This window comes from Amycolatopsis sp. NBRC 101858, assembly GCF_030269325.1.
Lineage (GTDB): Bacteria > Actinomycetota > Actinomycetes > Mycobacteriales > Pseudonocardiaceae > Amycolatopsis > Amycolatopsis ponsaeliensis.
In genome coordinates this window covers 775,708-830,989 of the sequence record NZ_BSTD01000005.1, presented here as the reverse complement: position 1 = coordinate 830,989, position 55,282 = coordinate 775,708, and the positions used below count along the sequence as shown (strand labels likewise).

General features: G+C 72.1%; 59 protein-coding genes (2 of these 59 running past the window's edge). 31 read left to right on the top strand and 28 right to left on the bottom strand.

What is annotated here, in order from left to right:
• Positions 1 to 1,340, bottom strand: the 5' portion of a protein-coding gene (locus tag QSK39_RS38185) for a leucyl aminopeptidase family protein (protein ID WP_285482675.1). It extends 109 nt beyond the left edge of the window; only the first 1,340 of its 1,449 coding nucleotides appear in the window; it begins with the start codon at positions 1,338 to 1,340; its stop codon lies beyond the left edge, outside the window.
• A gap of 90 nt (positions 1,341 to 1,430) precedes the next feature.
• A complete protein-coding gene (locus tag QSK39_RS38180; protein WP_013222969.1) occupies positions 1,431 to 1,598 on the bottom strand; it encodes a DUF3117 domain-containing protein in 168 nt (55 codons plus the stop codon).
• Between the two features lie 197 nt (positions 1,599 to 1,795).
• Between QSK39_RS38180 and QSK39_RS38175 the strand changes: the two genes are divergently transcribed.
• On the top strand, positions 1,796 to 2,590 hold the full coding sequence (locus tag QSK39_RS38175) for an enoyl-CoA hydratase-related protein (protein ID WP_284750468.1): 795 nt from the start codon (positions 1,796 to 1,798) through the stop codon (positions 2,588 to 2,590).
• A gap of 19 nt (positions 2,591 to 2,609) precedes the next feature.
• Here QSK39_RS38175 and QSK39_RS38170 read toward each other — a convergent pair whose 3' ends face one another.
• The 5 genes from QSK39_RS38170 to QSK39_RS38150 are packed head-to-tail and all read right to left on the bottom strand — an operon-like array spanning position 2,610 to position 4,923.
• Positions 2,610 to 3,173 (bottom strand): DNA-3-methyladenine glycosylase I, encoded by a 564-nt coding sequence (locus QSK39_RS38170; protein ID WP_285482674.1) that lies wholly within the window; start codon positions 3,171 to 3,173, stop codon positions 2,610 to 2,612.
• A complete protein-coding gene (locus QSK39_RS38165) occupies positions 3,166 to 3,624 on the bottom strand; it encodes an SRPBCC family protein (RefSeq protein WP_285482673.1) in 459 nt (152 codons plus the stop codon). Before QSK39_RS38165 ends, QSK39_RS38170 begins: the two co-directional genes overlap by 8 nt.
• Entirely contained in the window at positions 3,621 to 3,944 is a 324-nt protein-coding gene (locus tag QSK39_RS38160) for a DivIVA domain-containing protein (protein WP_285482672.1), read from the bottom strand. The genes QSK39_RS38165 and QSK39_RS38160 overlap by 4 nt, the downstream gene beginning before the upstream one ends.
• Positions 3,941 to 4,609 carry a permease prefix domain 1-containing protein gene (locus QSK39_RS38155; RefSeq protein ID WP_285482671.1) on the bottom strand — a complete coding sequence of 223 codons (669 nt, stop codon included), beginning with the start codon at positions 4,607 to 4,609 and terminating at the stop codon, positions 3,941 to 3,943. The genes QSK39_RS38160 and QSK39_RS38155 overlap by 4 nt, the downstream gene beginning before the upstream one ends.
• Positions 4,606 to 4,923, bottom strand: a complete 318-nt coding sequence (locus QSK39_RS38150) for a helix-turn-helix transcriptional regulator (RefSeq protein ID WP_285482670.1) — start codon at positions 4,921 to 4,923, stop codon at positions 4,606 to 4,608. Before QSK39_RS38150 ends, QSK39_RS38155 begins: the two co-directional genes overlap by 4 nt.
• A 141-nt stretch (positions 4,924 to 5,064) precedes the next feature.
• Between QSK39_RS38150 and QSK39_RS38145 the strand changes: the two genes are divergently transcribed.
• From QSK39_RS38145 to cydC, 4 genes are read left to right on the top strand one after another with little or no spacing between them, the layout of a single operon-like run.
• A complete protein-coding gene (locus QSK39_RS38145) occupies positions 5,065 to 6,225 on the top strand; it encodes a cytochrome ubiquinol oxidase subunit I (protein ID WP_285482669.1) in 1,161 nt (386 codons plus the stop codon).
• Positions 6,226 to 6,228: 3 nt separating this feature from the next.
• Positions 6,229 to 7,209, top strand: coding sequence for a cytochrome d ubiquinol oxidase subunit II (gene cydB, locus QSK39_RS38140; protein WP_285482668.1), 981 nt, complete (start codon positions 6,229 to 6,231; stop codon positions 7,207 to 7,209).
• A gap of 9 nt (positions 7,210 to 7,218) precedes the next feature.
• Positions 7,219 to 8,772, top strand: coding sequence for a thiol reductant ABC exporter subunit CydD (gene cydD / locus QSK39_RS38135; RefSeq protein WP_285482667.1), 1,554 nt, complete (start codon positions 7,219 to 7,221; stop codon positions 8,770 to 8,772).
• Positions 8,769 to 10,418, top strand: coding sequence for a thiol reductant ABC exporter subunit CydC (gene cydC / locus QSK39_RS38130; protein ID WP_502873343.1), 1,650 nt, complete (start codon positions 8,769 to 8,771; stop codon positions 10,416 to 10,418). Before cydD ends, cydC begins: the two co-directional genes overlap by 4 nt.
• On the opposite strand, the gene QSK39_RS38125 is transcribed toward cydC, so the two are convergent.
• Positions 10,354 to 11,256, bottom strand: a complete 903-nt coding sequence (locus QSK39_RS38125; protein ID WP_285482665.1) for a glucosyl-3-phosphoglycerate synthase — start codon at positions 11,254 to 11,256, stop codon at positions 10,354 to 10,356. The genes cydC and QSK39_RS38125 overlap by 65 nt on opposite strands.
• A gap of 51 nt (positions 11,257 to 11,307) precedes the next feature.
• On the opposite strand from QSK39_RS38125, the gene QSK39_RS38120 reads away from it, so the two are divergent.
• Entirely contained in the window at positions 11,308 to 11,982 is a 675-nt protein-coding gene (locus QSK39_RS38120) for a lysophospholipid acyltransferase family protein (protein ID WP_285482664.1), read from the top strand.
• 7 nt (positions 11,983 to 11,989) lie between these two features.
• On the opposite strand, the gene QSK39_RS38115 is transcribed toward QSK39_RS38120, so the two are convergent.
• Together QSK39_RS38115 and QSK39_RS38110 are read right to left on the bottom strand one after the other, a co-directional pair.
• Positions 11,990 to 12,433 carry a peptidase inhibitor family I36 protein gene (locus QSK39_RS38115; RefSeq protein WP_285482663.1) on the bottom strand — a complete coding sequence of 148 codons (444 nt, stop codon included), beginning with the start codon at positions 12,431 to 12,433 and terminating at the stop codon, positions 11,990 to 11,992.
• 83 nt (positions 12,434 to 12,516) lie between these two features.
• Entirely contained in the window at positions 12,517 to 13,233 is a 717-nt protein-coding gene (locus tag QSK39_RS38110; RefSeq protein ID WP_285482662.1) for an SDR family oxidoreductase, read from the bottom strand.
• A 70-nt stretch (positions 13,234 to 13,303) separates the two neighbouring features.
• On the opposite strand from QSK39_RS38110, the gene QSK39_RS38105 reads away from it, so the two are divergent.
• Positions 13,304 to 14,137 carry a LysR family transcriptional regulator gene (locus tag QSK39_RS38105; protein ID WP_285482661.1) on the top strand — a complete coding sequence of 278 codons (834 nt, stop codon included), beginning with the start codon at positions 13,304 to 13,306 and terminating at the stop codon, positions 14,135 to 14,137.
• Here the strand turns inward: QSK39_RS38105 and QSK39_RS38100 are convergent.
• Genes QSK39_RS38100 through QSK39_RS38090 form a run of 3 tightly spaced genes read right to left on the bottom strand, consistent with a single transcriptional unit; the run spans position 14,115 to position 17,326 of the window.
• On the bottom strand, positions 14,115 to 14,699 hold the full coding sequence (locus QSK39_RS38100) for an LOG family protein (RefSeq protein WP_285482660.1): 585 nt from the start codon (positions 14,697 to 14,699) through the stop codon (positions 14,115 to 14,117). The two genes, QSK39_RS38105 and QSK39_RS38100, sit on opposite strands and share 23 nt — an antisense overlap.
• A complete protein-coding gene (locus QSK39_RS38095; RefSeq protein WP_285482659.1) occupies positions 14,699 to 15,484 on the bottom strand; it encodes an LOG family protein in 786 nt (261 codons plus the stop codon). Before QSK39_RS38095 ends, QSK39_RS38100 begins: the two co-directional genes overlap by 1 nt.
• A gap of 9 nt (positions 15,485 to 15,493) precedes the next feature.
• Complete coding sequence (locus QSK39_RS38090; RefSeq protein ID WP_285482658.1) at positions 15,494 to 17,326, bottom strand: glycoside hydrolase family 9 protein; 1,833 nt, start codon at positions 17,324 to 17,326, stop codon at positions 15,494 to 15,496.
• 101 nt (positions 17,327 to 17,427) lie between these two features.
• Between QSK39_RS38090 and QSK39_RS38085 the strand changes: the two genes are divergently transcribed.
• From QSK39_RS38085 to QSK39_RS38060, 6 genes are all read left to right on the top strand, one after another.
• Positions 17,428 to 18,720, top strand: coding sequence for a helix-turn-helix domain-containing protein (locus tag QSK39_RS38085; protein WP_502873347.1), 1,293 nt, complete (start codon positions 17,428 to 17,430; stop codon positions 18,718 to 18,720).
• 250 nt (positions 18,721 to 18,970) lie between these two features.
• Positions 18,971 to 21,001 carry a M4 family metallopeptidase gene (locus QSK39_RS38080; protein WP_285482656.1) on the top strand — a complete coding sequence of 677 codons (2,031 nt, stop codon included), beginning with the start codon at positions 18,971 to 18,973 and terminating at the stop codon, positions 20,999 to 21,001.
• Between the two features lie 74 nt (positions 21,002 to 21,075).
• Positions 21,076 to 22,341: a helix-turn-helix domain-containing protein gene (locus tag QSK39_RS38075; protein WP_285482655.1), complete on the top strand. Its 1,266-nt coding sequence runs from the start codon at positions 21,076 to 21,078 to the stop codon at positions 22,339 to 22,341.
• A gap of 313 nt (positions 22,342 to 22,654) precedes the next feature.
• Complete coding sequence (locus QSK39_RS38070) at positions 22,655 to 24,919, top strand: M4 family metallopeptidase (RefSeq protein ID WP_285482654.1); 2,265 nt, start codon at positions 22,655 to 22,657, stop codon at positions 24,917 to 24,919.
• A gap of 85 nt (positions 24,920 to 25,004) precedes the next feature.
• Positions 25,005 to 26,609 carry a M28 family peptidase gene (locus QSK39_RS38065; protein WP_285482653.1) on the top strand — a complete coding sequence of 535 codons (1,605 nt, stop codon included), beginning with the start codon at positions 25,005 to 25,007 and terminating at the stop codon, positions 26,607 to 26,609.
• Between the two features lie 137 nt (positions 26,610 to 26,746).
• Complete coding sequence (locus tag QSK39_RS38060) at positions 26,747 to 27,799, top strand: chitinase (protein ID WP_285482652.1); 1,053 nt, start codon at positions 26,747 to 26,749, stop codon at positions 27,797 to 27,799.
• On the opposite strand, the gene QSK39_RS38055 is transcribed toward QSK39_RS38060, so the two are convergent.
• Entirely contained in the window at positions 27,796 to 28,593 is a 798-nt protein-coding gene (locus tag QSK39_RS38055) for a DUF3152 domain-containing protein (protein WP_285482651.1), read from the bottom strand. The genes QSK39_RS38060 and QSK39_RS38055 overlap by 4 nt on opposite strands.
• 238 nt (positions 28,594 to 28,831) lie before the next feature.
• On the opposite strand from QSK39_RS38055, the gene QSK39_RS38050 reads away from it, so the two are divergent.
• Positions 28,832 to 29,401, top strand: coding sequence for a hypothetical protein (locus QSK39_RS38050; RefSeq protein WP_285482650.1), 570 nt, complete (start codon positions 28,832 to 28,834; stop codon positions 29,399 to 29,401).
• A 17-nt stretch (positions 29,402 to 29,418) separates the two neighbouring features.
• Here QSK39_RS38050 and dapE read toward each other — a convergent pair whose 3' ends face one another.
• The gene (dapE, locus tag QSK39_RS38045) at positions 29,419 to 30,477 is read right to left on the bottom strand and encodes a succinyl-diaminopimelate desuccinylase (protein WP_285482649.1); all 1,059 of its coding nucleotides are present in this window, start codon (positions 30,475 to 30,477) and stop codon (positions 29,419 to 29,421) included.
• Positions 30,478 to 30,521: 44 nt separating this feature from the next.
• Here dapE and QSK39_RS38040 point away from each other — a divergent pair, with 44 nt between their 5' ends.
• The 4 genes from QSK39_RS38040 (at position 30,522) to QSK39_RS38025 (ending at position 33,234) form a co-directional block, all read left to right on the top strand.
• Positions 30,522 to 30,929 (top strand): hypothetical protein, encoded by a 408-nt coding sequence (locus QSK39_RS38040; protein ID WP_285482859.1) that lies wholly within the window; start codon positions 30,522 to 30,524, stop codon positions 30,927 to 30,929.
• Positions 30,930 to 30,957: 28 nt separating this feature from the next.
• On the top strand, positions 30,958 to 31,941 hold the full coding sequence (dapD, locus tag QSK39_RS38035; protein WP_285482648.1) for a 2,3,4,5-tetrahydropyridine-2,6-dicarboxylate N-succinyltransferase: 984 nt from the start codon (positions 30,958 to 30,960) through the stop codon (positions 31,939 to 31,941).
• 28 nt (positions 31,942 to 31,969) lie between these two features.
• Entirely contained in the window at positions 31,970 to 32,905 is a 936-nt protein-coding gene (locus tag QSK39_RS38030; protein WP_285482647.1) for a CHAD domain-containing protein, read from the top strand.
• Positions 32,906 to 33,057: 152 nt separating this feature from the next.
• On the top strand, positions 33,058 to 33,234 hold the full coding sequence (locus tag QSK39_RS38025) for a hypothetical protein (protein ID WP_285482646.1): 177 nt from the start codon (positions 33,058 to 33,060) through the stop codon (positions 33,232 to 33,234).
• 1 nt (position 33,235) lies between these two features.
• Here QSK39_RS38025 and QSK39_RS38020 read toward each other — a convergent pair whose 3' ends face one another.
• Positions 33,236 to 34,645 (bottom strand): FAD-dependent monooxygenase, encoded by a 1,410-nt coding sequence (locus QSK39_RS38020; protein ID WP_285482645.1) that lies wholly within the window; start codon positions 34,643 to 34,645, stop codon positions 33,236 to 33,238.
• Positions 34,646 to 34,689: 44 nt separating this feature from the next.
• Between QSK39_RS38020 and QSK39_RS38015 the strand changes: the two genes are divergently transcribed.
• On the top strand, positions 34,690 to 35,337 hold the full coding sequence (locus QSK39_RS38015; protein WP_285482644.1) for a TetR/AcrR family transcriptional regulator: 648 nt from the start codon (positions 34,690 to 34,692) through the stop codon (positions 35,335 to 35,337).
• Here the strand turns inward: QSK39_RS38015 and QSK39_RS38010 are convergent.
• Positions 35,318 to 35,947 carry a TetR/AcrR family transcriptional regulator gene (locus tag QSK39_RS38010; protein ID WP_285482643.1) on the bottom strand — a complete coding sequence of 210 codons (630 nt, stop codon included), beginning with the start codon at positions 35,945 to 35,947 and terminating at the stop codon, positions 35,318 to 35,320. The genes QSK39_RS38015 and QSK39_RS38010 overlap by 20 nt on opposite strands.
• A 53-nt stretch (positions 35,948 to 36,000) precedes the next feature.
• Here QSK39_RS38010 and QSK39_RS38005 point away from each other — a divergent pair, with 53 nt between their 5' ends.
• Positions 36,001 to 36,909: a ketopantoate reductase family protein gene (locus tag QSK39_RS38005; RefSeq protein ID WP_285482642.1), complete on the top strand. Its 909-nt coding sequence runs from the start codon at positions 36,001 to 36,003 to the stop codon at positions 36,907 to 36,909.
• Here QSK39_RS38005 and QSK39_RS38000 read toward each other — a convergent pair.
• The 4 genes from QSK39_RS38000 to QSK39_RS37985 form a co-directional block, all read right to left on the bottom strand.
• Positions 36,870 to 37,175 carry an antibiotic biosynthesis monooxygenase gene (locus tag QSK39_RS38000; protein WP_285482641.1) on the bottom strand — a complete coding sequence of 102 codons (306 nt, stop codon included), beginning with the start codon at positions 37,173 to 37,175 and terminating at the stop codon, positions 36,870 to 36,872. The two genes, QSK39_RS38005 and QSK39_RS38000, sit on opposite strands and share 40 nt — an antisense overlap.
• Before the next feature lie 32 nt (positions 37,176 to 37,207).
• Complete coding sequence (dapC, locus tag QSK39_RS37995; protein WP_285482640.1) at positions 37,208 to 38,299, bottom strand: succinyldiaminopimelate transaminase; 1,092 nt, start codon at positions 38,297 to 38,299, stop codon at positions 37,208 to 37,210.
• Entirely contained in the window at positions 38,296 to 38,616 is a 321-nt protein-coding gene (fdxA, locus tag QSK39_RS37990; RefSeq protein WP_086680320.1) for a ferredoxin, read from the bottom strand. The genes dapC and fdxA overlap by 4 nt, the downstream gene beginning before the upstream one ends.
• A 113-nt stretch (positions 38,617 to 38,729) precedes the next feature.
• The gene (locus QSK39_RS37985) at positions 38,730 to 38,912 is read right to left on the bottom strand and encodes a hypothetical protein (RefSeq protein WP_155549160.1); all 183 of its coding nucleotides are present in this window, start codon (positions 38,910 to 38,912) and stop codon (positions 38,730 to 38,732) included.
• A gap of 58 nt (positions 38,913 to 38,970) precedes the next feature.
• Between QSK39_RS37985 and QSK39_RS37980 the strand changes: the two genes are divergently transcribed.
• The 7 genes from QSK39_RS37980 to QSK39_RS37950 are packed head-to-tail and all read left to right on the top strand — an operon-like array spanning position 38,971 to position 43,700.
• Entirely contained in the window at positions 38,971 to 39,723 is a 753-nt protein-coding gene (locus tag QSK39_RS37980; RefSeq protein ID WP_285482639.1) for a GNAT family N-acetyltransferase, read from the top strand.
• Positions 39,720 to 40,709: a 2-phospho-L-lactate transferase gene (gene cofD, locus QSK39_RS37975; protein WP_285482638.1), complete on the top strand. Its 990-nt coding sequence runs from the start codon at positions 39,720 to 39,722 to the stop codon at positions 40,707 to 40,709. Before QSK39_RS37980 ends, cofD begins: the two co-directional genes overlap by 4 nt.
• Positions 40,645 to 42,039, top strand: coding sequence for a coenzyme F420-0:L-glutamate ligase (locus QSK39_RS37970; protein WP_502873342.1), 1,395 nt, complete (start codon positions 40,645 to 40,647; stop codon positions 42,037 to 42,039). The genes cofD and QSK39_RS37970 overlap by 65 nt, the downstream gene beginning before the upstream one ends.
• Positions 42,036 to 42,581: an NUDIX hydrolase gene (locus QSK39_RS37965; RefSeq protein WP_285482636.1), complete on the top strand. Its 546-nt coding sequence runs from the start codon at positions 42,036 to 42,038 to the stop codon at positions 42,579 to 42,581. Before QSK39_RS37970 ends, QSK39_RS37965 begins: the two co-directional genes overlap by 4 nt.
• A 24-nt stretch (positions 42,582 to 42,605) precedes the next feature.
• Complete coding sequence (locus QSK39_RS37960; RefSeq protein ID WP_285482635.1) at positions 42,606 to 43,055, top strand: hypothetical protein; 450 nt, start codon at positions 42,606 to 42,608, stop codon at positions 43,053 to 43,055.
• On the top strand, positions 43,052 to 43,417 hold the full coding sequence (locus QSK39_RS37955) for a GntR family transcriptional regulator (protein ID WP_284748444.1): 366 nt from the start codon (positions 43,052 to 43,054) through the stop codon (positions 43,415 to 43,417). Before QSK39_RS37960 ends, QSK39_RS37955 begins: the two co-directional genes overlap by 4 nt.
• Before the next feature lie 7 nt (positions 43,418 to 43,424).
• Positions 43,425 to 43,700, top strand: coding sequence for a hypothetical protein (locus QSK39_RS37950; RefSeq protein WP_285482634.1), 276 nt, complete (start codon positions 43,425 to 43,427; stop codon positions 43,698 to 43,700).
• A gap of 10 nt (positions 43,701 to 43,710) precedes the next feature.
• Here the strand turns inward: QSK39_RS37950 and QSK39_RS37945 are convergent, their stop codons facing one another.
• Both QSK39_RS37945 and manB read right to left on the bottom strand, forming a co-directional pair.
• Positions 43,711 to 44,607 (bottom strand): DNA-3-methyladenine glycosylase family protein, encoded by an 897-nt coding sequence (locus QSK39_RS37945; protein ID WP_285482633.1) that lies wholly within the window; start codon positions 44,605 to 44,607, stop codon positions 43,711 to 43,713.
• A gap of 2 nt (positions 44,608 to 44,609) precedes the next feature.
• Complete coding sequence (gene manB / locus QSK39_RS37940) at positions 44,610 to 45,689, bottom strand: mannose-1-phosphate guanylyltransferase (protein WP_285482632.1); 1,080 nt, start codon at positions 45,687 to 45,689, stop codon at positions 44,610 to 44,612.
• Positions 45,690 to 45,830: 141 nt separating this feature from the next.
• Between manB and QSK39_RS37935 the strand changes: the two genes are divergently transcribed.
• On the top strand, positions 45,831 to 46,301 hold the full coding sequence (locus QSK39_RS37935; protein ID WP_285482631.1) for a hypothetical protein: 471 nt from the start codon (positions 45,831 to 45,833) through the stop codon (positions 46,299 to 46,301).
• On the opposite strand, the gene QSK39_RS37930 is transcribed toward QSK39_RS37935, so the two are convergent.
• The 3 genes from QSK39_RS37930 to QSK39_RS37920 form a co-directional block, all read right to left on the bottom strand.
• Positions 46,298 to 47,158, bottom strand: coding sequence for a glycosyltransferase family 2 protein (locus tag QSK39_RS37930; RefSeq protein ID WP_285482630.1), 861 nt, complete (start codon positions 47,156 to 47,158; stop codon positions 46,298 to 46,300). The genes QSK39_RS37935 and QSK39_RS37930 overlap by 4 nt on opposite strands.
• 198 nt (positions 47,159 to 47,356) lie before the next feature.
• Positions 47,357 to 48,505 carry a glycosyltransferase family 4 protein gene (locus QSK39_RS37925; RefSeq protein ID WP_285482629.1) on the bottom strand — a complete coding sequence of 383 codons (1,149 nt, stop codon included), beginning with the start codon at positions 48,503 to 48,505 and terminating at the stop codon, positions 47,357 to 47,359.
• Positions 48,506 to 48,558: 53 nt separating this feature from the next.
• Positions 48,559 to 49,635: a glycosyltransferase family 4 protein gene (locus QSK39_RS37920; RefSeq protein WP_285482628.1), complete on the bottom strand. Its 1,077-nt coding sequence runs from the start codon at positions 49,633 to 49,635 to the stop codon at positions 48,559 to 48,561.
• A 9-nt stretch (positions 49,636 to 49,644) separates the two neighbouring features.
• Between QSK39_RS37920 and QSK39_RS37915 the strand changes: the two genes are divergently transcribed.
• From QSK39_RS37915 to QSK39_RS37905, 3 genes are all read left to right on the top strand, one after another.
• Positions 49,645 to 50,598, top strand: coding sequence for a glycosyltransferase family 2 protein (locus QSK39_RS37915; RefSeq protein WP_285482627.1), 954 nt, complete (start codon positions 49,645 to 49,647; stop codon positions 50,596 to 50,598).
• A 113-nt stretch (positions 50,599 to 50,711) separates the two neighbouring features.
• Positions 50,712 to 53,222, top strand: a complete 2,511-nt coding sequence (locus QSK39_RS37910; RefSeq protein ID WP_285482626.1) for a glycosyltransferase — start codon at positions 50,712 to 50,714, stop codon at positions 53,220 to 53,222.
• Positions 53,215 to 54,300 (top strand): glycosyltransferase family 4 protein, encoded by a 1,086-nt coding sequence (locus QSK39_RS37905; protein ID WP_285482625.1) that lies wholly within the window; start codon positions 53,215 to 53,217, stop codon positions 54,298 to 54,300. Before QSK39_RS37910 ends, QSK39_RS37905 begins: the two co-directional genes overlap by 8 nt.
• On the opposite strand, the gene rfbD is transcribed toward QSK39_RS37905, so the two are convergent.
• On the bottom strand, positions 54,286 to 55,191 hold the full coding sequence (gene rfbD, locus QSK39_RS37900; protein ID WP_285482624.1) for a dTDP-4-dehydrorhamnose reductase: 906 nt from the start codon (positions 55,189 to 55,191) through the stop codon (positions 54,286 to 54,288). The genes QSK39_RS37905 and rfbD overlap by 15 nt on opposite strands.
• A 4-nt stretch (positions 55,192 to 55,195) precedes the next feature.
• On the bottom strand, positions 55,196 to 55,282 hold the final stretch of the coding sequence (rfbB, locus tag QSK39_RS37895; RefSeq protein WP_285482623.1) for a dTDP-glucose 4,6-dehydratase. 903 nt of this gene lie beyond the right edge of the window; only the last 87 of its 990 coding nucleotides appear in the window; the start codon falls outside the window, past its right edge; it ends in the stop codon at positions 55,196 to 55,198.

Genomic DNA, 55,282 nt, shown 5'->3' with positions numbered 1-55,282 from the left:
TGGGCCCACGGCAGGCCCTCCGTGAACTCCCGCAGGAACAACGCCGCCGTGATGCCTCCCGGGCCCGCCGGGGTCTGGCGGACGTCGCCGAACTCGCCTCGGACGTTCTCCGCGTAGTCCTCCACCAGGGGCATGCGCCACCACGCCTCGCCCACTCGCTTGCCCGCCGAAACGACCCGCGAAGCCAGTTCGGAGTCGGTTGCGAACAGCCCGCCCGTGCGCAGCCCCAGCGACACCTTCATCGCGCCCGTCAACGTCGCCGCGTCCACGACCAGGTCCGGGTTGTACTTGCGGATCCCGTACGCCAGCGCGTCGGCCAGGACCATGCGGCCCTCCGCGTCCGTGTTGCCCACCTCGGTCGTCTTGCCGCCGTAGTGGCGGACGATGTCGCCCGGCCGGTACGCCGATCCCGACACGTGGTTCTCCGCCGCCGGCACCAGCGCCGTCACGCGCACCGGCAGCCCCAGCGCCGCGATCCCGCGGATCGCCGCGATCACCGCCGCGCCGCCCGCCATGTCCGTGCGCATCAGGTGCATGCCGTCGGCCGGCTTGATCGACAGGCCGCCCGTGTCGAACGTGATGCCCTTGCCCACCAGCAGCAGGTGCTTCGCCGCCCCCGACGGCTTGTACGTCATCTCGATCAGCCGCGGCGGCCGCGACGACCCGCCGCCGACCGCCAGGACGCCGCCGAAGCCCTGCGCCGTCAGCCACTTCTCGTCCCGGATCGCCACCTCGACGCGCGGGCCGGCCACCCGGGCCGCCGTGTCCGCGAGCCAGGCCGGGGACTTGATGTTCGACGGCGTGTTCGCGAGGTCGCGCGTCAGCGCCGTCGACGCCGCCAGCACCGCAGCCCGCGAGACGTGCTCGGTGAACGACTCGTGGCCCACCAGCCGCACCGTCCGGACGGACGGCGAAGGGTCCTCCCCCGTCACCTTGAACCGGTACCCGCCGAGCAGCAGCCCCAGCGCGAGCTCGGTCACGTGCTCGCCGGAAGCCTCCTCCGGCAGCACCAGCTGCACGGCGCGGAACGCCTTGCCGCCGTGGTCGACGTCGTCCGCCAGCCCCGCGTTCACCGCGCGGCCCAGCGCCGCGCCCGCCTTCCGGTACTGCTTCGGCTCGCCGTCGCCCAGGCCGGCGATCCAGCGGGCCTCGCCGGCCGGGACCGTCTGCACGTCACCCGCCTTGCCCGTGATCCGGACGCCGCCGATCTCCAGCGGCTCGGACTCGACGTCGTCGGCGGGGGCCGTCACCAGCCGGGCCACCGGGGCGCCGCGGCGGAGGTCGCCCGCCACCTCGATGTCGAGCAGACTGGTCGGAACGGGGGGTAGCGGATTACGCACAGTGAGCAACCTTCGGGCGCAGAGGAACCGCGACCCCGGCCTCCGAAGGGAGACCGGGGTGCGACGGAAGGACGGTTCGAGGGGGTCGGCTCAGCCGGTGACCTCCGCCAAAGCGGCGCCGAGGTCCTTCGCTTCTTCCGCGGAGAGTTCGACGACGAGTCGCCCACCACCCTCGAGCGGTACGCGCATCACGAGGCCCCGCCCCTCCTTAGTCACTTCGAGGGGACCATCTCCGGTCCGGGGCTTCATGGCCGCCATAGCGTGCTCCCTCCGTCTCAACCGGCGCGCCCGGGTCGCGCTCGCGTGAAAGCCAGCCGGGTCTGGTGTCCATTGTCCCTCATCAGCGGCCGGGCGCATCAGCGGACCGATCTTTTGCCGCCGTATCGGTGCTGGTATGCGGCTCGCACGGGGTGGAAGACTGTCGGACGACCGATGTTTCCGCGCAAGGAGAAGACGTGACCACATCCGACGTCCTGCTGACCGCCGACGCCGACGGGGTGCGCACCCTCACCCTCAACCGGCCGCAGGCGTACAACTCGCTGACCGTCGAGCTCAAGGAAGCACTGCTCGCGGCGCTGCGCGAGGCGGCGGACGACGAAGCCGTCCGGGCGGTCGTGCTGACCGGATCCGGCAAGGCGTTCTGCGCCGGCCAGGATTTGAAGGAGCACGTGGGGCTGCTCCAGGCGGGTGACCCCGCCCCGCTACACACGGTGAAGGAGCACTACAACCCGATCGTCGGGGCGATCGTGTCCATGGAGAAGCCGGTGATCGCGGCGATCAACGGCACCGCGGCCGGCGCCGGGGCGGCCTTCGCCTATGCCAGTGACCTGCGGATCGCCGCCGAGTCGTCGTCGTTCCTGATGGCCTTCGCGAACGTCGGGCTCGGCCCGGACTCGGGCGCGTCGTGGACGCTGCAGCGGCTGGTCGGCTACGGCCGGGCCGCCGAGCTGATGCTGCTGGCCCGGACCGTCGACGCGGCCGAGGCGCTGCGGCTCGGCCTGGTCGGCGAGGTCGTGCCGGACGAAGAGCTGCCGGCCCGCGCCCAGAAGGTCGCGGCGAAGCTGGCGAACGGGCCGACGGTGGCCTACGCGAAGATCAAGAGCGTGCTCAACCTGGCCGCGCAGTCGACGTTCGAGGAGGCCCTCGCCGCCGAGGACGCCGCCCAGACCGCGCTCGGCGCGACCGCCGACCACAGCGAGGCCGTGGAGGCCTTCGTCGGCAAGCGCAAGCCGAACTTCCAGGGCAAGTAGGCGCGCGGCTGCTTCCGGGTCAGCCGGCCCGGAAGCAGCCCCTGACGTGGTCGTCGACCATGCCGGTCGCCTGCATCAGCGCGTAGCACGTGGTCGGGCCGAGGAACACGAATCCGCGCTTCTTCAGCTCCTTGGCCATCGCCTTGGACTCGTCGGTGATCGCCGGGACGTCCGCCATCGTCTTGGGCCGCTTGTGCGCCGCCGGCGCGAACGACCACAGCAGGTCGTCCAGCGGGGTGTCCAGGGATGCGATCGCCTGGGCATTGTTGATGGCCGCGAGGATCTTCGCCCGGTTCCGCACGATCGACGCGTCCTGCATCAGCCGCTCGACGTCGGCGTCGCCGAACTTCGCCACCTTCGCCGGCTTGAACCGCTTGAACGCCTTCCGGAAGCCCTCCCGCTTGCGCAGGATGGTGATCCACGAGAGCCCCGACTGGAACGACTCGAGGCACAGCCGCTCGTACAGCTCGTCCTGGCCGTGGAGCGGCACGCCCCATTCGGTGTCGTGGTACTCGATGTAGTCCGGGGCCGAGTTGCCCCAGCTGCACCGCGGGACGCCGTCGGTGCCGATCAGCTCACTCATTCCCACCCACCGAATAGTCCTCCGCGAACCGCGCGAACCGCCGCAGCGACTGGCGCACCCCCAGCGCGAACGCCGGCCGCACCACCGGCCAGCCGAGCCGCCCCAGCGGCCCGAACGGCAGCCGCAGGTGCTCGGCCCAGACGAACGTCGAGAGCGTCGCGCCCTTGGGCACCACCTGGAACACGCCGGTGCCCTGCACGACGCTGCCGAGGTGGCGGACCCCGCACCGCACCGGCGGCTCCCAGCTGGTGATCTCCATCGTGTCGGTGAAGCCGATGCCGGCCACCCCGGTGAACGCCGCCAGCCGCGACCCGACGCTGCGGCCGTTGCCCTCGACGACCTCGACGTCGGTGCCGAGCATCCACTCGCCCTGGCGCGTCCAGTCCGTCAGCGCGAGCCAGGTCGTCCCGGCCGGGGCGCGGACGTCGACCGAGAGCACCAGGTCCGTCACTGGGCGCCCTCGGGCGAGCTCTCCCGCTCGCGTTCGCGCTGCTCCAGCTCGGCGACCCGGGTGCGCAGCTCGTCGAGCTCGACGCCGAGGCGCCGCATCACCCAGTCCACTTCGGACATCTTGTAGCCGCGCAGGACCAGCTGGAAGCGGACCTCCTGCAGGTCCTCGCCGGTGATGTCCTCGGCGGGCAGCCGCGTCGGCGAGCTGCCCGGCGGCAGCGGGGCGAGCTCCTCACCCCGGCCGAAGACCACGGCGGCGAGCAGGAACACCACGGCGGCCACCAGCAGCATGACTACGAGGTAGATCAGCGCGGTCGTCACGCGACGATCGTGGCATACCCACCCCAGGATCGTCTCGCGAGCACGACCAGCCGGAGCGAAAGGAGCACCCAGGCGACCATCAGCACGGCACACGGGACGCTCAGGAACAGCCTCGATGCGTCCACGAACCCGGTCGTGCTGATCAGCAGCCCGACCGACGCGAGGTTGATGCCGACCGCGAGCGCGATGAGGATGCCGCAGAACCGGGCGAGCCCGGTGCCGTCGAGCTTCCGGCTCAGCCAGCGGATGCCGAGCAGCGCGAGCACGCCGATCACCGGCACGACGAACACGGCGCCGTGGGTGACGTGCGTGACGACCTTGTACCACTCCGGCGTCGGCGTGGAGATCTTCGTCCACTCGCCGAAGGTGAGGATCCGGGCGTAGTCCCACGCGATCTGCATCGCCGGGACGCCGACGACGAGCTTCCACAGCGTCCGGACGCCGCTGAGCATGCCGAGCTCGGCCTGGTAGTCGCGGGCGACGACGGCCGCCGGGCCGAAGTCGGCGACCGCGCGGCGCTCGGCGTCCGCGTCGGCCCAGCCGCCCTCGCGGTAGGCGTCGGCGGCGTCGTGCAGGCCGTCGCGGGCCTCTTCGAGCAGGTCGGCCTTGAACCGGCCGCAGCCGTGCAGCCTGCGGTCCAGCTCCCCCAGGTACTCGTCGATCATGCGCCCAGTACTCCCCCGATGACCGTGGTGAACTCCCGCCACTCCGTGCGCTCGGCGGCCAAGGCCTGCTCGCCGGAGCGGGTGAGGCGGTACGTCCGGCGCTTGCGGCCGCCCACGACGTCCCACTCGCTGGCCAGCCAGCCGGCCCGCTCCAGCCGGCGCAGGGCCGGGTAGACGGTGCCGGTGGGCAGGTCGAGCGCGCCGTCGGTGCGCAGCTGGAGCGCCTCGATGATCGCGTAGCCGTGCAGCTTGCGGCCGTCGAGCACAGCCAGCAGCAGCGCGTCGAGGTGCCCGCGCAAGGTGTCCGCCTTCATAGGTACGCAGTCTACGCATGCCTACCCCGGGAAGGCTATTGACCGGACGCACCGGTGACACCCGGGGATTTCCCGGAGATGACCCGGATCTCATGGATTTGGTGGCTACATGTAGCCAGACTACGTATATAGTCGCTCGGCATGGACGCACTCCCGGTCGCGAGACTCCAGTTCGCGACGACGACATCGCTGCACTTCCTGTTCGTGCTGCTCACACTGGGGTTGGTCACGCTGGTGGCCGTGATGCAGACGCGCTGGACGCTCGGCGGCAAGCCCGAGCTGCTGCGGATGACGCGCTTCTGGGGCCGCCTGTACGTGATCAACTACGCTCTGGGAATCGTCACCGGAATCGTGATGGAATTCCAGTTCGGGCTGACCTGGACCGGTCTTTCCGCTTTCGCCGGGGATGTCTTCGGCGCCCCGCTGGCCATTGAGACGCTGGTCGCGTTCTTCCTGGAGTCGACCTTCCTCGGCCTGTGGATCTTCGGCTTCGGGCGGATGCCCAAGTGGCTGCACCTGACGCTGATCTGGCTGGTCACGCTGACCGCGTACGCGTCGGCGCTGTTCATCATGCTGGCCAACTCGTTCCTGCAGAACCCGGTCGGCAGCCGGCTCGAAGGCGGCACCCTGCACCTCGACGACTTCGGCGCGCTGTTCTCGAACCCGGCGCTGGTCGCGTCGCTGCCGCACGTGCTCAGCGCCGCGCTGGTGACCGGCGGGTTCTTCGTGGTCGGCGTCAGCGCCTACCACTTCCTCAAGCGCACCACGGAGGTCGAGTTCTTCCGCCGCTCGATGCGCATCGGCGTGCTCGCGGCACTCGTCGGCTCGATCTTCGTGGTCAACCAGGGCTTCGCGCAGTTCGGCGAGCTGAAGATGTACCAACCGGACAAGCTGGGCGAAGGCGCCGTGGGCGTGCCGCTCGGCGCGATGATCGGGCTCGGGTTCCTCATGTTCCTCTGCGCGATCCTCGGCACGCTGCTGCTGGTCCGGAACTGGATCACCCGGGCGCGCTTCCTGCACTACCTGATGGTCGCGGCGATCCCGTTGCCGTTCCTCGCGGCGATCATGGGCTGGCTGGTGCGCGAGCTCGGCCGCCAGCCGTGGCTGGTCTGGGGGAAGCTGCGCACCGCGGACGCGATCGCGGACGTCCCCGGCGGCCAGATCCTGTTCTCCTTCATCGCCTTCTCCCTGCTGTTCGCCGCGCTCGCGGTCGCCGACTGGGTGCTCCTGGCGCGGGTCGCCAAGCGCGGCCCGGAGCCGGTCGACGAGCCCGCCGAACTGCCCGTCCTGAGCGGAGTCTGACCGATGGTGACCTTCTTCTGGTGCCTGCTGGGCTTGCTGACCTGCGGATACTTCGCACTGGCCGGCTACGACTACGGCGTCGGCATGCTCCTGCCCGCGTTCGAAGCCGACGAACGGAAGCGGCGGCAGACGCTCGGCGCGCTCGGCCCGTTCTTCCTGGCCAACGAGGTGTGGCTGGTGGCCGCGGTCGGCGTGCTGTTCGGCGCGTTCCCGCACCTGGAGGGCAAGGTGTTCGCCGGGGCGTACGTCCTGGTCGTGACGCTGCTGCTCGGCCTGGTGACGTTCACGGCGTCGATGCAGCTGCGCAGCCGCCGCCCGGACGCGCCACGCGGCGCCTGGACGGCGGGCATCGTCGGCGGCGCGCTGGTGACGGCGCTGTCGTGGGGCCTGTTCCTCGGCAACCTGGTGCTCGGCCTGCCCCTGGACGCCGACGGCGCGCCGACCGTGCTCGAGCTGTTCAACCCCTACGCCGTGCTGTGGGGACTCGGGTTCGTCGCGCTGTTCTGCCTGCAGGGTGCGGTGTTCCTGGCCGTGCGCGCGCCGGCGGAGCTGACCGGCCGCGCGGTGCGGCTGGCGCGCGCCTTCTCGGGGCCCGTGTTCGCCTTCCTCGTGATCGCCACGGTGTGGGGGTTCTTCGCGCTGGACGGCAGCACGCCCCTCGGTATCGGCGTGGTCGTGCTGGCTTTCCTGGCACTCGCGGTTTCTCGGCTGGGGCTGGCCCGGCGGTGGTACCGGCCGGCACTCGTCGCGACGATGGTCCTTTCCGCGTGCCCGGCGCTGCTCGCGGGCACGCTGCGGTTCCCGACGGTGCTCGCGACCTCGGCGTACACGCTGCGCGTCGAGGAGGCGGCGACGGCGTCCGGCACGTTCGGGGTGCTGGGCTGGTTCGCCGCGCCGGCGGTGGTGGTGCTCCTGGTGGTGCAGTGGCTGACGTGGCGCGCGCACCGGCACCCGCTCGACCAGCGTTCGCTGCTGCACTTCTAGGAGGACTCGGTGCCCGCTCTGCCCGGACTCCGGCGGTACCTGATCGTGCTGGCCGCGCTCGGAGTCCTCTCCGCGACTTTCGTCCTGGTCCAAGCCGAAGGGCTGGCCACGCTGCTCACCGGCGGCGGGGTTTCGCTCTTCCTGGTGGCGGCCCTGCTCGGCCGGGCCGCGCTCACGTGGGGTCACGGTGTCCTCAGTGGACGGTTCGCGGCCACGGTCCGCGCCGGCCTGCGCCGGCGGCTGCTCGAGTCGTCGTCCGACCGCGCCGGGGTCGTCGCCACGCAGATCACCCGCGGCGTCGACGCGACGGACAGCTACCTGACCGGGTACCTGCCGTCGCTGGTCGTCTCGGTGGTGGTGCCGATCGCGGTGGTCGTGCGGCTGTTCACGACGGACCTCGTGTCGGCGCTGGTGGTGACGGTGACGCTCCCGCTGATCCCGGTGTTCGCGATCCTGGTCGGCAAGCACACCGCGGCGCGGACCCAGTGGGACCTGCTCAAGAAGCTGGGCGGGCACTTCCTCGACGTCGTCCGGGGGCTCGAAACGCTGAGGGTGTTCGGCCGGGCGTCGGCGCAGGCTTCGACGGTCCGGGCGATGGCGTCCGCCCACGCCGACGCGACGTTGAAGACTCTGCGGGTGGCTTTCTTGTCTTCTCTGGTGCTGGAACTGGTCGCGACGCTTTCGGTGGCGCTGGTCGCGGTGCCGATCGGGTTCCGGCTTCTCGCCGGATCTCTCGACGCTCGGACGGCGTTGCTGATCCTGGTGCTGGCGCCGGAGGCCTACTTGCCGTTGCGGGCTGCCGGGGCGAAGTTCCACGCGGCGGCGGAGGGGTTGACGGCGTTGCGGGAGGCTCTTGCGGTGCCGGTGGTTCCGGTGCTGTCGGGGGCTCGGTGCCGTCGCCGGGGTGCGCCCTCGGTGGTCTTCGAGCGGGTTTCGGTTTGCTACTCCGGGGCGCCTGCTCTGTCCGATGTGGACTTGACGGTGCCCGCCGGGTCGCGGTTGGCGTTGGTCGGGCCCAGCGGATCGGGGAAGAGCACTCTGCTGGCGGTGCTGCTGGGGTTCGTCGCGCCTTCTTCGGGGCGGGTCTTGGTCGACGGCGTGGACTTGCGGTCGTTGTCCGCTTCCGACTGGCTGGCGGACGTGGCCTGGGTGCCGCAGCGGCCGACGCTGTTCCGGGGTTCTTTGGCTTCTAACATTTCAGTGAGTGGTTCTTCCGACATTTCAGCGGCGGCCCGGGCGGCGGCGCTGGATTCCGTGGCGGCGGGGTTGCCCAGCGGGTTCGAGACGCCGGTGGGCGAGCTGGGCGAGGTGTTGTCGGCGGGCCAGCGGCAGCGGGTGGGGTTGGCCCGGGCGCTGGCGCGCAGTTCGGCGGGGTTGGTCCTGCTGGACGAGCCGACGGCCCGGCTGGACTCCCGGACGGAGGCGGCGGTGCTGTCGGCGACCCGGCGGTTGCTGCCGGGGCGGACGGCGGTGCTGGTCGCCCATCGACCCGCGATGGCCGGGTTGGCCGAGCGGGTGGTCGAGCTACGAGACGGCCGGGTGTGCGCGGAGGTGGCGGCATGAAACTCGACCCGTGGGTCGTGGCAGACCGCCCAGCCAGAGACATCCTTCGACTCCCGGGGGCCTGGGGTGTGTCCACAAGGGACTTGACCCGCCTTTTCCGCGCCGCTCTTCTGGGCGCCGGAGCCGAACTGGCCGCCCTCGCCCTCATGGCCACCGCGGCCTGGCTGCTCCTGCGCGCCGCCGAACGGCCGCCGCTCGAAGCCCTCACCGTCGCCATCGTCGCCGTTCGGACCCTCGCCCTCCTTCGCGGTGGCCTCCGGTACGCCGAGCGGCTCGCCGGGCACGAAGTCGTCCTCCGGTGGCTCGGCTCCCTGCGCACCCGCGTCTACCAAGCCCTCGTCCCCGGCACGCGGTACTCCGGCGGCGACCTCGTCACCCGGCTCGTGTCCGATGTGGACGCTCTGCAGGACGCAGTCCTGCGGTGGCTGCTGCCCGCCGGGGTGGCCGCGTTCGTCGGGGGCGCTGCCGTGGCCGTCACCGCCACCGCGTCCCTCCGAGCCGCCGTCGCGCTTGCCGGTGGCTTGCTCGTCGCCGGGGTGGCGCTGCCCCGGCTGGTCGTCCGGCTCACCGCACGAGCAGCCCGAGACGACGCGCCAAAGCGGGCCGAACTCGCCGAACGGGCCGTCGAGCTCGTCACCGGGCACCGCGAACTCGTCGCCGCCGGTGCCCTCGAGGAAACCCGAGCGAAAGCCACCGAAATCGTCGATCAGCTGGCCGGCAGCGAGCGGAGCACGTCCGGGAGGACCGCCCTGCTCACCGCCGCCGGGACGCTCGTGCAGCTCGGCACGACCGCCGCCGTCGCGCTGCTCGCGCACGCCTCCGTGCCCTGGACCGCCGCGCTCACCCTGGCCGCCATGACCACCTTCGAAGTCGTCCTCCCGCTCGTCGGCGCCGCGCGCCGCGTCCCCGAGATCCGCGCGTCGGCCGCTCGCGTCAAAGCCGTGCTCACCGGACCCGCCCGCCCCCAGGGCACCCGGTCCGTGCAAAAAGGACACTTCACGCTCCGGCAGGCCGGGGTCAGGTATCCCGGCCGGGCGCCCGCGCTGAAGGACCTCGACCTCGATCTCCCGCCGGGCAAGCGCCTCGGGATCCTCGGCCCCAGCGGCGCCGGCAAGACGACTCTGCTGCGGCTCCTCCTCGGCCTCGAGACCCCCACCGACGGCCAGGTGCTCCTCGACGGCCATCCCCTCGCCGAGTACGCCGACCTGCCGGATCTCGTCTCCGGCGCCCTGGCCGACGCCCACGTCTTCCACACGACCGTCCGCGAAAACCTGCTGCTCGCGAAGCCGGAAGCAACCGAAGACGAACTGACCGAAGCCTGCGCGACCGCCGACTTCGACCTCGATCTGGACCGCGACACCGGACCGGACGGCGACGCGCTCTCCGGCGGTCAACGCCAGCGGCTGATCCTCGCCCGCGCGGTCCTGGCGGCCCCACCCGTCCTCGTGCTCGACGAGCCGGTCGAAGGCCTCGACCCCGCCCACGGCGACGCCGTCCTGGCGAACGTCCTGGCGAAGGCGCAAGGCACCGTCGTCCTCGTCACCCACCGGCCCGAGCACCTGGCCGGCTTCGACGAGGTCCTCACCCTCGAGGACGGGCGAGCACTTCCCGCATCGGCGGCCGGTCCGCGACCCGGACGTCGGTGACGTCCGGCAGCCACTCCTCGTCCACCTGCACGAACTGCGTGAACGGCGCGTCCGCGGCCGGGACGCCGCAGCGCGCCAGCGCCGTGCCCAGGATCTGCCGGGACATCGCGCCCAGCTGCAGCAGCGACCGGTTCCGGTGCTTGCGGACGCCCAGGTTGACCTGCGCGAGCCCGTCGAGGCCGTAGCGCGCCTCGGCGTCGAGCAGCAGCCCGATCTCGACGCCGTACCCGGCGGCGAACGGCACCGACTCCAGGAACTCGCGCGTGCCCGCGTACTCGCCGCCGAGGGGCTGGACCAGCCCGCCGAGCGACGGGCGCAGCGCCGACAGCACCGGCCGGGCCAGCAGCTCGGTGACGCGGCCGCCGCCCGTGCTCTCCAGTCGCAGCGGACGGCGGTAGAAGCCCTTCACCAGGTGGACGCCGCTTTCCGAGACCAGCGGACCGAGCAGCGACGGCACGAACGCCGGGTCCGGGTCGACGAGGTCGGAGTCGAGGAACACGACGATGTCCCCGCTGGTCGCGGCCAGCGAGCGCCACAGCACCTCGCCCTTGCCGGGCACCGGCGGCAGGTCGGGCAGGACGTCCTCGCGGCGGACCACGCGCGCCCCGGCCGACTCGGCGGTTTGGACCGTCCGGTCCGTGGAACCCGAGTCCACGACAACCAGCTCGTCGACGACGCTGCCGACGAGCGGCCGCACCGAGGCGACGACGTCACCCACGGTCCGCTCTTCGTCCAGTGCCGGTAGCACCACCGAAACCGTGCGGTCACCCTTCGCGGTCACGATGTCCTCGGGCGTCCACCCGGGCTCCTGCCACGTACGCCGCTCGAACCAACTCACGAGTAACGATCGTGCCATGCTGGTGTCACCGCACCCGAGGAGGAGGACCACTTGATCGCGCTGCTTGTCCGGTTCGTGCTGGGGCCGCTGGCCAGGGCGGTGTACCGGCCCGAGGTGCACGGCGTGGAGAACGTGCCCACCACGGGCCCGGTGCTCCTGGCGGCCAACCACCGCGCCGCGCTCGACACCGGCGTGATCACGTTCGCGACGCCGCGGCAGGTCAAGTTCCTCGGCAAGGCGGAGTACTTCATCGGCAAGGGCATCAAGGGCAAGCTGATGGCCGGGTTCGTCGGCGGGCTCGGCTACATCCCGGTCGAGCGCGGCAACGCCCAGGCCGGACTGGCCGCCCTGGAGGCGGCCCGCAAGGTCCTCGACGCGGGCGGCGTGTTCGCGATCTACCCCGAGGGCACCCGCTCCCTGGACGGCCGGCTGCACCGCGGCCACACGGGCGTCGCGGCACTGGCCCTGGCAACGGGCGCGAAGGTGGTCCCGGTGGCCCTGACCGGCACCGAGGGCCTCCAGCCGGACGGCGCCCGCATCCCGAGGCGCGCCAAGATCAGCATCACGTTCGGCAAGCCGCTGGACTTCTCGCGCTACGAGGGCCAGGACTACTCGCCGGCGATCCGCCGCTCGGTCACCGACGAGGTGATGTACCAGATCCTGGAGATCTCGGGCCAGGAGTACGTGGACACGTACCACAAGCGCCCCAGCGAAGGCGTCGCCTGAACGCCGCTCACGGAACCAGCCAGCGCAGGGAGCTGGTGATCCCGGCGAAGTTGTACTTCGGCGCCAGGGGACCGCGCCAGCCGCTCGCGATGAGCAGGTGGCGGCCGTTGTCGTCGTAGTGGATGTTCTCGTAGAGGCCGAACAGGCTGCCGCTGCGGTTGTAGGCGTACTTGAACTTGTCGTTGAACACGTAGCCGTTGATCGGCTTGGTCAGGTCTTCGTCCTCGGTCTTGAAGTACGCCCAGTGGCCGGTGGCGTCCGCGTTTTCCCAGGCGCAGAACCGCCCCTCGGGGCAGGCATCCCAGCTGCTGACCGTGGCGAACCCCATGGTCACGGCGTCTTCCGAGGCAGCGGCGGGAGCGGCGACGACGGCGAGTGCCGCCACCGGCACCGTCAGGGCGGCCAGCACCCGCCGGCCGATCCGGCCCACGCTGTTGCTCGACTCGGCCATGGTTGGTCCTCCCGCTCGGCGAGCCCGCTCGGCGAGCGGGTTTCGCCGTCCCCACGCGCGGACCGGCCCGGCGGTTTAGCCGGTCACCAGGGCACCGGGCCCTCGTCGTCGACGAAGGTGCCCGTCGGGCCGTCCGTCCCGATCGTTGCCATCTGCACCGCCGACACCGCGCCCTGGGCCGGGGTCCGGAAGCCCGCGTGGCCGTTCAGGTCCGTCGCGCAGAAGCCCGGGCAGACCGCGTTCACCAGGATCCCGTCGGGGCGCAGCTCCCTCGCGTACTGCAGGGTCAACGACGTCAACGCCGTCTTCGACGGGGTGTAGCCCGCCGAAATGGGCAGCTGCGTGGCGAGGTCGGCGTTGCGCGTCAGAGACGCGGCGCTGCTGGACACGTTGACGATGCGCGGCGCTGGCGAGCGGCGCAGCAGCGGGAGCAGGGCGTTCGTGACCGTGATGACGCCGAAGAAGTTCGTCTCGAAGATCGCCCGGAGAGTTCCGAGGTCGGCCGAGCCGGGGCTCTGCTGCGCCAGGTCCGTGCCCGGCGGGCGGCTGATGGCCGCGTTGTTGACCAGCACGTCGAGCCGGCCGTAGCGCTCCTCGATGTGCGCGGCGGCCGCGGCAGCCGACGCCGGGTCGGTCACGTCGAGCACCACCGAATCCGTGCCCAGCTCCGCGGCGGCCTTCTCGCCCAGCTCCGCGCTGCGGGCGCCGATGACGACGGTGTGCCCGAGAGCGGCCAGCTGGGCGGCGATCTCGCGGCCGATGCCCTTGTTCGCGCCGGTGACCAAAGTGATTTCGTCCATGGCTCCAGCACACCAGCGGGACGCCCGCGCGGGCCAACACCGATGCCGCATCGGCCGATACTCTGGTGGTATGGAGACGCGGGAGCTCGCGTATTTCGTCGCCGTCGCCGAAGAACTGCACTTCGGCCGCGCGGCGCAGCGCCTCGGCATGGCGCAGCCCCCGCTGTCGCGCGCCATCCAGCAGCTCGAACGCCGCATGGGCGTGACGCTGCTGGAACGCACGAGCCGCGGCGTGACGCTGACGCCGGCGGGCGCGGTTTTCCTTGCGGAGAGCCGTAAAGCGCTCGACGCGGTGGACGCCGCGGTGCGCCGGGCGCAGCGCACGGGGCAGGACGTGCCGAAGCTGCTCGTGGCGATGAAGCCCGACGGCGACGCCGGCCTGCTCGCGCGGATCCTGCCCGGCTACCGGGCCGATCCGGACGCGATCGAGGTCGAGATCGTCGTCGGCGGGATCGGCGAGCAGTCCCGCATGCTGCGCGACGGCCGCGTCGACCTCGCGTTCCTCCACGGCCCGCACGACGACGTCGCCGGGTTCGACACCGAGCTGCTGCTGGAGCAGGACCAGGTGGCGATGCTCGCCCGCGGCCACCGCCTGGCGGACCGGGCGGCGCTGGTGCTCGCCGACCTGGACGGCGAGCCGTTCCCGCGGTGGCCCGGCAGCGACGTGAACGGTCCTGAGATCCGCGATCCGGGCCAGCTGCTGCAGCTGGTGGCACTGGGCCAGGTCGTCGCGGTGGTCCCGGAGTCGGCCCGGCGCCACGTGCGCGCGGACGTCGTGTGCGTGCCGGTGCTCGACGCCCCGAGGACGACGGTGCTGCTGGCCTGGCCCGACCGGACGCGGTCCCGGGCGGTGGCCGCATTCGTGCGGGCCAGCACCGACGTCAGATCCCCGGCGCTCCCTTAGCCCACTTCGGCGGGGCCGGCGGTTCATACGTCGCGAAGCGGTCGAGCAGCGCCGCCGGGTCCGCGTCCACCATCAGCAGCTCGCGGTACTCCGGCTTGACGAACCCCTCGGTCACCATGTGGTCGGCGAACGTCACCAGCGGCCCGTAGTACCCGTCGACGTCGACCAGGCCGATCGGCTTGCCGTGCAGCCCCAGCTGGGCCCACGTCCAGACCTCGAACAGCTCCTCCAGCGTGCCCGCGCCGCCCGGCAACGCCAGGAAGCCGTCGGAGAGCGCCGCCATCTTGGCCTTGCGCTCGTGCATGTCCGCCACCACGTGCAGCTCCGACAGCCCCGCGTGGGAGATCTCGACGCTCGACAGCGCCTCGGGGATCACGCCGATCACCTCGCCGCCCGCCGCCAGGGCCGCGTCCGCCACCACGCCCATCGTGCCGACGCTCGCGCCGCCGTAGACCAGGCCGATGCCGCGCTGGGCCAGCAGCTTGCCGAGCGCGGCCGCCTGCTCGGCGTAGCGCGGCGAAAAGCCCATGGACGAGCCGCAGAACACACAGATCCGGCTCATCAGTGCGTGTCCTCCCAAGCCTGGTAGGACTCCTGCACCACGCGGACGGCGTCGTCGATGTCGTCGGTGACGTGCAGCAGGTCCAGGTCGTGCGGGCTGACCTTGCCCTCGGCCTGCACGGTCTTGGCGATCCAGTCGTAGAGGCCGCCCCAGTACTCGCTGCCGAACAGCACCACCGGGAACTTCGTGACCTTCTTGGTCTGCACCAGCGTCAGCGCCTCGAACAGCTCGTCGAGCGTGCCGAAGCCGCCGGGCAGGCAGATGAAGGCCTGCGAATACTTGATGAACATCGTCTTGCGGGCGAAGAAGTACCGGAAGTTGACCCCGAGGTCGACCCACGGGTTCAGGCCCTGCTCGAACGGCAGCTCGATGCCCAGCCCGACGGAGAAGCCGCCGGCCTCGGCCGCACCGCGGTTGACCGCTTCCATCGCGCCCGGGCCGCCGCCGGTCATCACCGCGAACCCGGCGTTGGCCAGCGCGGCGCCGATCTTGCGGCCGAGCTCGTACTCCGGGTGGTCGCGCTTGGTGCGCGCCGAGCCGAACACCGTGACCGCGCGCGGGACCTCGGCGAGCGCGCCGAAGCCCTCGACGAACTCGGCCTGGATCCGCAGGACGCGCCACGGGTCGGTGTGCACCCAGTCGGTGGGCCCGCGCGAGTCGAGCAGCCGCTGGTCGGTCGTGCTGCCCTGGTCACGGCGGTCACCGCGCAGCACCACCGGGCCCTTTTGGCGCTCGACCGGGCGCTCGGGATATTGGCCGTCGGGGAATTCAGACTGTTCGCTCACCTCGTCATGCTACGACCTGCCCGCCAGCGAAAATGCCAAGAGGGCCGTGGAGGTGAAGTCGATGGCGGGCTCGTTACTGGGCCATGAACTCAGGTCGTCGGCGTAACGACTTCCCTGACCGTCGAAGGATTCATACGGACGGGTGCATTCCTTCGCGCCCGCGGGGAACGGGAGATCGGCGAAGTTGTCCGCGCCGTTCGGGCCGTTGACGACCGCGCCGTACAGCACTTTCGAAGGTCCGGCGAGGTTCGCGGCCTGGTGGTGCGGGCACTGCGGGAACGTCGTTCCGACGCCGACCACGAGCGACACTCCCCAGGCGTTGGCCCCGAGGGTGAAGTCACGCTGCTGCGTGCCGAAGGCCGCGTACCGCGTGTCGCCGGTGACGCGCTGGTAGAGCCGCGCGGTGGCCGCGAAGCCGAAGCTCTTGCTGGCGGCGTCGAAGTCGGTGACGTCGACCGCGGTCCGGAATGGACTCTTCTTCGCCGCCTCGACCCCCGCGTCCAGCTGACGGCGGAGGTCCGCGGCCAGCTCGCGGACGCCGAGCGCGGCACCCGGGACGCCGGTGCGGAGCAGCCCGGCCAGGTCGGCGTGGGCGAGCGCGCTGGTGTCGTAGAGGTTCAACGTGCTCGTGTCGTCGCTGCCGATGTACGCCTTCGCCCACTTCGTCGCGTCGCGGGCCCAGCCGCTCGCGCGCGGGTCCTTCAACGCGCGCGCCGCCAAGGCGAGCTGCGTCGCGCCCAGCTCCAGGTCATCCTCCCAGGACGACTCCGGGTAGTACGCGTGCGGGAACGCGCTGACGAGCTCGCCGACGTCGGTCGTCTTGGCCTGGGCGAACACCGCCGCGGCCTCGCTCAGGTAGTGCCGGGCCAGGCGCGGGTCGCGGTGGGCCTGGACCTGCGCGCCGAGCGCGAAGGCCGCGGCGACGCGGCCGGCGAGGTTCGGGGACAGCGGCGCGCCCGCGGGGGCGGCCGGGAACACCGGGCGGTACTTGACGAAGTAGGCGGGGTCGCCGGGCTTCACGGTCAGCGCGTCGTCGTCCTGCGGCTCGCGCCAGACGTCGTGGTCGCCGAGGAAACCGAACTCCTCGCTACCGGTGCCGATGCCGACCTGGGCGTAGAGGGTCCTGGTCCGGCCGTCCCACATCTTGTCGAGCCAGTCGAGGCCGAAGCGGACCTCTTTCGCCAGCACCGGATCGGGGTCGTCGCGCAGCACGAAACCCAGCTCGGCCAGCGAATACGCGGTGTTGGACGTGAACTTGACGAAGTCGCCGGCGTCGACCCAGCCGCCTTCGACGTCGACCGGGCCGCCCTGCGGCTGCAGCGGTTCGACGATTTCGTCACCGCCCTCGCCCGCGAACTTCGGCTCGGCGTAGACGGTCGCCTTCCGGTCCGCCAGGTGCGACGGCTTGCGGTCGAGACGGCCGGGGACGACGTCGTGGCCGTCGCGCTGGGCCTGGAAGAACTCGGTGGTCGCGCGCACGAGCGGGCGGAACAGCCGGCGCGCGGTGTCGATCCGGAACGGCGGCGACGTCGCTCCGGCGGCCTTGACGCGGTAGGTACCCGGGCGATCCACAGTGGACAGGTCGAGATCGAACACCTTGCCGTAGCTCGCGTTCCAGGCGCCGAGGCTCGCGCCCGTGCGACCTTCGCGGACCGTGCGGCCGCGCTCGTCGACGACGGTGAACTTCCCCTCGGCGCCGCCGAGCAGGTACGCGTGCTTCGCCTCGCCCAGCGCGTAGCCGACTTGGTCGACGCGTACCTCGGCCGGAGTCGCTGCCTCGGCGGGCGTCGCGGCGAGGGGCACTGCGAGCGCGGCCGCCGTCGCGAGGGGAAGCAGGCGCATGATCGGCTCCACTTTGTTAGGAAAGTTTCCTATTTAGCGCGAGAACGCTATCCCGGCGCGGGCGGGGCGTCAATATGTCCGTTTCCCCGGCTTCGGTGCCGATGACCTACCGTGGGGAGATGACCGAACCGCTCGGCGCGCGGATCCGGCGGCTGCGCACCGACCGGGGCTGGACCCAGCGCGAGCTGGCCGAACCGGGGTACGACCGCGGGTTCCTGGCGAAGGTCGAGACCGGCAGCCGGCCGCCGTCGGAGGAGATGCTGGCCTACCTGGCGGGGCGGCTCGGCCTGAGCGTCGACGACCTGCGGTTCGGCCGCCCGCCCGGCGTCGCCGACGAGCTGCGCGCGGCCCTCGACGAGGGCTACCGCGACCTCGAACAGGGCCGGGTCGCGCTCGCGACCGACCGGTTCGCCCTGGTCGGGAAGCAGGCCGCGGGCTACCGCCTTGACGACGTCGAGTGCTACGCGCGGTTCTGCGCCGCCGAGGTGAAGTGGCAGCTCTTCGACGTCGAAGGCGCGCAGAAGGAGCTGGAACACGCTGCGGAGCTGGCCACGGCCGCGCCGCCGTGGCTGCGGGCGATGATCGTGCACCGCTGGTCGGGCTGCCGATACCTCAGCGGTGACGCGGGCGCGGCGATCGCGCGCGTCGAATCGGCGCTGACCTCCCCGGACCTCGACCCCGATGCCGAGTTGTGCCTGCTCAGCGCGTTGATCCACCCGCTGATGGAGATGGGCGGGCTGCACCGGGCCCAGCGCGCGGCACTCGACGGCGTCCGCCTGGCCCGGGCGGCTTCGCGGCCGGACTTCGTCGCGCGGTTCCACCGCCAGGCGTCTCAGGTGTGGCAGGCGACCGGGCAGTCCGAGCGGGCGGAGCAGGACCTGATCGAGGCGTGCCGCCTGTTCGCGTCGGTGGGGTTCGACCGCGACGCGGCCCGCTGCCGCTGGGCGCGCGGGTACCTGCTGCGCCGGCTCGGCCGGCTGGACGAGGCCCGCGCGGAGCTGACGTCGGCCCGTGACCAGCTGGCGGCGATCGGTTCGGACGAAGGCGTCGCGGGGGCGACTCTGGAGCTGGCCGAGGTCCGGCTGCGCCAGGGGGCACCGGACGAGGCGGCGTCGCTGGTGTCGGAGGTCTGGCCGCTGCTGGCCCGCGACGTGGAGTCCCTGGGCGAGGCGACCGGACTGCTGGGTCAGGTCGCGCAGTCCCGCGGCGACCTCCCCGAAGCGACGCGCCTGCTGCGCGAGGCGGCGGAGATCCAGACGCGGGCATCCCTGCACGGCGCGGCGGTCTCGACGTCCCTGCGGCTGGGTGACGTCCTCCGACAACGTGGTCATCTCGACGAAGCGATCAAGGCCTACCAACGCGGCCTCGACTCCGCCGCCGCCCCCGACACCTGACCCGGACCTGCGGGCGTGGCGGTCCGGACAGGGGAAGTTTCCTACCAAAGTTGGTGAATTGGTTCAGACCAGTCAGCAACTCCCCCCTTTCCTGCGGTTTCGCGCGGAACGTCGTGATCTTCGCGAGCCTCCACTACGCCGTTCGGCCCATTGACCGACCGGCGACCGGAACCTTTACTCGGACGCGTCCGGCGCAATAACACCAGTTATCGCACTGGACACACTCCCCGTGTCCCCGGAAAGGTTCCCCATGAGATCCCCACGAGGGCTGGCGGCGATCGCCGGCCTCGCCCTGACCTTCGCGGTGCCGGCGATCCCGGCCATCGCTGCCGCACCCACGACGCCCGCCGCCACCCCGCCCGAGGCGCTCGCCGCCCGCGCCGCCGACCAGGCCGCCCTCAGCGGCGCCGACCGGCTCGCCAAGGGCGCCGGGGAGGCCTTCGTCCGCACCGGGGTCACCCCGGGTGGCGGCGGGCTCTACTACGCCTCCTACCAGCGCACTTACCACGGCCTGCCGGTCGTCGGCGGGGACGCGGTCGTCGTCGCCGACGGGGCCGGGCGCGTCCGCGGCACCGAAGCCGCCCCCACCGCGCCCATCGCCGTGAACACCCAAGCCACACTCAAAGCCGAGCAGGCCACCACGATCGCCAAGGCCCAGGTGTCCACAGTAGACACCACGACCGCGCCGAAGCTCGTCGTCCTCGCCGGAGACGCCCCCAAGCTCGCCTACGATGTCGTCGTCTCCGGCCACACCAAGACCAAGCCGACCAAGCTGCACGTCTTCGTCGACAGCGCCACCGGTAAGGTCCTCGACACCCGCGACGACGTGCGCGAAGCCGGCACCGGCAACTCCTACTACGCCGGCACCGTCTCGATCGACACGTCCGGCTCCGGCAGCTCCTACTCGATGACCGACCCGGCCCGCCGCGGCATCGCCTGCGGCCGCGAAGGCGGCTCGATCTTCACCAAGAGCACCAACACCTGGGGCAACAGCTCCGGCACCGACCTCGAGACCGGCTGCGTCGACACGCTCTACAGCGTCCAGACCGAGTGGAAGATGCTCGGCGACTGGCTCGGCCGCAACGGCATCGACGGCGCCGGCGGCGGCTTCCGCGCGAGCGTCGGCCTCAACGACGTCAACGCCTACTGGGACGGCTCCTCGACCCACTTCGGGCACTCGCAGGACAACCGCCGCCAGGCGACGCCGATGGACGTCGTCGGCCACGAGTTCGGGCACGCGATCTTCCAGACGACCCCGGGCGGCGCCGGTTCCGGCAACGAGAACGGCGGCCTCAACGAGTCCACCGGCGACATCTTCGGCGCGCTCACCGAGGCGTACGCCAACAACCCCGTCGACCGCCCGGACTTCACCGTCGGCGAAGGCGTCAACCTCGTCGGCCAGGGCCCGATCCGCTACATGTACAACCCGAGCCAGGTCGGCGACCCGAACTGCTACTCGGCGTCGATCCCCAGCACCGAGGTGCACGCCGCCGCGGGCCCGCAGAACCACTGGTTCTACCTGCTTTCCCAGGGCAGCAACGCCTCGCCGGCCAGCCCGACGTGCAACGGCTCCACCGTAACCGGCATCGGCATCCAGAAGGCCGGCAAGATCTTCTACAACGGACTCCTCAAGAAGACGTCCTCCTGGAACCACAAGGCGGCCCGCAAGGCCACCCTCGAAGCCGCGATCGCGCTCTTCCCGGGCAGCTGCACCGAGTTCAACGCCACGAAGGCCGCCTGGGACGCGGTGAGCGTGCCGGCCGTCAGCGGTGAGCCGTCCTGCAGCGGCCAGCCGCCGGCCGGCAACGACTACTCGCTGACGCTCTCGCCGTCGTCCGCGTCCGTCCAACCCGGACAGACCGCGACCACGACGGTGAGCACGCAGATCACCTCGGGCAACGCCCAGGCGGTCCAGCTGCTGGCGACCGGCCTCCCCGAAGGCGCCAAGGCGACCTTCAGCCCGGCGAGCGTCCAGTCCGGCGGCACGTCGACGCTGACCATCACCACCTCGGCGACCACCCCGCAGGGCACCAGCCAGGTGACGGTCACCGGCGACGGCACCGACGCCGACCACACCGCGCAGTTCTCGCTCACCGTCGGCACCGGCACCCCGCCGACCGGCTGCGCCGGGCTCGCCGAGTGGGACTCCGCGAAGGCCTACGTGCCCAACGACGTCGTCGGCCACAACGGTCACAAGTGGACGTCCCTGTGGTACTCGACCGGTGCCGAGCCCGGCGCGCCCACCTCGTGGGCCGTGTGGAGCGACGGCGGCGCCTGCTGAGCCCGGTCGCGTGGCGGCGGGCGACTCCCCCGCCGCCACGCGGCCTACCCTGAACCGGTGGAAAGGCGGGCCGAGTGAGCGACAGCGTCGGTGAACGCCTGCGTGAGCTGCGCATCGAGCGCGGGCTCACGCAGCGCGAACTGGCCGGGCCGCAGTACTCCGCGGCGTACGTGTCGTCGGTCGAGACCGGCGCGCGGACACCGTCGGGCGACGCGCTGCGGTTCTTCGCCCAGCAGCTCGGCATCGACCCGGACGAGCTGCTCGGCGGCAGCTCACCCCGGGAGCTCCTGGAACTCGACCTCGAGCTGATCGAGACGGCGGACCGGTTCCTGGCCGGCGACGCCCGCCGCGCGACCCCGCGGATGCAGCGGATCCGGCGCCGTGCCGAACGCCTCGACCGGCCGCGGCAGGCGGGCATCGCGCTGCTGTGGCTGGCCGGGTACTCCACCGGCGACGTCCGCACGAAGTACGTCGCGGAAGCCGAGACGGTGTTGTCGGGCGAGCCGCCGCCGGTGCGCGCGATGGTCGTGCCGCTGCGCGCGGCGGTGCTGAGCGACTGGGGCGAGGCGCAGTATTCCTTGCACCTGCTGGAAACCTGCCACGCGGAGCTCCTGCGCGACGGGTACCCGCAGCCGTCGATGCTGCTGACGCTGCGGGCGTGCCTCGCCGAGCGGCACCTGCGCCAGGGCGACCTGGAGCGGGCCGCGGAGTACGCCGAGTCCGCGCTGCGGCTCACCCGGGGCGGCCCGGCGGTGCTGGCCGAGCTGACCCGCAGCCACGTCGAGGTGTGCCGCAGCCACCTGGCGGCCGACCGGTTCGCCGACGCGGCCGCGTCCGTCGCCGCGGCTTACGACCTCATGCAGGAACGCGCCCTGCACCCCGCGATGGCGCATTGCCTGCTGGCCAGGGCCCGGGTCCGCGGTCGCGCGGGCGACGTCGAGGGCGCGCTGGCCGACCTCGGCGCGGCGCGGGAAACGGCGTGGCCGGCCGACGTCCCGGCGATCACGGTCGAGCTGGCGGCGGAGTACCTGGCCGCGGGCCGGCTGGAGACGGCGGGCGCGTTGCTCGACCAGGTCCGCCCGGCCGTCGTGGCGGGCACGGCGCTGGCGGCGGAGCTGCGGTTGCAGCTGGGGTCGCTGGCGCGCGCCCGCGGCGACGCCCGGGGTGCGGCGGAGTACCTGCGAGCGGCGGTCGAGCTCGCCACCGGGCTCGGGGCGCGGGGCGTGCTGGCGCGCGCTTTGCGGACGCTGAGCGTGCTCCTGGGTGAGACCGGGCGGGCGGAAGAGGCCGCGAACGTGCTGCGGAACGGGCTGCTCGCGCTGGGCGCCGAAGCCGACTGACATCGTTTTCCTGAGCAGTACTAACGATTCCCGGTGATCGAGAGCTTCCGGCGTTCGGATGGTGTCCGGAACAGTCCCTACGAAAGTCGTTCCGGTGCGGAATGCGCGGAGAATCCCCAGCACGGGCGGGGTTTGTACGAATTGACCGGCGAATCCGGAACGCGGTGTTGGTCCGTTCGGCGCATTGACGCCCCGATCCGCTGATCCTTTACTCGGATGCGTCCGGACGCATACCTGCTGTTAGCACACCGGACACGTCCCCCTTTTCCCCGCACCGCTCCCCTCGTCCTGCCTTCGTGGAAGGAAGACTTCGATGACCCATCGTGGGTTCAGAACGGGCTTGGCGGCCGCCGCCGGGCTCGCCATGACACTCGCGCTGCCGGTGGCACCGGCCAGCGCGACCCCGGCGGCCCAGCCCGCCGCCCCGGACGTGGCCGCCGCTCGCGCCGCCGACCAAGCGGCCGCAAGCGGGCTCGACGCACTCAAGCGCGGGCCGGCCGAATCGTTCCAGCGCGTCGGGCTCACCGCCGGTGGCGGCGGCCTGTTCTACGGCGCCTACCAGCGGACCTACCAGGGCCTGCGGGTCGTGGGCGGGGACGCGGTCGTCGTCGCCGACGGCGCCGGGCGCGTCCGCGGCACCAGCGCCGCCGAGACCGCGGCCATCACCGTCGGGACGCAGGCCGCGCTCGACGCCGCGAAGGCCGCGGCCACCGCGCGCGCTCAACTGCCCACTGTGGACAGTGTGAGCACGCCGGAGAAGGTCGTGCTGGCCGGGGCGAGCCCGAAGCTCGCCTACGAGGTCGTCGTCGCCGGGCGCACCGCCACCGCGCCGAGCAACCTGCACGTGTTCGTCGACGCCGCCACCGGCGCGATCCTCGACAAGCGGGACGACGTCAAGACGTTCGCCTCCGGGGCGCGCACCCAAGCCCAGCCGAGCACGGTGAACGTCGCCGGCACCGGCAACAGCTACTACGTCGGCAACGTCTCGATCGACACCACCCAGTCCGGCAGCACGTACACCCTGCGCGACCCGGGCCGCACCGGCATCAGCTGCGGCCGTGAAGGCGGTTCCGTCTACAGCGGTCCCGACAACGCGTGGGGCAACGGCACCGGCACGGACCTCGAAACCGCCTGCGTCGACACGCTCTTCGGCGTGCAGACCGAGTGGAAGATGCTGGCCGACTGGCTGGGCCGCAACGGCATCAACGGCAGCGGCACCGGCTACCCGGCGTCCGTCGGCCTGAGTGACGTCAACGCCTACTGGAACGGCTCCTCGACCCACTTCGGGCACTCGCAGGACAACCAGCGCCAGGCCACCTCGATGGACGTCGTCGGTCACGAGTTCGGGCACGGCATCTTCCAGTTCACCCCGGGCGGTGCCGGTTCCGGCAACGAGAACGGCGGCATGAACGAGTCGACCGGGGACATCTTCGGCGCGCTGACCGAGGCGTACGCCAACAACCCGAAGGACGTCCCGGACTACCAGGTCGGCGAAGGCGTCAACCTGGTCGGCCAGGGCCCGATCCGCTACATGTACCAGCCGTCGCTGGTCGGCGACCCGAACTGCTACTCGTCGTCGATCCCGAGCACCGAGGTGCACGCGGCGGCCGGCCCGCAGAACCACTGGTTCTACCTGCTCGCCGAGGGGTCCGCGCCCGGTGGCGGCAAGCCGAACAGCCCGACCTGCAACAACTCCAGCGTCACCGGGGTCGGCATCCAGAAGGCCGGCAAGATCTTCTACAACGGCCTGCTGAAGAAGACCTCGTCGTGGAACCACAAGGCCGCCCGCAAGGCGACCCTCGAAGCCGCGATCGCGCTCTTCCCCGGCAGCTGCACCGAATACAACGCCACCAAGGCCGCGTGGGACGCCGTCTCCGTCACCACCGCGACCGGTGAGCCGACCTCGTGCAGCGGTGGCGGGCCGGACTTCTCCGTCGCGCTGAACCCGGCTTCGGGTTCCGTGCAGCCGGGCGCCTCGGCGACCACCACCCTCAGCACCGCGATCACCTCGGGCGCGGCGCAGTCGATCACGCTGTCCGCCTCGGGCCTGCCGGCCGGTGCGACCGCGTCGTTCAGCCCGGCCACCATCCAGTCCGGTGGCACCTCGACGCTGACCATCGCGACGACGACGTCGACGCCGACCGGCAGCTACCCGATCACCGTCACCGCCGACGGGGCGAGCACCGACCACACGGCGCAGTACACGCTGAGCGTCGGGACCACGGGCTCGTGCGCCGCGGTGACCAACGGGACCCAGCTGACCATCCCGGACTACCCGGGTGCCGCGGTCAGCAGCACCAACACCGTCAGCGGCTGCGCGCGCAACGCGTCGAACGCCACCAAGGTCGAGGTGCACATCACCCACACCTACAGCGGTGACCTGGTCCTCGACCTGGTCGCGCCGGACGGCACCGCCTACCGGCTGAAGAACTCCAGCTCCAACTCGACGCCGAACATCAACACCACCTACACCGTGAACGCTTCTTCGGAAGCCGCGAACGGCGCGTGGCAGCTCCGCATCCGAGACGTCGGCCCCGCCGACACCGGTTACCTGTCCTCCTGGACGTTGACCGTGTAGCACGCCCCACCCCGTGAAGGCCGCACCAGCCCGGTGCGGCCTTCACGGCCGTTCTCCCCAACCCCCATCGAAGGAACTCACCGCCATGAAGTGGAAAACTCGCCTCGGCGCCGGGGTTACCGCCCTCGCCGCCGTGTTGGGCGTTGTCAGCGCGCCAGCGGCCACCGCCGCGCCCGCCACGGCGCTCGCCGCGCCGGACATCTCGCTGGCCAACATCAAGACCCACCTCAACCAGCTGCAGACCATCGCGAACAACAACGGCGGCACGCGTTCGCCGCGCGGCGCCGGCTACGCGGCTTCCGTGACCTACGTGGAAAACCTGCTCAAGAACGCGGGCTTCACGACGACCCGCCAGACGTGCACCAGCTGCATCGGGCAGTCGCAGAACCTGATCGCCGAGTGGCCGCAGGGCGACGCGAGCCAGGTCATCATGCTCGGCGCGCACCTCGACAGCGTGAGCGCCGGCCCCGGCATCAACGACAACGGCTCCGGCAGCGCGTCGATCCTCGAGACCGCGCTGACGCTGGCCCGCACCAACCCCGCGATGGCCAAGCGCGTCCGCTTCGCCTGGTGGGCCGACGAAGAGTCCGGCCTGGTCGGCTCGAAGTACTACGTCAACAACCTGCCCAGCAGCGAGCGCACGAAGATCAAGACCTACCTCAACTTCGACATGATCGGCTCGAAGAACTGGGGCTACTTCGTCTACGACGACGTCGCTTCGGTCAAGGCGATCTTCGACGAGTACTTCTCGTCCATCGGCATCCAGACCGAGGGCGACAGCGAAGGCGACGGCCGGTCCGACCACGCGTCGTTCAAGAGCGCGGGCATCCCGGTCGGCGGCCTGGCCACCGGCGCCGGCGACATCAAGAGCTCGGCGCAGGCGCAGAAGTGGGGCGGCACCGCGGGTGCGGCGTTCGACAACTGCTACCACCGCGCGTGCGACACCACGTCGAACATCCCGGACACCCCGCTGGAGAAGAACTCCGACGCGATCGGGTACGCGCTGTGGAAGCTGGCCGTCGCGACCACGCAGGGCAACGACTTCTCGGTGAGCCTGAACCCGACGGCCGGGACCGTCCAACCCGGACAGTCGCTGCAGGTCGCGGTGAGCACCGCGACGACGTCCGGCAGCGCGCAGTCGATCTCGCTGTCGGCTTCGGGCCTGCCCTCGGGCGCGACCGCGTCGTTCAGCCCGGCGACCGTCCAGTCGGGCGGGTCCTCGACGCTGACCATCACGACGTCGGCTTCGACCCCGACCGGGAGCTTCCCGGTCACCGTGACCGCGGACGGCGCGAGCGTCGACCACACGGCGTCGTTCACCCTCGGCGTCGGGACGTCGTCGTGCGCGCCGGTGACCACCGGGACCCGGCTGGACATCCCGGACTACCCGGGTGCCGCGGTGACCAGCACCGCGACGGTCGGCGGCTGCGCGCGCAACGCGTCCAACGCCACCAAGGTCGAGGTGCACATCACCCACACCTACCGCGGTGACCTGGTCCTCGACCTCGTCGCCCCGGACGGCACGGCGTACCGGCTGAAGAACTCCAGCAGCGACTCGACGCCGAACCTCGACACCACCTACACCGTCAACGCCTCTTCGGAGGCCGCGAACGGTGCCTGGCAGCTGCGGCTGCGCGACGTCGGCCCGGCCGACACCGGTTACCTGTCCTCCTGGACGCTGACCGTCTGACCCCCGACCGGGGCGCCTTCGCCGCGAAGGCGCCCCGGTTGTCTAGACCACCCGTTCGTAGGTAGTCAGCGCTTTCCCGGTTTCCCTATCGTGGACGTCACACGCCGCGTTCGCCCTCAACGACGATGGGAGCCGGTATGTCCGGTCGTAGAACCCGCTTCTTCGGAACCCTCCTGGCGGCGGTGCTGGCCGTCCCGCTGCTCGTGCCGGCCCCCGCGCAGGGGGCGGTGCAGGCCGACACGTGCGCGGTGAAATCCCGGCCCGCGGGCAAGGTCCTGCAGGGGTACTGGGAAAACTGGGACGGCGCCGCGAACGGCGTCCACCCCGGCATGGGCTGGGTGCCCATCACCGACAGCCGCATGGCCCAGCACGGCTACAACGTCATCAACGCCGCCTTCCCGGTGATCCGGTCCGACGGGACCGTGTTGTGGGAGAACGGGATGGACGCCGGCGTCAAGGTGTCGACGCCCGCGGAGATGTGCGCGGCGAAGGCCGCGGGCGCGACGCTCCTGATGTCGATCGGCGGCGCGGCGGCTGGTATAGACCTGTCATCGTCGGCCGTGGCCGACAAGTTCGTCGCGACGATCGTGCCTCTTTTGAAGCAGTACAACTTCGACGGGATCGACATCGACATCGAGACCGGCCTGACCGGCAGCGGGAACATCAAGACGCTGTCGGCGTCGCAGTCGAACCTGATCCGGATCATCGACGGCGTGCTCGCGCAGATGCCGTCGAACTTCGGGCTGACGATGGCGCCGGAGACGGCGTACGTGACCGGCGGCAGCATCACGTACGGCTCGATCTGGGGCGCGTACCTGCCGATCATCAAGAAGTACGCGGACAACGGCCGGCTGTGGTGGCTGAACATGCAGTACTACAACGGGTCGATGTACGGCTGCTCCGGTGATTCGTACCAGGCCGGGACCGTGCAGGGCTTCACCGTGCAGACGCAGTGCCTGAACCAGGGGCTCGTCATCCAGGGCACGACGATCCGGGTGCCGTACGACAAGCAGGTCCCGGGTCTGCCGGCCCAGCCCGGCGCGGGTGGCGGGTACATGTCGACGAGCCTGGTTTCCCAGGCGTGGCGGTCGGTTCCGGGGATCAAGGGCCTGATGGACTGGTCGATCAACTGGGACGGCTCGAAGGGCTGGACGTTCGGCAACAACGTGAAGTCGTTGCAGGGCCGCTAGGAGTCGCCGGCCGGGATCGGGTCGTTGTACTCGCCCGACGGGCCGGCGTACGCGCGGCCGTTCGGGAACGGCCACGGGTTCGGGACGCAGCCGTGCAGCCCGAGCGTCTGCTGCTCCATCACCGGCGCCGGCCGGCCCGCGCCCGGGCACAGCTCGTGGCCGTGGCCGAGCCGGTGCCCGGTCTCGTGGGTGACCATGTACTGGCGGTAGACATCCAGCGGGGCGCCGTAGTTCGGGACGGCGTTGGCCCACCGCGCGACGTTGAGCACGACGTTGCTGCCGTTGCGGCAGGACGTGTAGCTGTCCGCGGTGCCGCCGCAGAGCTTGTCGCGGCTGGCCGGGGTGGCCAGGTAGATGGTGAAGTCGGCGGGGTCCTCGGGCCCGACCTCCTGCAGCCGCCACTCGCCGCCGCCGGTCCAGCCGCGAGGGTCGCCGAGGATGCCGCGGATGGCCTTGGCGAAGGCGGCCGGCCCGACGCCGTCGATGTCGGTTTCCAGGGCGATCCGGTAGCGCATGAGCTTGCCCTGCGTGCCGGCCACCTCGTCGCTGCCCGGGGTGAACATCCACTGGCCGGAGCCGGTCCGCGGGAAGGTGATCTGCTGCGCGGCCTGCGTCACCGGCCGTGGCGGCTGCTCGCCGGGCGGCGGCGGAAGAGCGGTGGCGTCCCCGATGTCGGTGAGGACGGGCCCGGCCGCGGGCGCGGCGACGGGCTGCTGCTCACACGCGGTCACGGCCCCGACCACCGCCAGCGCGAGCACGGCGACGGCCGCGGCCCGTCTCGCGGTTTTCGACATGGTCCCTCCCGGAATCACCCTCACCGGGAGATACGGACGGCGGCGGAGAAAAGTTGCGGCGAAGACCGGCGACGGTACGTCACCGCAGCTCAGCAGACCTTAGTGTGACGACAGCCACTCGCCGCGACGGGCCACACGGCGTGCCCGCGACCGTAACAGGCGGTCAGCGGACTCCGACTACCTCGCATCCCGGATGCGAGGACGCGAGGTGCCCGGAATGTCGAACCAGGAGTGGTGGGTGACGATCCTCGCCGCCGGCGTGCCCGTCATTGCCGCGGCGATCATCGCCGGAAGAGCCTCGAAGTCCGTTCGCCGCTTCGAGCTGACCGCGCAGCGGATACGCGACCTCGAGGACCGACTCCACGAGAAGAAGTACGAAGTCTACAAACCCATGGTGAACATGCTCTCGGACCTGATCGGAGCAAACGTTCCCGAAGGGGAAGATCTGCCGCTGTTCCTCGAAAAGTTCAAGGAATTTTCGACCTGGATCGTGATCTACGGGTCCGACGAGGCGGTCATCGCATTCCAGCGGTTCATGCAGGGCGCGTTCAAGAACGCTCCGACGATCGTCACGATGCGCCTGTACGCCGACTTCATCCTGGCCGCGCGCAAGGACATGGGCTATCCCGACACCGCCGTCCGGCGCGATCATCTCATCGGCCTCAGGATCAACGACATCTACGATTTCCCCCTCATCAAGGAGACGTCCTTGGCCCGGCTGTGCGACCAGGCGGAGTGGACACCGCCCTGGAGCACGTTCGAAGAGCCGCCGGCCCGCCGATTCCGAAGGGTCCGCAGCTCGCCCTGAACCCAGACGACGGCCACTCAGGACAGGAACTTGCGCAGCACCTCGGTCACCTGGCGGATCTCCGCCGTGCGGACGTTCTCCTGCTTCGTGTGGGCCAACGTCGGGTTGCCCGGGCCGAAGTTCACCGCCGGCATCCCCAACGCCGCGAACCGGGCCACGTCCGTCCAGCCCAGCTTCGCCGCCGCCTGGCCGCCCGCTGCCGCCACCAGCTCGGCCGCCGCCGGGGCCGACAACCCCGGCAATGCTCCCGGGGACAGGTCCACAACGGACAGTTCGTACCCCTCGAACACCTCGCGCAGGTGCTGTTCCGCCGCTTCCGGTGAGCGGTTCGGGGCGAAGCGGTGGTTCACCGTCAGGACCGCCGAATCCGGGACCACGTTGCCCGCCACGCCGCCGCCGATCGAGGTCGCCTGCAGGCCTTCGCGGTACGTCAGCCCGTCGATGTCCACGACCCGCGGCTTGTACTCCGCCAGCCGGCGCAGGGGCTCGGCCAGCGCGTGGATCGCGTTCTCCCCCATCCACGCCCGCGCGGTGTGCGCGCGCTTGCCCGCGAGCCGCAGCTCGACGCGCATCGTGCCCTGGCAGCCCGCCTCGATCACGCCGTTCGACGGCTCGCCGACGATCGCCAGGTCGCCCGCCAGCCACTCCGGCAGCTCGCGCTCGATCCGGCCGAGGCCGTTCTTGACCGCTTCGACCTCTTCGTTGTCGTAGAAGACGAACGTCACGTCGTGCTTCGGCGAGGGCAGCGTCGCCGCGAGGTGCAGGAACACCGCGTCGCCGCCCTTCATGTCGACCGTGCCGAGACCGTGCAGGAACTCGCCTTCGCGCCGCGAGGGCAGATTGCCGTTTTCCGGCACGGTGTCCAGGTGCCCGGCGAGCACGACCCGCGACGCGCGGCCGAGGTTCGTGCGCGCGAGGACCGCGTCGCCGTTGCGGACCACTTCGAGGTGCTGCGCCTGCTTCTCGAGCGCTTCCTGCACGAGCGTCGCCAGCTCGGCCTCGCTGCCCGAGACGCTGAAGACGTCCACGAGCGCGGCGGTCAGGTCGACGGGATCGGCGTGCAGGTCGAGGCTCATGCCCGGCACGCTACCGTGAGGGTGTGCGTAGGTTCCCGGTCGCCGTGGGCGGCGCGTTGCTGGTCCTGGTGCTGTCCGGCTGCGGAAACGAAGCCGGCCCGACCCCCAAGCAGGGCGGCGAACCCGGGCCGGACGCGCTCCCGACGAAGCTGGACGCGCTGACCGCCGACCAGTGCTTCGCGAGCCCGCGCACCCAGCTGCCGAAGGGCTGTGAGAAGTACGTCACGGAGGTCGCCAACGTCCCGGGCACGGCCCGCAAGCGCGCGGACGACCGCGACCCGCAGCTGGTCGCCGAAGCCGACAAGCTGGACACGGCCGTCAAGGCGTTCCGCGGCGCCGGGTGCACGACCGTGCCCGACGCCGGCGGCCCCTGCACGCAGGCGCTGGTCGACGTCGCCGCTGCTCTGTCGGGCCTGAAGAAGCAGGTCGACGCCCGGCCCACGACTGGTTGATCCAGCTCACTCGACTACCGTGTGGGCCGTGAGCGAGCAGAGCCCGAACCCCGAAACGACCGGCGCCAGCGGCGTCGGGCTGGCCACCGTCGCGACCGACGGGACGGTCCTCGACACCTGGTACCCGCAGCCGAAGCTGACCGACGGCGGCACCGCGGGCACGGAACGGCTGAGCAAGGAAGAGGCCGCGGAGGTGCTCGGCGAGGCCGCCGCGGCGCTGCTCGGCCCGGACACCGACCGCGGGGTCGAGGTCGTCGCCGTCCGCACCACGATCGGCAAGCTCGCCGACGCGCCGGCGGACACGCACGACATCTACCTGCGGCTGCACCTGCTCTCGCACCGGCTGGTCCGCCCGCACGGCCAGAACATCGACGGCATCTTCGGCCTGCTGGCGAACGTCGTCTGGACCAACCACGGCCCGTGCCCGGTCGAGGGCTTCGAGACGACGCGGCTGCGGCTGCGCTCGCGGGGCGCGGTGACCGTCTACAGCGTCGACAAGTTCCCGCGGATGGTCGACTACGTGGTGCCGGCCGGTGTCCGGATCGGCGACGCGGACCGCGTCCGGCTCGGCGCGCACCTGGCGTCCGGCACGACGGTGATGCACGAAGGCTTCGTGAACTTCAACGCCGGCACGCTCGGCGCGTCGATGGTCGAGGGCCGGATCTCGGCCGGCGTGGTGGTCGGCGACGGCTCGGACGTCGGCGGCGGCGCGTCGATCATGGGCACGCTCTCCGGTGGTGGCAAGGAGACGATCTCGCTGGGTGAGCGCTGCCTGATCGGCGCGAACGGCGGCGTCGGGATCTCGCTGGGCGACGACACGGTCGTCGAGGCCGGGCTGTACGTGACCGCGGGGACGAAGGTCGTCGTCGACGGCAAGGTCGTCAAGGCCCGCGAGCTCAACAACGTTTCGGGCGTGGTCTTCCGCCGCAATTCGGGCACCGGCGCGGTCGAGGTCGTGCCGCGCACCGGGTCCGGCGTCGAGCTGAACTCGATCCTGCACGCGAACGACTGAGCGGCGGAATTCACTTAGTATTCATGGGGTGACCACCGAATCGTTGCCTCGTACCCCGGCCGAGCTGGGCCTGCCGGAACTTCCGGTCGAGGCGGGCCCGGCGGATCCGGCGGTCCACCACGTGCGGGCCAAGCTCGACCGGGAGATCCGCGCCCTGCTCGCGTACGAACCGGGTACGCGCTCAGGGGCGGATCCCGAGGACCTGCACCAGATGCGCGTGGCCCTGCGGCGGATGCGCAGCGTGCTCAAGCTGTCCGGGCGGCTGGTCGGCGACGGCGCCGAGCCGGTGCGCGCGGAGCTGGGCTGGCTCGGGCAGTCGCTCGGCGAGGTGCGCGACCACGACGTCCTGATCGGGCACCTGCGCGAGGTCCTCGCCGACTTCGAGGTCCGCGACCAGCCCGCCGGGCGCCGGCTGGTGTCCCTGTTCGTCACCGAACGCGCCGCGGCGAAACGGCGGCTGACCCGGGCGCTGTCGAGCGCGCGCTACTCGACGTTGCTGCAGGAGGTCAGCCTGCTGACCCGGGGCCAGCCGGCCTCGCCGGCGGCGGAAGAGCGCCACGACCTGGTCGCCGGACTGGCGAAGCCCCACCGCAAGCTCTCGAAGGCTGTCCGCGCGCTGCCCGCCAACCCGCCGGACGACGACCTGCACGCCCTGCGCATCCACGGCAAGAAGCTGCGCTACGCCGCCGAGCTGGCCCAGACCTCGGCGAAGAAGAAGCGGGCCAAGCGGATCAAGAAGCTGATCAAGGCGACGCGGGACTTCCAGACGGTGCTCGGCGACCACCAGGACGCGGTGATCGCGGCCGAGCGGATGCGCACGGTGCTGGACACGGCGGACGGCGAGGTCGGCTTCGTCGCCGGCCGGATCGCCGAGCGCGAGCTGGCCCGCCGCGCCGAGGCCCGCGCGACCTGGCGCGCCTCCTGGGCCGCGGTCGACGACGCCGCGAAGGCCCTGCACGCCTGACCGGGCGCACCGAGCATTTCGGCGACCCTCGAGGGCCGGCGCCGCGAACCCGGCTGACAGCGGATCCGACCGGGCAACCTCGCGCCGTCGACGACGCCACCCAAGCCCTGCACGCCTGACCGGACGACGGCCGCCGACCGTAAGCTCGGCCGATGGAGACCGCGCTGACCCTGGCCATCGGCGGTGTGGTCCTGCTGCTCCTGATCGTCCTCACGATCGGCGTCCTGGCCGGCCGGCGGGTGCGGCGGGGGCGGAAGCTCGGCCGCTACCCCTACCGCGCCAAGCCGAATGGCACCTACGACAACTCCACGCATAGCGGGATGTCGTGAGTCAGGCCGTGATCGACCAGACGTACCCGTCCGGGCGGATCAGCACCGTCCGGCCGCCCTCGGCCTCGTACGCCGCATACGCGTGGCCGCCCTCGTCGACCAGGTCGGTGCCCGTCGCGACGCTGCCCGCGGGCAGGATCCGGTGCCCCTCCGCAGGCCCGTCGCCGAAGACCAGCTCCGTCGCGTGCGGGCCTCGGAACAGCTCGAACAGCCGGACGCGCTTGCCGTTCGCGTCGACGAGCGGCGCGTCCGGAGCGCGGTCGCCAGGACGCAGCTCGCCGGTGCCGGCCGGGGACAGCGGGCCGCCGCGGTAGCTGATGTCCAGCTGCTGGGTGTCCTCGCCGCGCTTGTGCGCGTCCTCGTCGCCGTCGACGTACTTCTGCATCAGCTCCGTCGAAATCCCGAGCACGCGCGCCGCGTTCGTCCGGCGCTCGACCTCGTAGCTGTCGATCAGCTCGGGTGAGCCGTCGGCGAGCTTCCAGCCCAGGTTGTAGCCGTCGCCGACGCCGGTGTTCAGGCCCTGGCCGCCGGTCGGCGGGTGGACGTGCGCCGCGTCGCCGGCCAGGAAGATCCGGCCGTCGCGGAAGCGCGCCGCCAGCCGGACGTTCGGCCGCCACACCGTCGACCAGGCCAGGTCGGACAGCTTGACGGTGCCGCCGCTGAGCGCGTCGAGCCGGGCCTGGACCGCGGGCAGGGCCGTCTCGACGTCCAGCTCGCCGTCGCCGAGCGGCGCGCCGAACTGGAACCACGGGGTGCCCGGCAGCGGGCTGAACATCATGCCGCTCATCGGGTCCTCCGGCGCCGCGAACCAGTGGCCGTACGCGCGGTCGAGGCCCTCGGCGTGGACGTCGCCGAGCAGCATCCGGATCGACTCGTCGGTGCTGCCTTCGAACCCGATCCCCAGCGTCTTGCGGACGAAGCTCTTGCCGCCGTCGGCGCCGACCAGGTACTCGGCGCGGACGGTCTCACCCGTGCTCAGCGTGGCCGTGACGCCGTCTTCGTCCTGCTCGAAACCGGTCAGCGCGGTGTTCAGCTCGACGCGCACGCCGAACTCGGCCAGCCGGTCGCGCAGGATGCCCTCGGTCTGCGACTGGCCGAGGAACCAGCCGGTCGGGTACGGCTTCGCCGGCGTCGGCTCGACCGGGTCGAACATCATCCGCTCGCCGACGACCTCGCCGCCGAGGTGGATCTTCATCGGCACCGGCGCGGCCCCCGCCGCGAGCACCGCGTCGAGGACGCCGAGGTCCTCGAAGATCTCCAGCGTGCGCGGCTGGAGCCCGTCGCCGCGCGAGCCCACGAAGTACGTCTCGGCCTTGTCGATGATCCGCACGGCGACGTCGCGCCGCGCCAGCTCGATGGCCAGCGTCAGCCCGGTCGGCCCCGCCCCCGCGATCAGCACCCGAGTGTCCATCTCGTCCTCCCAGTGAATTGAAATTCAGTGAATCTGGATTCAGAATGACACTGCTAGCGTCCGGCGTCAAGGAGGTGGCGGTGAACCGCAAGGAGAAGGCAGCCGAGACCGAGACCGCACTGAAGGCGGCGGCCCGGCGCGTGTTCGCGCGGAAGGGCTACCTGAACACGAAGATCACGGACATCACCGCCGAGGCGGGCCGCGCCGCGGGGTCGTTCTATAACCACTTCGCGGGCAAGGAAGAGCTGCTTGAGTCGCTCCTGTCCGACATCGCGACGTCAGGCGACGAGAGCGCGCTGACCGAGGGGCACCTGTCGGACTTCAGCGATCCGGCGGCGGTGCGCTGGCACGTGGCCCAGTACTGGGACTTCTACAAGGAACACGCGTCGACGATGCAGGCGCTGAACCAGGCGGCGATGGTCAACGACGCGTTCGCCCGCACGCTGGCGAGCTTCGGCGCGACCCAGGCATCGGACCTCAACGGCCACCTGGCGCACGTCACGGCGGCCGGGATGCGGCTGCCGGCGAGCACGGAGCTGTCGATCGCGATGATGTACCAGCTGGTCGACAGCTTCGCGCGGATGTGGCTGCTCGACCCGGCGCCGGCCGGGTGGACGCCACCGACCGACGAAGAGGCGATCGAGGCGCTGACGAGGTTCGTCTACCGCGGCTTCACGGGCCGGGACTACTAGGCGGCGCACTCATCGCCGCCGCCAGGAACGTGATCGCCCAGCGCCGGGCCGGTTCGCCCGAGGGCGGGCAGTCCGGGACCGGCTCGTTGTGGACGTCGACGCGGTCCACGGCCGCCACGGCGAGGATCCCCCGGATCCGGAACCACAGCTCCGCCGCGGAAAGGCCGGGCAACGCGCACCCGAAGGCCGTCACGTAGCGATCGCGCACCGCGGCCTCGGCCGAGCCGGTCCAGGCGCGCATCTCCTCCGCCGGGTCGCCGATGATCCGCATGATCAGCCGGGACGTCCGGGCGCCGCCCTCGTCGCCGGCCAGCATCGCGTCGAACAGCGGTCCCGCGAACGCCTCGACCAGGTCGGCGACCGGCGGGTCCGGGGTCCGGGCGAGCAGCCGGTCGAGACCGGCGGCCTGTGCGGTGGTGATGGGCTCGACCACGCGGCGGACGACCGCGGCCAGCAGCTCCGCCTTCGACCCGAAGTGGTACCCGATGGCGGCCAGGTTCGCCCCGGCCAGCTCGGTGATCGCGCGGACGGAGGCCCCGCGGAAACCGTGCTCGGCGAACAGGTGCTCCGCCGCGTCGAGGAGCTGGGAGCGGGTGTCGGGTGACGCCATGGACGGCTACTGTACATACGTATGATTCAAACGAACGTATGAATGAGGTCGCTATGAAGCTGCTCGTGTACGGCGCCGGAGTCACCGGCAGCCTGTTCGCCGCCCGCATGCACGAGGCCGGGCACGACGTCTCGCTCCTCGCCCGGGGCGAACGCCTGGCCGACCTCCGCCGGCACGGCGTGCGGCGCGCCGTGGAAGACAGCCCGGACGTCGAGCGGATACCGGTGCCGGTGGTCGAGCACCCGGCCGGCGGGTACGACCTGATCACCGTCTTCACCCGCGCCCACCAGGTGGACGAGGTGCTGAAGTCCCTCGCCGACGTCGACGGCGACGTGCTGTTCCTGCTCAACTGGGCGGCCGGCGCGGAACCGCTGGGCGCGGTGATCGGCCACGAGCGGGTGCTGCTCGGTTTTCCCACGGACGGCGGCACGATGGACGGCGACGTCGTCCGCTACCGCGCCGCCGGCCCCCTGACCCGCCTGGTCGCGACGTCGATCGGCGAACCCGACGGCCGGAGCACACCGCGGGTGGACCGGATCGTGCGGACGTTCCGCGGCGCCGGGATCAACGCCAAGGCCGAGCCGCGGATGGACGCGTGGCTCAAGACGCACGCGGCGTTCGAGGTGCCGCTCGGACAGGCGGTGGAGGCGGCCGGCGGTCCGGTGGCGCTGGCCGGCGACCCGGCCGCGGTCCGCGCCATGCTCCACCTCATGCGGCGGAACCTGGCCGCCCTGCCGATGCCGCTGGTCCCGCGCGGGTTCGTCGCGTTGCGGACGCTGCCGGCAGGACTGCTCGTGGCCGTGTTGCGGCGCTTCCTGCGGAGCAGGACGGCCGTGCAAAGCGGGCTCAGCAGCACCTCGCCCGCGGCGGCGGCCGAGCTCGAGCGGCTGGCCGAACAGCTCCGTGCCTTGATCGCCGGGCCTCAGGCCGGATCCGGCCAGGCGTCGACGACTTCGACGTGACGCAGCCCCGAAGACGCGCTGATGTGCCGGAACCAGGCGGCGCACTCGGGCACGGTGTCGATCAGCCGGGCCGCTTCCTCGGCTTCGGCGCGGCTGCGCCACAGGACGACGTCGAGCCAGCCGCCGTCGTCCTCGCGGGTCAGGTACGCGGCGAGGCAGCCGGGGAACCGCCGGCGCATCGCCTCGACCATCGCCGGGCGCTCGGCCACCAGCCGGTCCACCGCGGCGTCTTCGACCCGGAAGCGGGCCAGCTCGATCGTCGTCACGACCGGCAACCTAGCCGGGAGCACCGACAGTTTTAAGCGGTCAGGCGCTCCACGGCGGCGTCGACGCGCTCGTCCGTCGCGGTCAGGGCGACGCGGACGTGCTTGCCGCCGGTCGGCCCGTAGAACGTTCCCGGCGCCACCAAGATCCCGCGGTCGGCCAGCCACTCGACCGTCGCCGAAGAGGGCTCGTCCCTGGTCGCCCACAGGTACAGCCCGGCCTCGGAGTGGTCGATCCGGAAACCGTTGTCCTGCAACGCCTTCCGCAGCGCCAGCCGGCGCCGGGCGTACCGCTCGCGCTGGGCGGCGAGGGCCTCGTCGTCGGTCAGGGCGGCGACCATCGCCTCCTGGACCGGGCGCGGCACGATCATGCCCGCGTGCTTGCGGATCTCCAGCAGCTGCGCGATCAGCTTCGGGTCGCCGGTCAGGAACCCGGCGCGGTAGCTGGCCAGGTTCGCCGACTTGGACAGCGAGTGCACCGCGATCAGGCCCTCGGTGCTGCCGCCGCAGACGTCCGGGTGCAGCACCGACAACGGCGAGGTCTCCCAGCCGAGCGCCAGGTAGCACTCGTCGGAGACCACGATGACGTCACGCTCGCGGGCCCACTCGACGACCTTGCGCAGGTGCTCGACCGGGAGCACCTTGCCGGTCGGGTTGGACGGCGAGTTCAGCCAGATCATCGCCGGCTTCTGCGGGCCGAGCGCGGTCAGGCCGTCGGAGCGCAGGATCGACGCACCCGCCAGCAGCGCCCCGACCTCGTACGTCGGGTAGGCCAGCTCGGGGATGACGACGAGGTCGCCTTCACCGAAGCCGAGCAGCCGCGGCAGCCAGGCCACGGCCTCCTTCGACCCGATGGTCGGGAGCACCGCGTCCGGCTCGAGGCCGGTGATGCCGTGCCGGCGCCCGAGAGCGGCGATGGCCGCCGCGCGCAGGGCCGGGATGCCGTGCGTCGTCGGGTAGCCCGGAATCTCCGACACGGACGCGAGCGCGTCGCGGATGCCGGCCGGGACCGGGTCGACCGGCGTGCCGATGGAGAGGTCGACCACCCCGCCGGGGTGCGCGCTCGCCGTGGCCTTGACCGCGGCGAGCGAATCCCAGGGGAAGTCGGGCAGCGCGACGCGGCTCATTCGCCCTGAGGGGGCAGCGCCTTGATGAAGCCCGGGTCGTGCGCGGTCTTGCCCACCTTGGAGGCGCCGCCGGGCGAGCCCAGCTCGTCGAAGAAGTCGACGTTGGCCTTGGTGTAGTCCGACCAGTTGTCGGGGACGTCGTCCTCGTAGTAGATCGCCTCGACCGGGCAGACCGGCTCGCAGGCGCCGCAGTCGACGCACTCGTCGGGGTGGATGTACAGCATCCGCTCGCCCTCGTAGATGCAGTCCACGGGGCACTCGTCGATACACGCCTTGTCGAGCACGTCGACGCAGGGCTCGGCGATCACGTAGGTCACTGCGCACTCCTGCTTTTCTCTGCAAACAGCCAGTCGTGGCCGACACTACGCGGTTCGGCCACCCGTTCGGTTGGTGAGGCAAGCCTTAGCCATACCCCGGGTATGGCGGGTGCTCACCTCTCCCGGCGGCGCGGGGGCGGGGTGGCCCGGGCGTCGCCGGTGATGACGAAGCGCGGCTTGGGTGCCTCGCCCGCGTCGCTTTCGGTCTTCTTCTCCCCCACGGCGCGGTTGAACCCCTCGGAGATCTCGTCGACGAGCTTCTCGTTGTGCCGCTCGTCCTTGCGCTGGATGCCCACGGCCCACCTCCTCGGAAATCCGCTCCGCGCCTTTCACGGCCTTGGGGACAATCTAGCCGTGAACGCACCCGAGTCGCTCGAAATCGCCTGCAGCAGAGCATGGCCGCCGCTGGTCGAAGAACCCTTGGGGACCTGGCGGCTGCGCTGGGCGGACGGGTTCACCGGCCGCGCGAACAGCGCACTCGCCGTCGGCGACCCCGGCCGGCCCGTCCCCGAGGCGCTGCGCGTGGTGTGTGACTTCGCCCACGATCGGGGGATCCCGCCGATGGTGCAGGTGATCCGCGACAGCCCGAACGAGCACGCGATCGTCGCCGAAGGCTGGTTCCAGGCGACGCGGCACCACCGCGGTCACGAGGTCGTCGTGCTCACCGCCCCGCTCAGCGGCACCTCCGCGCCCGACGGCGTCGAGGTGCACGACGAGCCGACGCCCGCCTGGTGGGAGCTCACGCTCGGCCCCGACGAGGACACCGCGGCCGCCCGGAGCGTCCTGACCGGCGGGAAGGTCGGCTACGGCGTCGCGACGCTCGACGGCACCACCGCCGGCGTCGTGCGCGGGGCCCTGGTCGACGGCTGGCTGCACGTCGGCCGGCTCGAGGTCAGCCCGGCTTTCCGGCGCCGCGGGCTCGCGTCCGCGCTGATGGGCGCCCTGCACGCGTGGGGTGCGGAACACGGAGCGGACCGGGCGGTGTTGCAGGTGGCGGAGGGGAACTCGGGCGCGCTCGCGCTCTACGCGGGGCTCGGCTACGCCCCGCACCACAGATACCGGTACTGGGTGCCCGCACCCGGCTCGTGCGAGGATTCGACGTCGTGAAGATCGTGGTAGTGGTCGGCGGAGTGGGCGGGGCCCGCTTCCTGCTGGGTGTCAAGGCAGCGCTGGGCATGGCACCGGAAGGTGCTTCGGAGTCCGGGCACGAGGTGACGGCGCTGGTCAACACCGGCGACGACGTCTGGATGCACGGGCTGCGGATCTGTCCCGACCTGGACACCTGCATGTACACCCTGGGCGGCGGGATCGACAAGGACCGCGGCTGGGGGCACTCGGGCGAGACCTGGGTCGTCAAGGAGGAGCTGGCGGCCTACGGCGCCGAGCCGAGCTGGTTCGGCCTCGGCGACAAGGACATCGCCACCCACCTGATCCGGTCGCGGATGCTGCGCGCGGGCTACCCGCTCTCGGCGGTGACCGAGGCCCTGTGCGACCGCTGGCAGCCCGGCGTCCGGCTGCTGCCGATGTCGGACGACCGCGTCGAGACGCACGTCGTCATCGACGACCCGGAGCAGGACGGCCAGCAGAAGGCCGTCCACTTCCAGGAGTGGTGGGTGCGCTACCGCGCCGAGCCGAAGGCGCACTCGATCGTCGCCGTCGGCGCCGACGAGGCCAAGCCCGCGCCGGGCGTGCTGGAGGCGATCAAGGACGCGGACGCCGTGCTGTTCGCGCCGTCCAACCCGGTCGTGTCGGTCGGCACCGTGCTGGGCGTGCCGGGGGTCCGGGACGCGCTGCGCAAGACGTCCGCGGGTGTCGTCGGGGTGTCGCCGATCATCGGCGGCAAGGCGCTGCGCGGGATGGCCGACGCGTGCCTGACCGCGATCGGCGTCGAGACGTCGGCGGAGGCGGTGGGCCGGCACTACGGCTCGCGCAAGGCCGACGGCGTCCTCGACGGCTGGTTGATCGCGGAAGGCGAGACGGCGGACGTGCCGGGCGTGACCGTCCGCGACGTCCCGCTGCTGATGTCCGATGTGGACGCCACCGCGGCGATGGCCCGCGCGGCGCTCGAACTGGCTGGAGCCCCCGTTGAATGACCACGCTTCCGCCAAGTTGGAGATCCTTCCCGTCAGCGGGCTGCCGGAGTTCCGCCCCGGCGACGACCTGACCGGCGCGATCGTCAAGGCCGCGCCGTGGCTGCGTTCGGGTGACGTCCTCGTCGTGACCAGCAAGATCGTCTCGAAGGCCGAGGGCAGGCTCGTCAAGGTTCCGGCCGACCCCGAAGTCCGCGACGCCGAGCGCCGGAAGCTCGTCGAGCGCGAGGCCATCCGGGTGGTCGCGCGGATCGCGCGTACGGTAATCACCCAGAACCACCTGGGGATCGTGCAGGCGGCGTCGGGCATCGACGCGTCGAACGTCGAGGGCGACGAGGTCGCGCTGCTGCCGGCCGACCCGGACGCGTCGGCCCTGGCCTTGCGCAACGGGCTGCGAGAGCGGCTCGGCGTCGAGGTCGCGGTGGTCGTCACGGACACGATGGGCCGCGCGTGGCGGGTCGGGCAGACCGACGCCGCGATCGGCTCGTCCGGGCTGCGCGTGCTGCACGCCTACCGCGGCGAGGTCGACGGGCAGGGCAACGAGCTGGCCGTCACCGAGGTCGCCGTCGCCGACGAGCTCGCCGCGGCCGCCGACCTGGTCAAGGGCAAGCTCGGCGGCACGCCGGTCGCGGTCGTGCGCGGCCTGGACATCTTCGACGACGGCTCGACGGCGCGGAACCTGGTCCGCCCGCTCGAAGAGGACCTCTTCCGGCTGGGCACGAACGAAGCCATCGAGCAGGGGCGGCGGGCGGCGGTGCCGGCCCGGCGGTCGGTGCGGCAGTTCGCGGACGAGCCGGTGGACCCCGCCGCGATGCGCCGCGCGGTGGCGTCCGCGCTGACCGCGCCCGCGCCGCACCACACGCACCCGGTGCGGTTCGTGTGGCTGCGCGACGGCGGGAAGCGCAAGCAGCTGCTCGACGCGATGCGCGAATCGTGGCAGGCCGACCTGAACGGCGACGAATTCACGCCGGAGCAGGTCGCGAAGCGGCTCAGCCGCGGCGACATCCTTTACCGGGCACCGGAAATCGTCATCCCGTTCCTCGTGCCGGACGGCGCGCACACCTACCGCGACGACCGCCGCAACGACTGCGAGAAGACGATGTTCACCGTCGCCGGCGGCGCCGCGGTGCAGGGCCTGCTGGTCGCGCTGGCGGCCGAAGGGCTCGGTTCGTGCTGGATCGGGTCGACGATCTTCGCCGCGGACATCGTCCGGGACGTCCTCGGCCTCGGCGAGCGCTGGCAGCCGCTCGGCTCGGTCGCGATCGGCGTCCCCGCGTCGGACCCGGGCCCGCGCGGGCCGATCACCCCCGGGGAAGGACTGCTGGAACTGTGAGCCTGCACGAAGACGCCGTCACGACGCTGGATTCGTGGCGGCCCGCCCTCGCGTCCCAGGAGTCGCTGCGGCAGGCGTTCCTCGGGTTCCTCGCCGCCCGTGAGGATTCCTGCCGCCGCTCGTGCGAAGCCGGGCACCTCACGGCGTCGGCGGTGGTCCTGGACCACACCGGCACGCGGGTGCTGCTCACGCTGCACCCGCGGGTCGGCCGCTGGCTGCAGCTCGGCGGGCACTGCGAACCTTCCGACGCCTCGCTGGCCGGGGCCGCCCTGCGGGAGGCCACCGAGGAGTCCGGCATGGCCGGGCTGCGGATCTCCGCCGAGCCGGTGCACCTGGACGTCCACCCGATCACGTGCTCCCTCGGCGTGCCGACGCGGCACTTCGACGTCCGGTACGCGGTGCACGCCCCGGCGGGCGCGGAGCCGGTGCGCAGCGACGAGTCCGACGACCTGCGGTGGTGGCCGGCCGACGCGCTCCCGGCGGGGTCGGAAGATCTCGCCGATCTGGTGAAAGCGGCCGTTCCTGTCGGTGCCGGGCACTAGCCTGGGGCCCGGAGGGAGGACCACATGGCTACGCAGTTCCTCGAGCGGGTGCACTACCACTCAGGCAGCGGTGGGGACAGCGGGGTGTTCGGCTACATCGTCGTCGGCCTGCTGATCCTGGCGATCATCGTGTTCGTGATCGTGGTGGCGGTACGGGTGTCGAAGATGCGCCGCGAAGAGGCGATGAAGAACGGCGGGCAGTTCCCGCCCGCGGCGAACTTCCCGCCGCAGCAAGGGTTCGCGCCGCCGCCGGGTGGGTTCCCGCCGGGATCCGCGGGGTTCCCCGCGCCGCAGCAGCCGTATCCGCCGCAGCAGGGTTTCGCGCCGCAGCAGCAGGGGTTCCCGCCGTCGCAGCCGGTTCCGCAGCAACCGGGGTATCCGCCCTCGCAGCCGATGCCCCAGCAGCAGTACGCGCCGCAGGGGCCGTACGGGCAGCGGCCGCCGGGCCCGGGCGCGGGTCCGCAGAGCTGGTGATCATCCCCTTCGACAGCGGTTCGCCGGTCCCGCCGTTCGAGCAGGTCCGGTCCGGGCTCGCGACGCGCATCAACGACCGTTCGCTGGCGGTCGGCACGAAGCTGCCCACGGTCCGGCAGCTCGCGGCCGACCTGGGGATCGCCCCGAACACGGTGGCCCGCGCGTACCGCGAGCTGGAGGAAGCCGGGCTGATCGAAACGCGCGGCCGGGCGGGCAGCTTCGTCGCGGCGTCGGGCGACCAGAGCCGCCGTCGCGCCCAGCAGGCCGCGGCCGAATACGCTGCGCTCACCCGCAAACTGGGCCTGGCCGACGCGGAAGCGCTCGCGATCGCCCGCGCCGCACTCGACGAAGGGAAGAGCTGATCACCGCATGAGCGTGCTGATGCTCCTGATCATCCTGGTGCCGGTCGCGCTGGTCGCGACGGTGGTGGTCGTCCTGATCACCGTGAACAACAAGCCGAAGCCGCCGCCGTACCCCCCGCAGGGGTACCCGGGTTACCCGCCGCCGCCTTATCCGCCCCAGCAGGGCTACCCGGGTCAGCAGCCGCCGGGATACCCGCCGCACCAGGGATATCCGGGCCAGCAGCCGTACCCGCCGCAGCAGGGCTACCCGGGTCAGCAGCCGCCCTACCCGCCGCAGCAGTAGCCGAGGGTCGTCACATCGCGCGGTAGTCGCGCAGCTCGATGCGCGGACCGAAGCGGGGCCGCCGGTGCCCGGCCGCCTCCAGGTACCGCACCGCCCGCTGCCGCTGCGGGGCGTATGGCGCCAGGACCTCCGCCATGCCCGCGTCGTCGAGTTTCAGGCCCAGCACGGCGTTCCCGACCATCGACGGGATGTTGTAGTCGCCGAAGCTGACCGCGTCCGGGTCGCCCCACGCGCGCTGGGCGACCTCCGCCGCCGTCCAGACCCCGATGCCCGGGACGTGGCGCAGCAGGTGCCGTCCCTCGAGACCGCGCAGCTCCACCGCCCGCTCCAGGTGACCGGCGACGCGCGCCGCGTTGAGCAACGCCGTGCGGCGCTTGATGTCGACGCCCGCGCGGTGCCAGTGCCAGTCCGGCAGCGACCGCAGCGCCACCGGCGTCGGCGGCACGCGCAGCCGCTCCGGCCCCGGTCCGGGCGCCACCGCGCCGAAGCGGCGGCACAGCTCGGCCCACGACCGGATCGCCTCCTTGCCGGTCACCTTCTGCTCCAGCACCGCGAGCACCAGCCAGTCCCAGACCACGCCGGTCGCGCCGAGCCGCAGCCCGGGGTTCTCCCGCCGGGCGCGCGCGACGACGTCGTGGTGCGCGACGAACTCGGAGTCGTCGTCGTCCGCCCCCAGCAGCGCCGGAACGCCGGTGAGCAGCCGGTCCGCGCCGTCGCCCCAGGCCGCCGCCTCGATCCGGCCGTCGGCCAGCTTGCGCAGCGCCAGGGTGCCCGGGCCGTCCGGGGTGTTCGACGCGAGCCACGTGATCCCGCGCTCGTCGGTGAGGATGTTGAGCGACCCGCGCCCGCGCTTCAGCGGACCCAGGACGCTGCCCAGGTCGACCTCGAACGCGGGACGCCAGTACATCGCTAGGCGTCGCTCGAGAAGCGGACGGAACCGTCCGGCAGCACGACGTCCGGCCAGATCCGCGCGCCGTCGAGCAGCTCGCAGCCGGCGCCGACGGACGCGCCGTCGCCCAGCACGACCCCACGCAGCACGGCACCGGCGCCGACGCGCGCGCCGTGCCCGAGAACCGAGCGCTCGACGATCGCGCCCTCGGACACCGCGGCGCCGTCGAACAGCACCGAGCCGTCGACCTTCGCGCCGGAGCCGACCACGGCCGCGACGCCGATGGTCGAACCACCGGACAGCTGAGCGTCTTCGGCCACGGAAGCGCCGTCGAGCACCAGGAAGTCACCGGACCGGCCGGGCAGTGCCGACGTCGGCGCCACGCCCCGCACCAGGTCGGCCGACCCGCGCACGAACGCCTCCGGCGTGCCGACGTCCAGCCAGTAGGACGCGTCGACGAAGCCCTGGATGTGCGCGCCCTGCTCCAGCAGCTGCGGGAACGTCTCGCGCTCGACCGACACCCGGCGGCCGGTCGGGATCGACTCGATCACCGCACGGCGGAAGACGTAGCAGCCGGCGTTGATCTGGTCGGTCGGCGGGTTCGGCGTCTTTTCGAGGAACGCCTGGACGCGGCCGGTCTCGTCGGTCGGCACCGAGCCGAACCGGCTCGGGTCGGGCACGCGCTGCAGGTGCAGCGTGACGTCGGCCTCGGACTCGCGGTGCACGCGCAGCTGCTCGCCGAGGTCCGAGCCGGAGATGATGTCGCCGTTGAAGACGATCACGTGGTCGGCGCGCAGCTTGTCGTAGACGTTGCGGATGGCGCCGGCCGTGTCGAGCGGCTCCTCCTCGACGACGTACTCGAGGTCCAGACCGATCGACTTGCCGTCGCCGAAGTACTCCTCGAACACCTCCGCCCGGTAGCTCGTGCCCAGCACGACGTGCCGGATCCCGGCCTCGCGGATGCGCGAGAACAGGTGGCTGAGGTAGGGCGTCCCGGCTGTCGGGAGCATCGGCTTCGGTGCCGAAAGGGTCAGTGGCCGCAGGCGCGTGCCCTTGCCCCCGACCAGCACGACGGCGTCGATCTCGACCTCGGACGTCACGGAAATCTCCTCTTGTATCACGCACCGCTGAGCGACAAGCCGCGGGAAACCCTGACGGAGGTCGCCCGGAGGGCCTACCCTAGACAGGAAACAGGCGGGCCTTTCCCCAGAGGGCCCCGGGTCAGTCGGGAGGCCGAGGGGATGGACCCCCGCGATCGGGCGGACGCCCTGCTCGCACGAGCCCAGGCGCGCGGTGTGTTCGTGGTGACGCCGGACAGCGCCATCTCGCCGATGGACGCCTCGAACACGCAGCAGATACCGCGGGCGCAGATCGACGGCCTCGACAGAAGCCAGGACCCGGACACGACCACACAGCTCCCGGCGTCGCTGATCGAGGAGAACGACCACCCGCTCGCGGGCGCGTCGCCCACCCGGCGGCTGGAGGCTTCCGGTGGCTCGCGCCGCCCGCAGTCGACCACCCCGCTGAGCACGCCGCCGTCGCCGACGACACCGATGAAGACCCCGGTGACGACGCCGCTGGCCCGCCGGCCCCAGGCCGAGCCGATCACGAGCCCGCTGAAGGAGCCGGACCCGGAGGACACCGGCCTGGTGCCGACGGTGACGCAGAACAACGGCAGGTCCGACCTTTCGCGCCGGCTCGACGGGATCTAGCGGGTCTCGAGCTTCAGCCGGAGCTTGAGACCGAGCTTGGCCGCGGCGAGGACCGGCTTCCAGGCGAGGCCCTGGTGGCGGTCGGCGAGGTAGCGGTAAGCGCTGTCGTGGTGGGCCTTGAGCATCTTCTCCGACGCCTGCGACGTCGAGTGCCCGCCCTCGTGGGTGACGCTCGCGGACGGCGCGTAGACGTTCAGCCAGCCGGCCTTCGCCAGCCGGTCACCGAGGTCGACGTCCTCGAAGTACATGAAGTAGCGCGTGTCGAAGCCGCCGACGGAGTCGAACGCCTCCCGGCGGATCAGCTGGCACGAGCCGGACAGCCAGCCCGACGTGCGCTCGACCGGCGTGCCGGTCTCCTGGCGGTACTGCTTCGTCCAGGGGTTGCCCGGCCAGACCTTCGCGAAGGCGGCGTGCCCGATGCCGCGTCCGAACGACGGCAGCAGCCGCGCCGAGGGGTAGACGGTGCCGTCGGGATCGTGGATGAGCGGCCCGAAGGCACCCCCGCGCGGCCACCGGCTCGCGACGTCGAGGAGCGTGTCGAGCGAGCCGGGCTCCCATTCGAGGTCCGGGTTGACGACGACGACCCAGCCGTAGCGGTCGTCCAGCTCGGCGGCCCCGCGGTTGGCGGCGGTCCCGTAGCCGACGTTCTCCCCGATGCTGAGCAGCTGCACGTTCTTCCGGCCGGCGGTGGCCCGTTCGAGGGCACCCTCGACGGAAGCGTTGTCCGCGACGACCACCTTGACCTCGCGCTCGGTGGCCTTCTCGAGGGTGTCGAGGAAGCGCCCGATGGTGTCCTCGGAGAAGTAGGTCACGGTCACGACGCCGACTTCGTCGCCATAGCGGGAGTGCTCAGTCACCCGGCCATTGTCCACCGGTCACCCACCGCAACCCCGCCACCCCGCGCCGGGTGACGGAAGGGTCGACACGCGTGATCAGGAAGCCGACACGCGTGATTGGGGAGTCGACACACCGCAGGCAGCCGGGTCCCGCCGTGTCGACCTTTCAATCACGCGAGTCGACCCTTCAATCACGCGAGTTGACCCTTGGATCACGGCTCAGCGGGTGCGGAGGTGGCGGGACCAGGCCTTTGCGTAGGCCTCGCGGTGCCGCTCCGCAGTCGTCGCCCAGGAAAACTCCTTTGCGCGCTGCTGGGCTGCCGTTGCCAGCTCGGACCGGCGCCCCGGGTCCGCCAGCAGCTCCGACAGACCCGCCGCCACGTCACCCGCGCCGACGCCGCAGTACGCCACCGCGTCACCACCCACCTCGGGCAGCGACAGCCGGCGCGTCGTCAGCACGCAGGCCCCGCACGCCATCGCTTCCAGCACCGGCAGGCCGAAACCCTCGCCCAGCGACGGGTACGCCACCAGTTCCGCGCCGCCCAAGAAGCCGGCCAGGGTACTGAAGGGCAGATATCCTGCCCGGATCACGCGCAGCCGGTGCGGGACCGCGTCCAGCGCCCGCTCCACCTGGGTGTCCCACCCGGGCTGCCCGGCCAGCACCAACGCCGGCGCGTCCCGCTGCTCCGCCACCGCCCGGGCGAACCCGCGGATCAGCGCCGGCACGTTCTTGCGCGGCTCCAGCGCACCCAGGAAAGCCACATAAGGCGTCCGGCCCAGGCCGACCGCCGATCGGGCGGCCGCCACCTCCGATGGTGACGGTGGGTGAAAACGCTCGGTGTCGACGCCGTGGTGAATGACTTCCAGTGAAGCGTGCCGCACCGGGCCGACGCGGGTCAGCTCCGCCGCCGTCGCCGCCGACGGGACCACGCACAGCGTCGCGCGCCGGAGGGCCGTCGCCGTCCACGCGCGGAAGAAGCGGGCCTTCACCGACGAATGCAGCACAGCGTCGGTGAAGAACGTCGCGTCGTGCAGCGTGACGACCGACGCCGCCGACGTGGCCAGCGGCATCGTGTAGTGCGGCGAGTGGACGACGTCCGCGCCGAGGCGGCGCACCAGCCGGGGCAGCGTCGCCTGTTCCCAGGTCAGCCGCGCGGTGCGGGTGGTCGTCGACGGCGAAGCGGGGACGACGCGCGAGCGCGGCGCCAGCCGATCGTAAAGCTGCAGGTCCCGGGGCTGGCAGACGACGGTGATCCGCGCCCCGTCCGCGTCGAGCGCGGCGACGAGCGAATCCACGTACCGCCCGACCCCGCCGCGGTCCGCGGGAACCGCGGTCGCGTCGATCAGGACCCGGGGATCATCGCTCACCCCTGCAGGGTACGGCGGCGACCCTGCGTCATGGTGGGGAACTGGCAAACCGGTCAGCCCGGCGGCCGCCGGTGGATCGCCCAGACGGCTTCCGCCGCGCGACGCCAGGTGAACGCCTTCGCTCGCTCCCGACCCGAACGAGTGAGCTCGGCCGCCACGGAGGGTGAGTTCAGCACCTCCCGCAACGCGGCCGCCAACGCCGCCGAGTCGCCGCGCGGCACCGTGATCCCCGCGCCGCCGGCCACCTCGGCCAGGGCCGGAGCATCCGTGTGCACCACCGGGATCCCCGCCGCCATCGCCTCCAGCAGGCCCAGCCCGAACCCCTCGGCGAGGCTCGGCACGGCCAGTACGCTCGCGTGCCGCAACGCCGTCGCGAGCTCGGCGTCCGACACCTTCCCCAGCATCCGCAGCCGGTCCGCCGGCAGCCCGCGCTCGGCCGCCAGCGCGACCGGGTCGACGCCGCCCCAGCCCGGCTGCCCGGCGAGCACCAGCACCACGTCGTCGAGCGCCGCGACCGCGTCGACCAGCACGTCGATCCCCTTGCGCGGCTCGATCGTGCCCACCGCCAGGACGTATTCCGCAGGCAGGTCCAGCTCGGCCGACCCCGAAGGCACCCGCACCCCGTGCGGCACGACGCGCACCGGGACGTCGACGTCGATCAGCACCGCCAGCTCGTCGGCGACCGCCCGCGTCGGCACGACCAGCCCGGACGCGCGCCGCGCCGCCCGCGCGATCATCGACCGGTGCCAGCTGACCCCGCGCGCGGTGAGCGTCTCGGGGTGGGTCCACGGCACGGTGTCGTGCACGGTCACGCTCAGCGTCCGCCCGGCCGGCGCGCGCGGCGGCGCGAACGGCGTCGGCGCGTGCACCGCGTCGCCGCCCGGCCACCAGGGGATCCCCAGCTGCCAGACGCCGATCAGCGCCCGCGGCGGGATCCGCAGCACCCGCGGGCCTTCGACGCCCTCGAGCCGCGCCGCGGCCACGTCGGCGTGCCGCGCGACCACGCTGGACACCGTCCACCCCGGCGGTGCGGTGTTCGCGAGCGCGGGCAGCAGCTCGGCCGTGTAGCGCCCGGTGCCTCCGGGCACGGGCGCGAGGAGCTGCTCGGCGAGCACGACCAGTTCGGGCACGCGGCTATTGTGCGGGACGTGACCGCGAATCCCGCCACCACGGTGGTCGTCGTGACCTGGCGGGGTGCCGGGCACGTGACCGCCTGCCTCGACGCGCTCGCCGCGCAGACGCGTCCACATCGGACGCTCGTGGTGGACAACGCCTCCGACGACGGCACCGCCGCCCTGCTCGCGGCCCATCCTTCGCGTCCGCAAGTAGTTCGCCTCCCCCGCAATGCCGGTTACGCGGGCGCGCTCGCCGTCGCGGTGAAGCGCGTCGGCACCCCGCTGATGGCCTGGCTGAACGACGACGCCGAACCCGAGCCGGACTGGCTCGCGACCCTGGAAGACACGCTCGACAAGGCGCCGCTGGCCGCCGCGGCGACCGCGCGGCTCGTGCGTCCCGACGGCACCACGCAGTCCGCCGGCGTGCGGCTGACCGCCGACGGCCACGGCGCCGACCTCACCGAACCCGCCGGCGAGGTGTTCGCCTTCTGCGGCGGCGCGGCCCTGCTGCGCACCGACGCGCTCGAGAGCGTGCACGGCGTCCCGGCCGGGTTCTTCTGCTACTACGAGGACACCGACACGGCGTGGCGGCTGCGGCTGGCAGGCTGGGACGTCGTCGCGGCGCCCGACGCCCGCGTCCGGCACGCCCACGGCGTCAGCAGCGAGCTGGGTTCACCGCTGTTCCACCGCTGGAACGAGCGCAACCGGCTGCTCATGCTGCTGCGCTGCGCGCCCCGCGGGGTCGCGGTGAACCAGCTGCTCAGGTTCGCCGTGTTGACAGCGGTGCTGCCGCTGCGACCCGGGCGGCCCCCGGCGCCGAACTTCCGGTTCGGCCTGCGCTGCCGGGTCTTGGCCGAGGTGGTGGCCCGCCTGCCCGCGACACTGGCGGCCCGCCGCGGGATCGGCCGTCGAGCGGCTCTCGGACGAGGCGCGGTCTGGGAGGCTTGGGCCGGCAATTGCCAAGCCGGCCAAAAGTAGGCCGACCTCCGAGCAGCAGGTGACCGGAGCCGCGAAATCATCGGCCGTGGCTGCGGTCGGATTGGCAATCGTCGGCACAGTAAGCTGGCGCTCATTCCGACGAAGGAGCAGCTTTGGCGCAGGGGGAACCGCAACCGCTCGTCTCGGTGATCGTGGTGAACTACCACGGCTCCGACGACACGATCACCTGCCTGCGCGCGCTCGCCGAGCACGACTACCCCGAGCTCGAGCTGATCTGCGTCGACAACTCCGCCGGCGAAGACGAAGCCGCGCGCATCCGCGAAGCCGTCCCCCGGGCCCGCGTGATCGACGCCGGCCGCAACACCGGGTTCGCCGGCGGCTGCAACCTCGGTGCGAAGCACGCGAAGGGCACCGTCCTCGGCTTCCTCAACAACGACGCCCGCCCGGCGCCCGGCTGGGTCTCCGCCGCGGTCGCCGAGCTGCGCGCCCAGCCGCGCGTCGCCGCCGTGGCCAGCAAGGTCCTCGACTGGGACGGCACCGGCACCGACTTCGTCGACGGCGGCCTGACCTGGTTCGGCATGGGCTACAAGCGGCACGCGGGCTCGCCCCTGGCCGACGTCCCGGCCGCCGAGCACGAGGTCGCGAAGGACGTCCTGTTCGGCACCGGCTCCGCGATGTTCGTCCGCACGGCCGTGTTCGCCGAGCTGGACGGCTTCGACGAGCGGTTCTTCATGTTCTACGAGGACGTCGACCTCGGCTGGCGCCTCAACCTGCGCGGCTGGCGCGTCCGGTACGTCCCGGAATCGCTGACCTACCACCGCCACCACGGCACGATGGCCGCCGTCGACGCGCCGGAAACCGGCCGCGAGACCTTCCTCCTGGAGCGCAACGCCTTGGCTGCGCTCTACAAGAACCTCTCCGACGAAACCCTGGCCAGGGCGCTCCCGGCGGCTCTCGCGCTCGCCGTCCGGCGCGCCACCGCCCGCGGTGAGCTGGACGCGACCCAGCTCGACCTCGAAAAGGGCGTCGGGCCGATCGAGTCCGGCGACGTCGCGATCCCGCGCACCACGCTCGCCGGGATCCTCGCCATCGACCAGTTCGTCGAGCAGCTGCCGTCGCTGGCCGAGTCGCGCGCGATCGAGCAGGCCGCCCGCGTCCGCACCGACGCCGACCTGCTTCCCTTGCTGCGCAAGGCGTTGGAGCCCGCGTACCCGCTGCCGCGCTACCTCGCCGCGCACGACATCCTCGTCGAGGCGTTCGGCATCGAAAAGGCTTTCGGGCAGCGCCGCAAGATCCTCGTGATCACCGGCGACGCCCTCACCGAGCGGATGGCGGGCCCGGCGATCCGCGCCTGGAACATCGCGCTGGCGCTGGCCGCCGAGCACGACGTCCACCTGATCACCACCAACCCCCTCGCGACACCGCCGCCCGCGCCGTTCCGCGTCAGCGCCGGCAAGCACCGCGAGCTCGAGGCGCCGATCGCCTGGGCCGACGTCGTCGTCCTGCAGGGGCACGTGCTCGAACTCGCGCCGTCGCTGAAGAAGGAGCACGGCGGCAAGATCGTCGTCGCCGACCTCTACGACCCGATGCACCTCGAACTGCTGGAGCAGGGCAAGGGCGTCGCCGACGACAAGCGCGCGGCCGACCTCGCCGGCGTCACCCGGGTCCTGGACGCCCAGATCGAGCGCGGCGACTTCTTCCTCTGCGCGTCCGAGCGGCAGCGGCACCTGTGGCTCGGCCACCTGGCCGCGCTGGGCCGGCTTTCCCCGCGGCTCTACGACGCCGACCCGACAACGCAGTCGCTGCTCGCGGTCGTCCCCTTCGGACTGTCGACGCAGGCGCCCGTCCGCACCGGCCCGGGGCTGCGGTCGACGCTCGGCCTCGGCGGCACCGACCACGTCGTGCTCTGGGCGGGCGGGGTGTACAGCTGGTTCGACCCGCTGACCCTGGTGCGCGCGATCGACACGCTGCGCCGCCGCCGCGGCGACGTCCGGCTGGTGTTCCTCGGCATGAAGCACCCGAACCCCGAGGTCGCCGAGATGGACATCGGCACGCGCACGATGCGGCTGGCGGATTCGCTGGGGCTGACGGGCAAGCACGTCTACTTCAACGAGCAGTGGGTGCCCTACCACGAGCGCCAGAACTGGCTGCTCGACGCGAACTGCGGCGTCACGACCCACTACGAGCACGTCGAGACGACGTTCGCGTTCCGCACCCGGGTGCTCGACTACCTGTGGGCCGGCTTGCCGATCGTGACGACCGACGGCGACTCGTTCGCGGACCTGGTGCGGGCGGAACGGCTGGGCGTCGTCGTCCCGGCCGAGGACGCCGACGCGCTGGCCGCGGCGCTCGAAAAGTGTTTGTACGACGAGGAGTTCGCCGCGGGCTGCGTCGAGCGGATCGCCGTCGTCGCGCAGCGGTACACCTGGCCGGAGGCGCTGAAGCCGCTGGTGGAGTTCTGCCGCGATCCGCGCCCGGCCGCCGACCGGCTGCCCGGGTCCGCGGACCTGGTGACGACGCCGGCGGTGCGCGGCCGCGCGATGGTCCGCCGCGACGTCGACCTGGTCCGCGAGTACCTCGCCGCGGGCGGGGCGGGCGAGCTGGCGCGGCGCGTCGGCGGCCGGGTGCTCAAGGTCGCGAAGCAACGGCTCCGCCGTGGCTAGGTCGCTGCGCGTCCTCCTCGACGGCACTCCGCTGCTCGGCTCGCGCACCGGGATCGGCCGGTACACGTCCGCGCTGATCGAAGAGCTGGTGTCGATCCCCGAGGTGGACACGCGGGCGGTGGCGTTCACGCTGCGCGGCTGGCGGCGGCTGCGGCACGTGCTCCCGTACGGCGCGCAGGCCCGCGGGATGCCGGTGGCGGCGCGGCTGCTGCGGATGGCGTGGGAGCGGTCGGACTTCCCGCCGGTGGAGCTGTTCGCCGGGCCGACGGACGTCGTGCACGGCACGAACTTCGTGCTGCCGGGCCGGGTCCGCGCGGCGGGCGTGGTGACGATCCACGACCTGGCCTTTTTCGACAACCCCGCGGAGCTGGCCCCGAGCGACCGCGGCCTGCCGGAGCTGGTCCGCCGCGGCGCCCGCCGCGCGAACGTGATCTGCACCCCGACGGCGGCGGTGGCCGACTCGGTGGCGGAGCGCCTGGACGTCTCCCGCGACAAGATCGTGGTGACGCCGCTGGGCGTCAACCCGGCGTGGTTCACGGCGCGCCCACCGGACGACGAGCGTCGCGCGCGGCTGGGGCTGCCGGACCGGTACCTGCTGTTCGCGGGAGCGGCCGGCCCGCGCAAGGGCCTGGACTGGCTGACCCGCACCCACGACGCGGCACCGGACCTGCCGGACCTGGTGTTCGCCGGCCCGGGCCCGTTCCCCCGCGGTGCCCGGACTTCACAGACCGGCTACCTGTCCGATGTGGACCTGCGCACGGTGGTGGCGGGCGCGTCGGCGCTGGTGCTCCCCTCGCGTGACGAGGGGTTCGGGCTGCCGGTGCTGGAGGCGATGGCCTCGGACGTCCCGGTGGTGTGCACGGACATCCCGGCGTTGCGCGAAGTGGCGGGCGACTGCGCGAGCCTGGTCCCGTACGGCGACGTGGACGGCCTGGCGGAGGCGCTCCGCACGGCGGTGACGGACCCGCACGCGGTGGCGACCTCGGCCGCCCGCCGCACGCACGCGGCGGGCTTCACGTGGCGAACGTGCGCCGAGCTGACGGTCGGCGCGTACCGGCTCGCCTCAGGCCGGCACTGAGCCGGCTTTGAAGTAGGCGTCCAGCGCCTCTTCCCACGGCCGCATCGGGGTCAGCCAGGCTTCCTTCCACGACGCCGGCGACAGCACCGAGTAAGCCGGCCGCGTCGCTTCCTGCGGGTACTCCGCCGACGTGCACGGCCGGACCCGCGAAGGATCCGCGCCCAGACGCTTGAAGATCGCCTGCGCGAACCCGCACCAGCTCACCGATCCCGCGTTCGTGCAGTGCAGGATCCGCCGCTCCGGCCCGTCGCCGGCCGCCACCCGCGAAGCCAGCTCCAGCAGCCCCGAAGCCAGATCGGCCGTCCACGTAGGACCACCGATCTGATCGTCCACAACGGACAACTCCGGACGCGAAGACTCCAGCCGCACCATGGTCTTCACGAAGTTCGACCCGCTGTGCCCGTACAGCCACCCGGTCCGCACCACCCACGACGACGCCCCCGACCCGAGCACCGCGTCCTCCCCGGCCGCCTTCGTCCGGCCGTACGCCGAACGCGGCCCCAGCTCGTCCGAAGGCTCGTAAGGCGCGGAAGCATCGCCGGAAAAGACGTAGTCCGTCGACACGTGGATCAGCGGCACCCGCCGGGACGCGCACGCCGCCGCCAGGACCCGGGGGCCGTCGGCGTTGATCGCGAACGCGCGGTCCTCGTCCTTCTCCGCCGCGTCGACCGCCGTGTACGCCGCCGCGTTGATCACGACCGGGGCCGAACCGTTCTCGCGGGCGCGGTCGGCCAGCGCGCCGACCGCCGCCAGCACCTGGCCCGTCGCCGTCACGTCCAGCTCGGCCGACCCCGGCGCGATCACGTCGACGTCGGGAGACGCCAGCGCGGCCAGGTCGCGGCCGAGCTGTCCGGAACCGCCGGGCACGAGCACCGTCAGCCGCACGAGCACATCCTCACTTCTTGAGCGCGGCCCGCTCCGCCAGGGGCTCCCACCACGCGCGATTGTCCGTGTACCAGGCCACCGTCGCGGCCAGACCGTC

Bases quoted from the DNA above. Each gene is read 5' to 3' on its own strand.
- QSK39_RS38105 (WP_285482661.1), top strand. From the start codon at position 13,304: ATGGAGACGCGGGAGCTCGCGTATTTCGTCGCCGTCGCCGAAGAACTG.
- QSK39_RS38100 (WP_285482660.1), bottom strand. From the start codon at position 14,699: ATGAGCCGGATCTGTGTGTTCTGCGGCTCGTCCATGGGCTTTTCGCCG.
- QSK39_RS38060 (WP_285482652.1), top strand. From the start codon at position 26,747: ATGTCCGGTCGTAGAACCCGCTTCTTCGGAACCCTCCTGGCGGCGGTG.
- QSK39_RS38155 (WP_285482671.1), bottom strand. From the start codon at position 4,609: ATGATCGACGAGTACCTGGGGGAGCTGGACCGCAGGCTGCACGGCTGC.
- cydB (WP_285482668.1), top strand. From the start codon at position 6,229: ATGGTGACCTTCTTCTGGTGCCTGCTGGGCTTGCTGACCTGCGGATAC.
- QSK39_RS38065 (WP_285482653.1), top strand. From the start codon at position 25,005: ATGAAGTGGAAAACTCGCCTCGGCGCCGGGGTTACCGCCCTCGCCGCC.
- QSK39_RS38070 (WP_285482654.1), top strand. From the start codon at position 22,655: ATGACCCATCGTGGGTTCAGAACGGGCTTGGCGGCCGCCGCCGGGCTC.
- QSK39_RS38005 (WP_285482642.1), top strand. From the start codon at position 36,001: ATGAAGCTGCTCGTGTACGGCGCCGGAGTCACCGGCAGCCTGTTCGCC.
- QSK39_RS38090 (WP_285482658.1), bottom strand. From the start codon at position 17,326: ATGCGCCTGCTTCCCCTCGCGACGGCGGCCGCGCTCGCAGTGCCCCTC.
- QSK39_RS38015 (WP_285482644.1), top strand. From the start codon at position 34,690: ATGACACTGCTAGCGTCCGGCGTCAAGGAGGTGGCGGTGAACCGCAAG.
- QSK39_RS38180 (WP_013222969.1), bottom strand. From the start codon at position 1,598: ATGGCGGCCATGAAGCCCCGGACCGGAGATGGTCCCCTCGAAGTGACT.
- QSK39_RS38025 (WP_285482646.1), top strand. From the start codon at position 33,058: ATGGAGACCGCGCTGACCCTGGCCATCGGCGGTGTGGTCCTGCTGCTC.
- QSK39_RS38080 (WP_285482656.1), top strand. From the start codon at position 18,971: ATGAGATCCCCACGAGGGCTGGCGGCGATCGCCGGCCTCGCCCTGACC.
- QSK39_RS38055 (WP_285482651.1), bottom strand. From the start codon at position 28,593: ATGTCGAAAACCGCGAGACGGGCCGCGGCCGTCGCCGTGCTCGCGCTG.
- QSK39_RS38085 (WP_502873347.1), top strand. From the start codon at position 17,428: ATGACCTACCGTGGGGAGATGACCGAACCGCTCGGCGCGCGGATCCGG.
- QSK39_RS37945 (WP_285482633.1), bottom strand. From the start codon at position 44,607: ATGTACTGGCGTCCCGCGTTCGAGGTCGACCTGGGCAGCGTCCTGGGT.
- QSK39_RS38020 (WP_285482645.1), bottom strand. From the start codon at position 34,645: ATGGACACTCGGGTGCTGATCGCGGGGGCGGGGCCGACCGGGCTGACG.
- QSK39_RS38150 (WP_285482670.1), bottom strand. From the start codon at position 4,923: ATGAAGGCGGACACCTTGCGCGGGCACCTCGACGCGCTGCTGCTGGCT.
- QSK39_RS38110 (WP_285482662.1), bottom strand. From the start codon at position 13,233: ATGGACGAAATCACTTTGGTCACCGGCGCGAACAAGGGCATCGGCCGC.
- QSK39_RS38170 (WP_285482674.1), bottom strand. From the start codon at position 3,173: ATGAGTGAGCTGATCGGCACCGACGGCGTCCCGCGGTGCAGCTGGGGC.
- dapE (WP_285482649.1), bottom strand. From the start codon at position 30,477: ATGAGCCTCGACCTGCACGCCGATCCCGTCGACCTGACCGCCGCGCTC.
- QSK39_RS37950 (WP_285482634.1), top strand. From the start codon at position 43,425: ATGAGCGTGCTGATGCTCCTGATCATCCTGGTGCCGGTCGCGCTGGTC.
- QSK39_RS38145 (WP_285482669.1), top strand. From the start codon at position 5,065: ATGGACGCACTCCCGGTCGCGAGACTCCAGTTCGCGACGACGACATCG.
- QSK39_RS38115 (WP_285482663.1), bottom strand. From the start codon at position 12,433: ATGGCCGAGTCGAGCAACAGCGTGGGCCGGATCGGCCGGCGGGTGCTG.
- dapC (WP_285482640.1), bottom strand. From the start codon at position 38,299: ATGAGCCGCGTCGCGCTGCCCGACTTCCCCTGGGATTCGCTCGCCGCG.
- cydC (WP_502873343.1), top strand. From the start codon at position 8,769: ATGAAACTCGACCCGTGGGTCGTGGCAGACCGCCCAGCCAGAGACATC.
- QSK39_RS37935 (WP_285482631.1), top strand. From the start codon at position 45,831: ATGGACCCCCGCGATCGGGCGGACGCCCTGCTCGCACGAGCCCAGGCG.
- QSK39_RS37970 (WP_502873342.1), top strand. From the start codon at position 40,645: ATGTGGACGCCACCGCGGCGATGGCCCGCGCGGCGCTCGAACTGGCTG.
- QSK39_RS37960 (WP_285482635.1), top strand. From the start codon at position 42,606: ATGGCTACGCAGTTCCTCGAGCGGGTGCACTACCACTCAGGCAGCGGT.
- QSK39_RS38010 (WP_285482643.1), bottom strand. From the start codon at position 35,947: ATGGCGTCACCCGACACCCGCTCCCAGCTCCTCGACGCGGCGGAGCAC.